This is a genomic window from Serratia sp. BW106, assembly GCF_002607755.1.
Classification (GTDB): Bacteria; Pseudomonadota; Gammaproteobacteria; order Enterobacterales; family Enterobacteriaceae; genus Serratia; species Serratia proteamaculans.
Genome location: NZ_MCGS01000030.1, coordinates 113,277 through 169,127, shown reverse-complemented (window position 1 = coordinate 169,127; position 55,851 = coordinate 113,277). Strand labels below are relative to the sequence as shown.

Below are 55,851 nucleotides of genomic sequence, written 5' to 3'. Positions count from 1 at the left end.
ATTCAGATGGCTGGTCCCAGCGTACTGTTGAGTTATTTTATCGGCGGCGTGGTGGCGCTGTTGCTGATGGGATGTCTGGCGGAGATGACTTCCGAACACCCAACGCCGGGCTCTTTCGGCGACTATGCCGAGTTTTACATCAGTCCGCTGTTCGGTTTTCTGGTGCGTTACTCCTACTGGTCCTGCGTAGTATTGGCGGTGGGCACCGAGGTGACCGCCATCGGTATGTATATGCAGTTCTGGTTCCCGACCACGCCGATTTGGCCGTGGGTTCTTTTGTTCTCCGCCGCGGTGATTTTCATCAACGTGATTGGCGTCAAGTCCTTCGGCCAGGTGGAGTATGCGTTGTCGACTATCAAGGTGGTCGCCATCGCGGCCTTTATCGCCATTGGTATCGGTATTCTGCTGTTTTCTGCTAACCCGGCCTTTGGTATTCACAACTTTACTGCCAACGGTGGCTTCTTCCCGTTTGGCGTCAAGGGCATGTGGTTCGCGGTGATCGTGTCGATTTTCAGCTACCTGAGCATTGAGATGATCGCGGTGGCCGCCGGTGAAGCCAAAAACCCGGTGATTGCGGTCAAAACCGCCTTCAAGGGCACCATCTTACGGCTGTTTATTTTTTACATGCTGTCGATTGCGCTGATGCTGGCGATCGTTCCCTGGCGGCAGTCCGGTACCGGCGAAAGCCCGTTCCTGATGGCGATGAATGTGATCCACCTGCCCGCCGCCGCCGGTATCTTCAACTTTATCGTGCTGGTGGCCGCGTTGTCGGCGATGAATAGCCAGTTGTATATCACCACCCGCATGATGTTCTCGCTGTCTCGCGCCGGGCAAGCACCGGCTGCGTTGGGGCGGGTCAGTAAACGCGGCATCCCGGTGAGTGCGCTGGCGATGTCGTGCATTGGCATTGTGGTGTCGATCGTACTGAGCCTGGTTTATCCGGAGAAATCCTTTGCCGCCATGATGTCGATCTCGGTGTACGGCGCCTGTTTCACCTGGCTGATGATTTTTGTCACCCACCTGTTTTTCCGCCGTCAGCACCGTCAAACCCACCTGAAATTCCGCATGTGGGGGTTCCCGTACACCACGTTGGCCGGTGCCGGTTTGATGGCGGCATTGTTGATCTCGACGGCGTTCACCGAGTTTTTCAAGATGACGCTGTGGTTTGGCATTCCGTTTACCCTGTTGCTGGTGGCGATCTACTTCTTCTATAGCCGCCATCAGCCGGTACCCGCCGCGATGGAGACTTCGGGGGTAGAGTAAAGTGGTTCGCTAAAAATGTGATTATCTGGCTCTGGCAGCAAACCACTTTAACCGGAGAATAAAGGATCTTTTGCCGATGTAGAGTGGTGTTGCCATGAGCAGTGAAACAGAAAAAAACCAGGTTATCGGCGGTAGCCGTCATTCGACGCAGGGTTGGGTCAACGGCTTTTTGGGTATGTTGATTTTTAGCGGTTCTTTGCCCGCCACGCGCCTGGCAGTGCAGGAGTTTGATCCGCTGTTCCTGACCGCGATGCGGGCGGTGCTGGCAGCCTTGTTAGCCCTCTGTGCCTTGGGGTTGATGCGTCAACGCCGGCCACGGCGTCATGACATCGCGCCCCTGGTGTTGGTGGCTATCGGGGTGGTGATCGGTTTTCCTTTACTGACGGCATTGGCCTTACAGCACACCACTTCGGCGCATGCACTGGTGTATATCGGGCTGTTGCCCTTGGCGACCGCCTGTTTTGGCGTGCTGCGCGGGGGAGAACGCCCGAAAATCGCTTTCTGGCTGTTCTCGGTGTTGGGCAGCCTGCTGGTGGGGGCTTTCGCACTGAGTCAGGGGGCGGGCGCTTCCTGGGCCGGTGACCTGCTGATGGTGGCTGCGGTACTGCTTTGCGGTCTGGGTTACGCGGAAGGCGCAATATTGACGCGTAAACTCGGTGGCTGGCAGGTGATCTCCTGGGCGCTGGTAGTGGCCTTACCGCTGACGGCCATGGTGGCCATTGGGGCAGCGCCTGCGGATTGGCCGCAGGTCAGCGTCGGGGCCTGGCTTTCTCTGGGCTATATTTCGCTGTTCAGCATGTGGATTGGCTTTATCTTCTGGTATCGCGGTTTGGCGCTGGGCGGCATTGCTGCGGTGGGGCAACTGCAATTGCTACAGCCCTTTTTTGGTCTGGCGCTGGCCGGGCTGGTGCTGCATGAAACCATCCAACCCTCGATGCTGGCGGTCATGGCCGGGGTGCTGGTCTGCGTGTACGGCGCGAAGCGGTTTTCCCGTTAAACCGGGCAAGATAATGCCTGAGACCCCTTCACTTAAACACGATATTAGGGGAAAACGGGGGATGGGGTTCCCGCAGGGACGCCCCACCCCCGGGTCGCCCCGGGTATCTCAATCTCGCCGCTTTACTCTGCCTCGGCTAACGTCACCAGCACCTGATTCAGCCGTTGAGTGGCTTGATGGATTTGCAACTCATCGTAGCCGCCCAATCCGAGTATCAAGCCGCTTTTCCCGCTGCCGACGGCATACATCGGCGACAGTGCGCTAACCGCCACCCCGGCTTCGGCGGCACGGCGAACGACCTGTTGGTCATCCAGTCCCGCCTTCAACCACAACACCAGATGCATGCCCTGATCGCTGGGGTGCAGGGCGGCCAGCCCGGCAGAAACATGGGCATTGATGGCTTCGGTTAATACCCGCCGTTTTTCCGCATACACGCTGCGCATGCGGCGGATATGGCGATCCAGATGCCCCTGCGCCATAAAACTGGCCAGCACGTGCTGATCGGCGCTGGGTGGGTGGCGATCCATCAGCACTCGCGCACCGCAGAAGGCATCCACCAAGGGTTTGGGCAGGATGGCATAACCCAGGCGTAATGAAGGGAAAAGGATCTTGCTGAAGGTGCCCAGATAGACAACTCTGGCCGGATCCAGCCCCTGCAAAGAGGGAAACGGATGGCCGGAGTAACGCATTTCACTGTCGTAATCGTCTTCGACAATCCAGGCCCGCTGCTGCTTGGCCCAGGCCAGTAGTTCGAGCCGGCGCGACATGCTCATCGGCATGCACAGCGGGTATTGGTGAGAAGGGGTGACAAAAACGGCCTTGGCCTGTGGCGCGATTTTGCTGCCTGCCACCACGTCTATCCCTTCGGCATCGACCGGGACTCTGGCCATCAGCCGGTCGCGGAATACGCTATTGAAGATGGCGGTAATACCGTGATAGGCCGGATCTTCCACCCAGGCGGTGTCACCGGCATCCAGCAGGATTTGCGTGGCCAGATACAACCCTTGTTGAGTGCCGGAAGTGATCATCACCTGTTCCGGCGTACAGAGCACCGAACGGGACTTGCGGACATATTCACAGACGGCCTTGCGTAGCGGCAACGCACCCAGCGGCTCGCCATAACCGGCGGGGGCACCGGGCCCGCGCGCGCGGACACGGTTGCCGAGGCGACGCCAGACATCATCGGGCGCGGTATCATTGATTGGCACCGAGACGGTAAAGGGGACCGGCGGCAGTGGCCGTAACTGGCTGGCAAATTGCGCTAATGCCTGCGCCTGGCTGGAAAGGGTTATGTCACAAATATCAGCGCTGTTGGCCGGTACAGGCGGCTGGCGGTGAAGTGACAGGGCGACACGGGTACCCGAACCGGGCTGCGCTTCCAGAAAACCTTCCGCCGTCAGTTGTTCGAAGGCGGTCAGCACCGTGCCTCTGGCCAGCCGCAACGCGCCCGCCAGCACGCGGGTTGAAGGCAAGGGATCGCCGGGCTTCAGTTCGCCTTTATTGATCGCGGCCCGCAGTGCCTGGGCAAGTTGCAGACTAAGCTGCCCCGCCTGACGATCAAGCTCGCCGATGGCGGGGACTTCCACCGTTTTAGCCGTTCTGGGCATAAATTCCGGTCCAGATAAAAGAAGTTAAACAGGGGTTTCACTGTAAACCACTTTGGCTTGAAACGGCGCTTTTTTACCCGGCTTAAAGCTGACTTTTTGGGATCAGATGGTCGCCAAAACTCAACCGCTGACGGCCCGGTTCGATTTCGGTCAGTGGAGCCACTTCCCGCAGTGAGGAGCGACAGCGCAGCACCAGGTCATGATATTCACGCGTACCGGCCACTTTCCACGCCAGCTCCTGCTCGGTCAGGTCGCGCAACACCCGCGCAGGACTACCGATTACCAGCTTGTTGGCTTCAATCACCGCGGCGGCTTTGACGAACGCCATGGCACCGACGATGGTGTTTTCACCGATCTCCGCACCGTCCATGATCACCGCGTTCATACCGACCATGGCATTACGGCGGATGCGGCAACCGTGCAGGATCGCGCCGTGGCCGATATGCCCGTCCTGTTCCACCACGGTGTCCTGCTGCGGAAAACCGTGCATCACGCAGTTGTCCTGAATATTGGCACCATCGCCGATCACCAGTCGGCCAAAGTCGCCGCGCAGGCTGGCATTGGGGCCGATATACACCCGTTTGCCGACGATCACATCGCCAATCAGCACCGCGGTCGGGTGCACATAGCTGCTGGGGTCTACCACTGGCGTCAGGCCGTCAATCTGATACACGGGCATAGCAAAAGCTCCTTAAAGTGAAAGATCACGCGGCAAGCCGCCAAAGCGTCGGTAATAACCGGCCGCCGGGGCGGGCAGAGCGCCGATAGTGGTTTCTGCCAGCGTGCTGACATACTCGGTCGCGGCACGATCCACCCGCTGATAAATATTGATGCACAGGTTGCGGGCGATCTGCCCCTCCCACTGGACGGGCAATAAAGCATCCGGCAGCAGGGGATCTTTCAGCACCACGCGGCGGAAGAAGTGGATCAATAATAGCTTAATCTGGAAACAGCGCTGGGGCGTCAGCAGCGCATCGTCGGTTTCGCGCAGCAGTGTCATTAGCGGGCGGAAAGAGACGATAAACTCATGATAATCGGCGGCCACGTCGCCCAAAGCCCAGCAGTTGGCCACCAGCTGTTGCAGGGTTTGCTCGGAACGGTTGTAAGGGTAGTCGGCGCGAAAGTAGATCACCTGTTCGCTGGCGTTAAGCTCGCCGAGCAGGGCGGTGACGTCGGTTTGTGCATGGGTGGGGGCCGCCATCAGGTTATTGGCGATTTGGCCGAAGCCCAGCCAGCCCAGCTCTTTTTTCAGCCGTGCCCGCTCGCTTTTTTCCGCGCTTTCCAGCAACAGCAGATCCCATTTACCGTCCCAGGCCGGTGGCTCGCTAAGGTAGATTTTCGACTCGGCGTGGCGGAATTGGCGCATGCCCTGATCGGTCACCCGATAGAAGCTGCGGCGGCCGATTTTTTCGACTGCCAGCCAGCCCTCTTTTTGCAGGCGAAATACCGAAGTGCGCACAAAGCGGTCACCAAAACCTAGTGCTTCCAGCAGCGCGCTCAGGCTGCCGAGCCACACCTCGCCGCCGCGATGGCTAAGCGCATCGCCGTACAGGGAGATAATCAGTGAGGTACCGCTGATCGGCTGCGCGTCTATAGCATGGCGGATAAACTCATCCAGTTTATGTTCCATATTTTTCCATGGGTTAGCCGACGATGAGACACAACATTACCACAAATTATTGTGGCGTCATCCGTGACGCCGGCGGGATCAGCGTGGTCGCAGATCGACCACCCGCTGGGCTTTGCCTTCCGAACGGGGAATATCACCGCAGTTGGCAATGCTGACGTCAGTGCTGACGCCGATAATCGACTTGATATGGTGGCGCAGCTGGTGGCAAATCTCACAGCGCTGCTGGTGGCTGAGGCTGAGCGCCGCCTCTTTCAATTCAACGCGTACCGCCAGGGTATCCAGGTGTCCGCTGCGGCTGACCTGCAGCTGGTAGTGCGGTGACAGCTGTTCGAACTGCATGATTTGTTCTTCCACCTGCGATGGGAACACATTGACGCCACGGATGATCAGCATGTCGTCAGAGCGGCCGGTGATTTTCCCCATGCGGCGCATCTGGCGGGCATCGCCGGGCAGCAGGCGGGTGAGATCGCGGGTGCGATAACGGATCACCGGCAGCGCCTCTTTGGTCAGGGTGGTGAACACCAGTTCACCGTGCTGGCCGTCCGGCAGGACAAGGCCGGTCTCCGGGCAGATGATTTCCGGCAGGAAGTGGTCTTCCCAGATGGTCGGGCCGCCACCGCTTTCGGCACATTCCATCGCTACCCCTGGCCCCATCACTTCTGACAGACCATAAATATCCAGCGCCTTGATGCCCATGCGGCTTTCAATTTCGTGCCGCAGCGCTTCGGTCCAGGGTTCTGCGCCAAACACCCCCAGACGCAATGAGCAGCCACGGGCATCGCCGCCCATTTTGCGTTCCAGTTCGTCGATCAGCGTTAAACAATAGGACGGCGTCACCATGATCACGTCAGGTTTGAAATCCAGGATCAGCTGCGCCTGCCTTTCGGTTTGGCCGCCGGACATCGGGATCACTGTGGCCCCGAGTCGTTCCGCGCCATAGTGAGCGCCTAGCCCACCGGTAAACAGGCCATAGCCGTAGGCCACGTGCACCTTGTCTTTGGCGGTGGCACCGGCGGCGCGCAGGCTGCGGGCGACGATATCGGCCCAGTTATCGATATCCCGCTGGGTATAACCGACCACCGTTGGTCGGCCGGTGGTGCCCGACGAAGCGTGAATGCGCACTACCTGTTCCATTGGCACCGCAAAGGTGTCGAACGGGTAGTTGTCGCGCAAGTCCTGTTTGGTGGTGTAGGGGAAGCGGGTCAGGTCGCTCAACTGTTTGAGATCGTCGGGATGTACGCCCGCCTGATCGAACTTGCGTTTGTACATCGGCACATTGTTATAGGCATGGTGCAGCGTCCATTTCAGACGTTCCAGTTGCAGCGCTTCAATCTCATCACGCGAGGCGAACTCAATGGCGTCGAGTGGCTGTGGATTTGTGGTCATAATTAGCCTCGGGGGTCAGACTCGCTCAATGATCATGGCGATGCCTTGGCCGACGCCGATGCACATGGTGCAAAGCGCGTAGCGGCCGGAACGCCGTTCCAGTTCAAACAGGGCGGCCAGCGCCAGACGTGCACCGCTCATCCCCAACGGATGGCCAAGGGCAATGGCGCCGCCGTTAGGATTCACCTGCGGGGCGTCATCCGGCAGGCCAAGCTGGCGTAGTACCGCCAGCGCCTGGGCGGCAAACGCCTCATTAAGTTCGATCACGTCCATTTGCGCCAGTTTCAGCCCAGCCAATTCCAGCACCTTGCGGGTGGCCGGCAGCGGCCCGATGCCCATCAAACCGGGTTCGACGCCGCAGGTAGCGGTAGCGACGATGCGCGCACGTGGCGTTAAGCCCTGGCTGACGGCCATCGCCTCCGAGGCGACGATCAGCGCTGCGGCACCGTCGTTCAAGCCGGAAGCGTTACCGGCGGTCACGGTACCGGGTTGGCGGAACGGCGTTTTTAACCCCTGCAATTGTTCCAGCCGGGTGTCTGCGCGTGGGTGTTCATCCTGGCTGAACAGCGTCACCGCACCTTTTTTACCGCTGAGGCTGACCGGCACGATCTCCTGTGCCAGTAAACCCAACTCCTGCGCCCGGGCCGCCCGCTGCTGGCTACGCAACGCGAAGGCGTCCTGATCGGCGCGACTGATATTGAACTGTGCCGCCACGTTTTCGGCGGTTTCCGGCATTGAGTCGGTGCCGTACTGCGCCTGCATCAGCGGGTTGATAAAGCGCCAACCCAGGGTGGTGTCATACAGCTGCGCCTGGCGACTGAAGGCCGTGTCGGCCTTACGCATCACCAGCGGCGCGCGGGTCATGGATTCCGCACCACCGGCCAGCACCAACCCGGCTTCCCCGGCCTTGATGCTGCGTGCCGCCATGGCCAGCGCGTCCAATCCTGAACCGCACAGACGGTTGACGGTGGTGCCGGAAACGTTCACCGGCAGGCCCGCCAGCAATGCCGCCATGCGCGCCAGATTGCGGTTATCTTCCCCGGCCTGATTGGCGCAGCCGAGGATCACATCATCCACTAACGACCAGTCCACCTGAGGGTGGCGTGCTACCAGGGCACGCAGCGGCAGCGCGGCCAAATCATCGGCCCGCACGTGGGCCAATGCGCCACCGTAACGGCCAATCGGCGTACGGACGCCATCGCAGATAAACGCCTGACTCATGGTTGTTCCCCTAAAATGGCATGGCCGAGGCGATGCGCACGCCCGCGAAACCAGGCGACGGTTTTGCCCAATTGATTGACGATTTCCACGTCGTACAGCCCGGTGGTTTTGCCCTGATGACGGACTTCCGCACTGGCGGTCAGACGATCGCCGGCCAGCGCCGGGCGGATAAACTCGATATTGCAGCCGGACGCCACCGCCGCCAGCCCCTGGCTGTTGCAGGCATAGGCGAAGGCGGTGTCCGCCAGGCTGAACAGTTGGCCGCCGTGGCAGGTCTGGTGGCCGTTGAGCATCTGCGGGCCAACGGTCATGCTGACCCGGGCGAAACCGGCATCGACCGCATCCACCCGCATCCCCATCGCCTGGGCGCAGGTATCCTGCTGGAACATCTGTTCGGCGCAGCGTTGTGCCAGCGCGTGGGGCGTATTGGCGTTCATTGTTGGGCTCCTGAAGAGAGGGATGCGTAATGGCGCAACAGCGGCATTGGGCGGTAGCGGGGCTCGCCGTAGTGGTGTTGCAGATTTTCCAGCGTGGTCAGGATTTGTCGCCAGCCCAGGGCGGCGGCCCATTCCAACGGACCGCGTGGGTAGTTGACGCCGCAGCGCATGGCCTGGTCGGTATCCTCGGCACTGGCGACGCCCTTGTTCACCACGTCGAGCGCTTCATTTGCCAGCATGGCGAGGGTGCGCATCACCAACAGGCCGGGGTAGTCCGGCAAGGCGATCACCTTCTTGCCGAGAGATTGCAGCAGGCGAACCACGCTGGCGTTGTGACGGGCATCGTTTTGCGCTGCGCAGCTGATAGCAACGGTGGAGGCCTGCGAGTAGTTGGCGGACAGATCAAACAGCACCACGGGGGTTCCGGTTTCATCGGCGACTTGGCTGGCTGTTTTACCATTCGTTAACATCAATGTAACTTCATCGATCCGGGCAATGGCACTGGTCTGGCCAGATTGTTTGATCGACTCCGCATTTCCGGCCAGTAACTCGCTCAGCACGGCCATACCCTGCGGATCCCCATGCAGCGTGACGCTGCGCGCTAATGCCGCCGTGGAAGGAGGCAGCACCGCAGCGACCGGCGTTTGCTGATCGCCATAGCGATAAAACCCCCGGCCGCTTTTGCGACCAAGACGCCCGGCCGCCACCAGTTCCTGCTGCACCAGCGACGGGGTAAAGCGGGGATCCTGGAAGAATGCCTGAAACACCGATTCGGTCACGGCGTAATTGATGTCCTGACCAATCATATCGGTCAGTTGCAGCGGTCCCATGGCGAAGCCGCCCGCGTCGCGCATCACCGCATCCAGCGTGGCGGCGTCGGCGACCTGTTCTTCCAGTGCGCGCAGGGTTTCGGCGTAAAACGGTCGCGCTACCCGATTGACGATAAACCCCGGCGTGGAGCGGCACAGCACGCTTTGTTTGCCCCATTGCCGGGTTAGCGTTTGCAGCGTGGCGAGGGTTTCGGCACTGGTGTCCAGCCCGCTGACGATCTCTACCAGTTTCATCAGCGGTGCCGGGTTGAAGAAGTGCAGCCCGGCCAGCCGCTGTGGATGCTGCAACGCACCGGCGATCGCGGTTATCGACAGCGACGAGGTGTTGCTGGCAAACAGCGTGGCGGGCGAGCACAGGGCTTCCAGATCGCGGAACAGGCTTTGTTTGATCGCCAGCTTCTCCGCTACCGCCTCTATCACCAGCGCACTGTCGGCCAGCGGGTGTAGCGAATCTACCGGCTGAATGCGTGCCAGCAAGGCTTCGGTGACCGCGGCATCGGCCTTACCGGCCGCCACCCGTTGACGCAGCCGCTGGGCGAGCACGTTGAGCGCCTGCCGGGCAGCGGAGGCGTCGATATCAAACAGCTGCACGGGATGCCCGGCAGCGGCGGCCACCTGGGCGATGCCGATGCCCATGGTACCGGCACCTATCACCGCGACCCTGGCGTTGAAGTTCGGCTGGCTCATGGTTATTTCCCGCTGAAAGAAGGAGGGCGCTTGGCGAAGAAGGCGCTGACCCCTTCACGGTAATCGTCGCTGCGGCCGCCGAGACGCTGCAGATCGCGTTCTAAATCGAGCTGCTGATCGAGGGTGTTGCTGGCCGAACTGTAGAGGGCTTTTTTAATCAACCCCAGCCCGTAGGTCGGTTGGGTCGCCAGATGCTGCGCCAGCGTTTGGCTGGTGGCGGCCAGTTCATCCGCAGGCACCACCTGCCAGATCATCCCCCAGGCCAGCGCCTGTTGTGCGCTGATTTTATCCCCCAGCATCGCCATGCCCATGGCACGGGCATGGCCCGCCAGGCGCGGCAGGAACCAACTGCCACCGGAGTCCGGCACCAGCCCCAGACGGCAGAATGACTGGATAAAGTTGGCATTGTCGGCGGCGATCACGATATCGCAGGCCAGTGCCAGGGCGGCCCCGGCCCCCGCCGCCACGCCGTTGACCGCGCAGACTACCGGCTTCGGCAAGGCGGTCAGGCGGCGGATCAGCGGGTTGTAGAAGCGTTCTACCGACAGGCCCAGATCCGGTGCCTGTTGTTCAACGCTGACGTTGCGATCGTTCAGATCCTGCCCGGCGCAAAACCCGCGTCCGGCACCGGTGATCAGCAGGCAGCGCACGCTGTCGTCGCGTTCGGCGAGGGTCAGCGCTTCGCTAAGCTGGCGGTGCATCTCGTCGTTAAAGCTGTTGAGCCGGTCCGGCCGGTTGAGGGTCAGGGTCAGCACCCCGGCTTCCAGATGGGTGAGAATCAATGCGTTATCCATAAATCAGCGCCCCTGATAGTTTGGCGTACGTTTTTCGAAGAAGGCGGCGATGCCTTCACGGCGATCGTCGGTGGCGGCCAGGGTGACAAACTGCTGGCGCTCAATGGCAAGCCCCTGGCTAAGGCCGGTTTCTTCAGCCTGTTTCAATGCCTGTTTGGCGGCGCGTAATGCCAGCGGCGCCTGCAGGCTGATATGTTCGGCAATCTGTTGCGTGCGTTCCAGCGTCAGCGCATCGACACAGACTTCGCTGACCAGGCCGCTTTGTAGTGCACAGGTGGCGTTGATGGCTTCACCGGTCAGAACCATCTGGCTGGCGCGCGATTTGCCGACGCAGCGTATCAGGCGCTGGGTGCCACCGGCCCCCGGCATCAGGCCGAGGGTGATTTCCGGCAGGCCGAAGCGGGCGCTTTCACCGCAGATAATGATGTCGCAGGCCAGCGCCAGTTCGCAGCCGGCGCCCAGCGCATAGCCGTTTACCGCCGCCAGCAGCGGTTTGCTGAACTGGGCCAGCCGCTGCCACAGCAGTGGGCGGCGATCCGTCAGCGCGGCAGGCAGATCTTGTTTTTGCAGCTCATGCAGATCGGCACCGGCGGCAAAGAAGCGGGGGGCACCGGCAATCACCACGGCGCCCACGCTGACATCGGCATCAGCCTGTTCCAGCCAATAAACCAGCTGTTCCAGGCAGGGGGTATTCAGGGCGTTGCGGGCCTCTGGACGCTGTAACGTCAGGGTCATCACGCGCTGTTGGCGTTGTTGCAGGATCAACGGGGTTTCCATGGTCGGTTCCTATACGTCAAAGTCCAGGACCACGCCGTCGCCGCGTGGCCACGACTGGCAGCTTAATACGTACCCGGCGGCCAACTGATCCGGCTCCAGGCTGTAGTTGACGGCCATATCCACCTGACCGGCCTTCAATCGGCATTTACAGGTGGCGCACACGCCGCCTTTGCAGGCGTAGGGCAGATCGGCACCCTGGCGCAGCGCTGCATCCAGAATGCTGTCATCCTGCGCACTCACTTCGATATTCAAGCGGCGGCCGTCCAGCAGAATTTCCACCTGGGTAGCATTGCGGCTGGCGTCATTGACCGGGCGGGCAACCATGCCACTGGTGTTAAAGCGTTCGCTGTGAATGTGCCCGGCAGGTACGCCGGCCTGTTCAAGTACGCTCTGGGCGTCGTCCATCATGCTTTCCGGCCCGCAGATAAAGGCGTGGTCATAGTCACGGTAATCCAGCAGGGTGTCGCCGATCGCCAGCAGGTGCTCACGGTCGATACGGCCGCTGAGCAGCGGGCTGTCGAGGCTCTCCTGGCTGAACATGTACAGTGGCTGAAAGCGTTGCGGGTAGCGGTTCTTCAGATCGCACAGCGCCTCTTTGAACATCACCGAACGGCTGCTGCGGTTGCCGTAAATCAGCGTGAAACTGCTGAGGGGTTCGAGTTGCAGCGTGGCTTTGATGATCGACAGCATCGGCGTAATGCCCGAGCCGGCCGCAATCGCCAGATAGTTACCGCAGTTTTCTGCCTGTGGCTGATAGCCGAAACGTCCCTGCGGCACCATTACCTCCAGGGCGTCACCGACTTTCAGCAGGCGATTAACGAACGAGGAGAAGCGGCCCTGATGAATGGCTTTAACGCCGATCTGCAGCAACCCTTCCTGCGGCGAGCTGCAAATGGAGTAGCAGCGGCGCAGCTCTTCGCCGTCGACCAGCGCCTTCAACGTCAGATGCTGGCCGGGCGTATAGCAATAGTGACTTTTCAGTTCTTCGGGCACCCGCAGAGTGATGGCTACGGCGTCCGGCGTTTCGCGCTCGATGGCGGCGACGTTCAGGCGATGGAAGACCGTCATGGTTTTTCCTAAATGCATTTGAAGTAGTCAAAGGGTTCACGGCAATCGCAGCAGCGGTACAGCGCCTTGCAGGCGGTAGAGCCGAATTCGCTGATTTTCTCGCTGTGGGTGCTGCCGCAACGCGGGCAGGGCACCGGGTCGTGCGCCAGCGGTTTGTCACAGGTATGGCCCTGAGGCGGTGCGACGCCGTATTCCCGCAGTCGCTCACGCGCAGCCGCATTCATCCAGTCGGTGGTCCAGGCGGGGCTGAGTTGGATGGTCACTCTCACCGGACTGAAACCGGCTTCGGCCAGCCGTTGTTCGATCGCTTCGAGCAGAAACTCGGTGGCGGGGCAGCCGGAGTAGGTTGGCGTAAAGGTAATATGCCAGCCGTGCCCCACGGCTTCGACGTCGCGCACCATGCCCAGATCGGTAATCGACAGCACCGGCAGTTCCGGATCGCTGATCTGTTGCAGGCAGTGCCAGATTTGCGGGATTTCGGCGGCCTGCAGCCGGGTAATGTTCATCACGGCCTCCTACCAATTAGCGTTGGGATAGGCGCGTTGCAGAAACTGCATCTCCGCCAGCAGTGGGCCGAGGTGCTCGCTGTGCTGCCCCTGTTTGCCACCGTGACGGAAGGCCTGTTCGGCCGGCAGTTGCAGGTTGGCCTGTTGCAAGGTGTCGCTCACCAGTGCCAGCCACGGCGCTTCAAGCTGGCGCGGATCGGCGGCAATACCCTGTTCTGCCAGTTGCAGCTCCAGCTCATCGGCGTGAAACAGCTCGGCGGTAAAGCGCCACAGATTGTCCAGCGACTGCTGAATTTTTTGCTGACTGAGCGGGCTGCCGTCACCGAGGCGGATCATCCAGCCGCGGCTGAAGCGCAGGTGGTAATGCGCCTCTTTGAGGGACTTGGCGGCAATGGCGGCCAGTTGCGCATCGCGGCTGTGGCTCAGTGCCTGATGCAGTTGCACGTGGTAGGCATCCATCAGGAACTGGCGCACCAGCGTGTCGTTGAAACCGCCGTTGGGCTGTTCCGCCAACAGCAGGTTGTGAAACTCACGTTCGTCACGGCCGAAGGCCAGGCGATCTTCGCTGTATTGCGGGCCGGCCAATTCGGCGGCATAACCGAGAAAGTTGCGTGCCTGGCCGAGCAGATCCAGGCCAATATTCGCCAGCGCCAGGTCAATCTCCAGCTCCGGCGCGTGGCCGCACCAGGCGCACAGTCGCTGAGCGAGGATCAGTGGCGTATCGCCCTGACGTAAAATATAAGTAATTCGCGGATCGGTAAGGGTCATGGCCGCCTCTACATGTTCTTGATGCCGTCGGGAATGGTGTAGAACGTCGGATGACGGTAGATCTTGTCATCGGACGGATCAAAGAAGGCTTCGCGGTCTTCCGGCTGCGAGGCGATCAGATGGCTGGACTGCACCACCCAGATGGAGCAGCCTTCGTTGCGGCGGGTATAGGCGTCGCGGGCATTCTCCAGCGCCATCTGGTCATCGGCGGCGTGCAGGCTGCCGACGTGACGGTGCGCCAGTCCTTGTTTGCTGCGGATAAACACTTCATACAGCGGCCATTCAACGTGTGTCATCATCGGTTCCTTTTAGGCGGCGGTTGAGGTGTTTTTGGACGCGTGAGCCAGGGCACCTTCGCGGACCCAGGCACCTTCGTCCCAGGCGCGACGTTTGGCCTGCAGCCGCTCGTGGTTGCATTGCCCGCGGCCTTTGATCACCTCGTGCAGTTCACTCCAGTCGATTTCGCCGAAGCGATAGTGGCCGGCGGCTTCGTCCCATGCCAAATCCGCATCCGGGGCCGTCATGCCCAGGGCTTCCAGCTGCGGCACGGTGTTGTCGACAAACTTCTGCCGCAGCTCGTCGTTGCTGTGGCGTTTGATCTTCCACGCCATGCTTTGCGCGCTGTGCGGTGAATCGGTGTCGCTTGGGCCGAACATCATCAGCACTGGCCACCAGAAGCGGTTAATCGCGTCCTGCAGCATGGCTTGCTGTTGCTTACTGCCGTTGGCCATCGCCATCACGGCCTCGTAACCCTGACGCTGGTGGAAGCTCTCTTCCTTGCAAATTTTCACCATCGCCCGCGCATAAGGGCCGTAAGAAGCACGGCACAGCGCGACTTGGTTGACGATCGCTGCGCCGTCTACCAGCCAGCCAATCACCCCGATATCCGCCCAGTTGAGCGTCGGGTAATTGAAGATCGAGGAGTATTTCATCTTGCCGTCGAGCATTTTCTGGTAGATGTCCTGGCGCGAGCAGCCCAGGGTTTCGGCGGCACTGTACAGATACAGGCCGTGCCCGGCTTCGTCTTGCACCTTGGCCAGTAACACCGCTTTGCGGCGCAGGGTCGGCGCCCTCGTCAGCCAGTTGGCCTCCGGCAACATGCCAACCACTTCGGAGTGGGCATGCTGGCCAATCTGGCGGATCAGGTTTTGGCGGTAGGCCTCCGGCATCCAGTCTTTGGCCTCGATGGAGGTATCCGCCGCAATCTTGTCGTCGAAGTGTTGCTGATATTGCGCGTCAGTTGTCATGCTTGCCTCTTGGTGATTCGTATTTTTCACATTAAACATAAAAATGTGAATCACGTTAACTAACCATAAGGCTACAAACTGATAACAAAAAGATCAAACGACATTTATGTGGTTTTGCGATGGCACTCACAGGTGTTTTTGTTATTTGATTGTTATTTATCAGTATTTAAAATTAAAAAGCGGCAGGGAATGACCGGCTTAGCGCGCTAAAACCCGCTGGTGTTCTATTTTTGTTAAATTTCATCCAAGAGAAAACTGGACAATACCTGATACGTAATTAATCCTTGTGGTGTAAATTTATGAATTCCGGAGGAGCCATGCAGCAGTTACACAGTTATCTTTCTGGCGGTTGGGTGTTCGGCCAGGGAGCCGCCCGTGAAATCCATCATGCCGTTACCGGCGAAGCGCTGTATCAGGTTTGTTCCGACGGGTTGCCGCTGGCTGCCAGCCTGGCGTATGCGCGCAGCAAGGGCGGCAGGGCGCTGGCACAAATGACCTTCCAGCAGCGCGCGCAAATGATGAAAGCGGTAGCCAAATACCTGTTGGCGCATAAAGAAGCGCTGTATGAGATTTCGTATCAGACCGGCGCGACCCGCAGTGACGGCTGGGTAGATATAGAAGGCGGTATCGCCACGCTGTTTGCCTATGCCGGTCTGGCGGGGCGTGAACTGCCGGACGATACCCTGTGGCCGGAAGATGAGCTGATCCCTCTGTCCAAACAGGCGCAGTTCGCCGCCCGGCATGTACTGACTTCACGCCCAGGCGTGGCGCTGCATATCAATGCCTTCAACTTTCCCTGCTGGGGGATGCTGGAAAAGCTGGCTCCGACCTGGCTGGCGGGTATGCCGGCGATCATCAAGCCGGCAACCGCCACAGCGCAGTTAACCCAGGCGATGGTCAGGCTGATTATCGACAGTGGCCTGGTGCCGGAAGGCGCGTTGCAACTGGTGTGCGGCGGTATCGGCGATATGTTTGACCATCTCGATTATCAGGACGCGGTGACCTTTACCGGCTCGGCACAGACCGGTCAGTGGCTACGTGCCCATCCGCGCCTGTTGGAAAAATCCATTGCCTTCACCATGGAGGCCGATTCGCTCAACTGCTGTGTGCTGGGGGAAGACGTTACGCCGCAGATGCCGGAATTTGCGCTGTTTATCAAAGAAGTGTGCCGCGAGATGACTGCCAAGGCCGGGCAAAAATGCACCGCTATCCGGCGGATTATCGTGCCGGCGAAGCGGGTCGCTGAAGTGCAGCAGGCGCTGTTGCAGCGGTTGGCCGGCGTTACGGTGGGTGATCCTAAACTGGAGCAGGTACGCATGGGGGCGCTGGTCAGCCACGAACAGCGCGATGACGTACAGCAGAAGGTCGATTTCCTGCTGCATAACGGCTGTGAGCCACTGTGTGGCGCAGTGGCGGATAAACTGGCGGTGCTGGGCGAAGAGGCCGCCAGGGGGGCATTTTACCCGGTCACGCTGTTGTACTGCGCGGATCCCTTTACTCATCAGGCGGTGCATGGAACCGAGGCGTTCGGGCCGGTGGCGACACTGATGCCTTATCAGCATACCGAACAGGCGATTGAACTGGCATTGCTGGGACAGGGCAGCCTGGCAGGGTCTTTGGTGACCGCCGATGAAGCGCTGGCAACGCAGTTTATCCGCGCCACCGCCTGTGCCCACGGCCGCATGCTGATCCTGGATCAACAGGCGGCAGCGGAATCAACCGGCCACGGTTCACCTCTGCCGATGCTGGTGCACGGCGGACCAGGACGGGCCGGTGGCGGCGAGGAGCTGGGCGGGCTGCGGGCGGTAAAACACTATATGCAACGCACGGCGATCCAGGGCAGTCCGGCGATGCTGGCGGCGATCGGCCGTGAGTGGGTGCGTGGGGCGACGGTAGTTGAGGACCCGGTTCATCCGTTCCGCAAATACTTTGAACAGCTGCGGCTGGGGGACAGCCTGCTCACCGCACGCCGCACCGTGACCGAAGCCGACATTGTTAACTTTGCCTGCCTGAGCGGCGACCATTTCTATGCCCATATGGATAAGATCGGTGCTGCCGAGTCACTGTTTGGCGAGCGGGTGGCGCACGGCTACTTTGTGGTTTCTGCCGCTGCCGGGCTGTTTGTCGATCCGGGTGTGGGGCCGGTGATCGCCAACTACGGCATGGAAAATCTGCGTTTTATCGAACCGGTGAAAATTGGCGATACCATTCAGGTACGGTTGACCTGCAAGAAGAAAATCCGCAAGCCGCAAAAAACCGCTGAAGATCGTCCGCACGGCGTGGTGGTGTGGGATGTTCAGGTGCTCAACCAGCATCAGCAGGCGGTGGCGTTGTACAGTATTCTGACCCTGGTGGCGCGCCAGCAAGGGGATTTTGAGGCGGCAGGCTGAGAGGGCAACAGCAGGGGATGCCCTGCTGTTGGAAGCGGTTTAAAGCAAGGGTTGCTGTAGCAAGGTTTCCAGCATCTTCAGCGGTGATTGCTGTGGGTTTTTCATGGCGTCGACCGGCAGCAGGAAGGTCTGTTCCAGCATAAACTGGCCGGCCATCGCCGCATGCGGGGTTTGATCGGAAAAACAAATCCAACTGCTGCCCGGTGGCAGGTCGAGTGCCAACTGCGGGCTTTGCTGCTGGTAGTTCTGGTCAGCCTTCATCGCATCATGCAGTTGCAGCATCAGGTGGTCGTAATGACTGCGGCGGCGCTTGGTGATACCGACTTTATGTTGCAGCCAGCTGTTCAATGGCGAATAGCGCGGCAGCCGCGGCATAAAGCGTCGCGCCAATTGGGGAAAGGGTTCGCCGATGCGCCATTGGCGGTGTTCACCGTGGGGATTGATGTTGGTGAAAATACGCAGGATACGTTCACCCAGGTTGGGGCGCGAAGGGAAAGCGTCGACGTGCAGACGACTGTCGTCTTTACGCCATGAGCTGGTCGCACGCCAGGCCGATACCGGGTGCAGGCGCAGGCTGTTGGCCGGCGTATGCAAGGTTTGCTGATAGTGAGGCAACAGCCCGGCGATCAGCTGCCGACTGGCCTGATAATAACGTTCCAGCAGTGCCTGCACCTGTGGCCGTTGCGCGGCTATGGCTATGCCGGATAATTTGTGAGTCTCTGGCCAATAGCTGATGTTTTTACGTTTTATATCTACCAGTGCGGGATCCAATAACGTTATTTCATCGTCTAATAATGGAAAGTTTAACTCGGGTAAAAACAGGATTTTCCCTTGCTCCAGCGCCTCGACGGCGGTGAGGGAAAGGGGAGTGGGATCACTGTCCCACTGCTGCTGTGGCAAGATTATCAACGCCTGCTCTGGCGTAAGGTTATCCGCGCGCATAATATCTCCTTGCGAATGGGTAATATTTTAATTGTTTTTATTTGAAATGATTTATATCCAGCAGGAATGAATTTGGAATTAAAATAAATGCTATTAATAAGCTGGATGACGTGATGCTAGCATTATTAAAATGCACCAAAAAGTAAACAGACATTAAACGGCAGGGTAATGGCACGAATGGGTAAAATAGACTGGGCTGAAATCAATTAAATTTCATCGGTAATCAATTAAAGATATAAATTAGTTTTTATGTTTTTAATCAGTGGGTTGGCTTTATTTTTGTCGATTGTCCGGCGTTTATCCTGGGCCGCCCTGGTCAGAGACGGCCCCGGCAGATTAAGCGGTATAAATACGGTTTTTACCCTGGGCCTTGGCTTGATACAGGGCGCTGTCCGCCTGATTGATAAAGCTCATTGGCGTGTCGTTATACATATGTGGCACCTTGGCATAGATACCTATGCTGATGGTGACGATACCATGCGGGTTGCCCTGATGCGGGATTTTCAAATCGCGCACCGCTTCGATGACGCGCTCGGCGAAAATCAGTGCCCCCTGAACGTCGGTATCCGGCAATATAATGGCCATTTCCTCTCCGCCGTAACGGGCCATAATATCATTACTGCGGCTGGCCATTCCCTTGAGCATTTGCCCGATCTGTTGCAGACACTGGTCACCGGCGACGTGGCCGTAGATGTCGTTATATTGCTTGAAACAGTCGATATCCAACATCAGCAGCGCCACGCTGCGGTAATTGCGAGAAGCGCGCATCAGCTCATTCTTCAAGGCGATATCAAACTGGCGGCGGTTGGCCAGGCCAGTCAGGCCGTCCAGCAATGCCAGCTCCTCCAGCGTCCGATTGATGCTGGTGAGCTGATCGCGAGTGCGCATCAGTTCGGCTTCGGTGCGCACGCTGTGGTTAATTTGACGCATCAGCACCAGCCCCATCGCCAGCAGAATGGCCAGCAGGGTGGCACCGCCGAGGGCAAACACGCTGGAATCATTACGCCAGTCGGATAGCGCATCTTGCTTCGATAACCCGGCGGCGATCACCAGCGGATAGCGGTTGACCCGCGAATAGCCATAAATCCGCTCTACCTTGTCGTAACGGGAGGTGATAGTGGCATTGCCGAATTCGGAGTGCGGCAGAATCTCACGGAACAGCACGCCCTCGGCGATATTCTTGCCGATGGCGTTAAGGGAGTAAGGGCGACGGTAGAGAATGGTGCCGTCAGCCAGTAACAGGTTGAGTGAAGCGTCACTGTTCAGTGCAAAGGTATCGTAGAACTGGCGGAAATAATCGACATACAGCGTGGCCAGTATCACTCCGGCAAAGCTGCCGTCCGGGTTGTTGATACGGCGTGATACCGGAATGATCAAATCGCCGGTAGAGCGGCTGCGTACCACCTTGCCGATATAGATCGCGTTACTGTTGTGATCGAGGTGATATTTAAAATACTCGCGGTCGGCGTTATTGGCGTTTTGTACGAACCGGCCCGATGAGGTGACGATCCAATTGCCACGGGCGTCGTAAACAAACAGGCCATGCAACTGGGGCTGATTGCCCACCTGTGTTTGCATCACTTTCTGCAGTCGCAGCAGGGGGTGTTGAGCCAGGCCGTCAATTTGAATACGTTCGCTCAGGTCAGACAGCGTGCTGTCTGTCTGCATAAAGGTATCGTCGGCATGCTGCGCTAACGCGCGGGCCAGATTGGCGGATTCCAGTTCGGCGCTTTGCAAGTCGCGTTGATAGGCATTCCAAATCTGCCAGGCGTTAAACAGCACCAGCGTGACGGCAACGATGACGACGAACACGCCGGCCTGAAATAATAACGGGGAATTTTTACCGTTGCGTGGCCGTTCGGCATCCTGCGGTTGCTGCTGTGTCATGTCACCCTTGCTGTAAAATATTCAAATCGCGCTAAGAACAATCCTACATCTTATTCGTTAATCACCTGGACCACTACTCCTTAAACGGTGAAAATGAATAAGTTGTTGAGGGCAGAGGAAGAATATATTGGCTCCGATTATATCCTTCGCGCTAAACCGGCGGAGAGAATACAGGGATCGCTTGCATGTCTGACTACATCATTATTACTTTGTTGACGCTGGTGGTTTATTACCCGCTGACCCTGGGAGTGCTGGCGTTAATGATCGCCTTTGCCTGGCGGCAGCGTAAGTCGCCTTATTGGCGTTTGGGATTGGTGCTGTTGACGGCGTTGTTTGTGCTGTTCGCCATGGCGGCCTATGACTGGTATCGCTATAACTGAGGATTGCTGCTGCGATGTTCGCTATTGGTGGCGCACACCGCAGCGGGATGACGGGCTATTCAACGTTAACCATCCAGTTGACGCCAAACTGGTCGGTCAGCATGCCAAAACCTTTGGCCCAGAAGGTGGACTGGTAAGGCATGGTCACCTGGCCGCCCTGCGACAGTTTTTCAAACAGTTCGCGGCCTTGCTCCACGGTCGTCGGGTTGAGTGACAGGGCAAATCCTTTGTGTGATGCGTCGGCGCCATCTTGTGGGCAGCCATCCGAGGCCATCAGCGCCGTTTCACCGATCAGCAGCCGGGCATGCATGATGGACTCCGGATTGACATCCTGCGGGTTGCCCTGTTTGGCTTCCTCGGGCATCTCTTTGTAACGCATCATCATTTCAAGCGTCGCACCTAGCTGCTGCACGTAAAAGTTCACCGCCTGTTCACAGTTACCGCTAAAGAACAAATAGGGTTGAATCACCATGACATTGACCTCTGTTATGGCCCGTCTGGGCGTTTAGCGGCCGGCGGGCAGGGAGCAATAGTTTCGATTTGCGACTATCGCCGTTGGAAACTTACAAGTGTAGTGCGAATTACGCTGAATGCCCGGCTGTTCGATCACCCTATGGAGATTTATTGCCCCCGCAGGCCTATTGGCCGAAAAAGCGGGATGGTTCATCCCGATTTGGACAGATTATCTGAGCGGTCAGGGTTCCTATACTCGTTGCAACCTTCACTAACGGAGTCACTGTAATGAGCAAGCAATCTTTGAATGGAAAAGTGGTGTTGATCGCTGGCGGTGCCAAGAACCTGGGGGGCCTGGTGGCACGCGATCTGGCGGCCGGCGGGGCTGCGGCGGTGGTTGTGCATTACAACAGTGATGCGACCCGGGCGGCAGCGGAGGAAACGCTGAAGGCGGTTAACGCGGCGGGCGCCAAGGCGATCCTGGTGCAGGGCGATCTGACCCAACCGGCTAACGTGGCACACCTGTTTGAGGAAGCGATCAAGGCATTTGGCAAAGTGGATATTGCCGTCAATACCGCCGGTCTGGTGATCAAAAAACCGATTGCCGAGGTGACCGAAGCGGATTACGACAGCAGTTTCGACATCAATTCCAAGGCGGCTTTCTTCTTTATTCAACAGGCGGGCAAGCATCTGGCCGATAACGGCCGAATTGTGTCGATCGTCAGTTCACTGCTGGCGGCTTATACGCCGTTCTATGCGGTCTATCCAGGGAGCAAGGCACCGGTGGAGCACTTTACCCGTGCGGCATCCAAGGAGTTTGGCGAACGCGGCATCAGCGTGAATGCCATCGGCCCCGGCCCCATGGACACCCCGTTCTTCTACGGTCAGGAAAGCAAAGAGGCCGTGGCGTATCACAGTACAGCCGCTGCGCTGAGCAAGTTCTCGAAAACCGGCCTGACCGACATTGAAGACATCGCGCCGATCGTCAAGTTTTTGGTCACCGACGGCTGGTGGATCACCGGGCAGACGCTGTTTGCCAACGGTGGCTATACTACCCGTTAATATCAATTCTGCTGCGGCCGGTGCCGCAGCCTGTTTAACAGGATGCACTGCCGGTGGATAAAATAGGGAGATTACGGGTGTTTATCCAGGTTGCCGAGGTGGGCAGTTTTATCCGCGCTTCGCAAATTCTGATGATGCCAAAAACCACGGTTTCGGCGGCGATACAGCAACTGGAACACGAAATGGGTGCCCGCCTGTTTCATCGCACCACTCGCCGGGTACAACTGACCAGCGATGGTGAGTTATTGCTCGAAAAAGCGCGTGACCTGCTGTTAGACGTGCAAACATTGGACACTTTGTTTCATCGGCACAATGGCCCGATCGATGGCCGTTTGACGGTCGATGTCCCCAGCCGTATTGCCCGGCGAATGATTGTACCGGCGTTACCGGACTTTTTTCTGCAGTACCCCGAAATTCAACTGTTTCTCAGCGCCAGCGACCGTTCGATCGATCTGATCCAGGAAGGGATCGACTGCGTGGTGCGTGTCGGTAGTCTCAGCGACAGCAGCCTGGTCAGCCAGCCGCTGGGTCGCCTGAGCATGATCAACTGCGCCAGCCCGGATTATCTGCAACGTTACGGAACGCCTGCACACCCTGATCAGTTGGACGATCATTGGGTCGTGGGCTACGCGCAGCCGACTCTGACAGGGGCGGATAGCTGGCAATGGCAGCAGGATGAACAGTGCGTTGAAAAAACGCTGCGCAGTCGGGTGACGGTAAATAATGCAGAAAATTATATCGGCTGTTGCCTGGCGGGGTTGGGAATGATGCAGATACCGCGTTTTGATGTTCAGCATTACCTGGATAATGGCAGCCTGTGTGAGATCTTGCCGCAGGCCCGGCCGCCCTCGATGAGCATTGCGCTACTTTACCCTCATCGTCGCCAGCGTTCCGCACGTTTAACCGCTTTTGCCGAGTGGTTTAAACAATTGATCAAACCCTTTTGTGAGATCTGACCTTTGACGGCCAATGGGATTTTTATCCAAGCACAGGGGAATTTGTTGTTGGCTTTCAGGTAATTAATCTTCTGTAAAAACAAGACACAATTAAAATCATCAAAAAAGTGACAAAGGGTGTGTAACATTACATCAGCAGTATGGTGGCAGAGCCATCCCAGACGGCAGCCAGGGCGTAAAGCGTGGCCAGTATCAGCAGAAACGGCGTATTGGTCATGGTCTGTCTCCTGCGGGATGATTCCCTTTGTTATAGCGTGCAGAAATGACAGTGGGATGAATTCGGTCGATTTTTTTACCCTAAAATTCAGACGGACGGAAATGGGTAAACTGCTGATATTTGACTATAGTAACAGTGTGAAGATGCGTGTTTCTCAAGATTCACCCCTGTATCGCGCTGCCGGTAATGCTCGGCATAGGGCAATAGAGTTGTGAAAGTATCGTTAGGGTTGGAGCAGGTGCCATCATGGGCCTGGTGATAGGGTTTCTTTTAGGCAAAAAGTAATAGGGAGAGTAAAAATGGGCATCATTTCCTGGATCATTTTTGGGTTAATCGCCGGTATCCTGGCTAAATGGATCATGCCGGGCAAAGACGGCGGTGGCTTTATCGTGACTGTCATCCTGGGCGTCATCGGTGCAGTTGTCGGCGGCTATATCAGTACCTTCTTCGGTATGGGTCGTGTTGATGGCTTCAATCTGGGCAGCTTTGTTGTCGCAGTCATCGGTGCCCTGGTGGTGCTTTTTGTCTACAGAAAGATCAGAAACTAATCAGATACTGATCAACAGGGTCGCTGCGGCGGCCCTTTTTTCGTTAAATCACAAGGGTCGAGCGGCCTGAGCCGACGGCTGGAAGGGGAAGATCATGGGTCTGTTTGATAGCGTATTGGGCAACATTCTGGGCGGCGCCAACGGTAAAGGCATCGATTACGTCGCCATCATGCAATGGGTTGAGCAACAGGGCGGCCTGCAGGCGATCCTGGACAAATTCCGTCAGGGACAATTCGGCGATGTGGTCGGTTCATGGCTGGGTAACGGTGAAAACCAGCAGATCAGCGGCGATCACGTGCAGCAGGCGCTGGGCAGCGATGCCATTAACCAACTGGCCGAAAAGCTGGGTATCGATCCGGCTCAGGCATCCGCCACCATTGCGCAGTTCCTGCCAACGGTCGCTGACGCCGCCTCGCCAAATGGTGAAGTGCAGCAGAACAGTAACGAACTGGGCGATATGGTCGGTAAACTGTTCAAATAAGATTTATGCCCCCGGCACCTTGTCGGGGGCATAATTTAGCGTCACACCTTCAATGTTCCCCAATGCCCCCTGCAAATAATCTACCCAGGCCCGCACTTTGCCGGGTATAAACCGTGCAGCGGGATAAACCGCATGCAGCGCCATCGGCGGATAACGCCAGGCCGGCAAGATGGGGACCAGTGCGCCACTCGCCAATTGTCGACCGATCAGCGGCCGCTGTGCGCCGCCAATACCCAGCCCTGATTCAATCGCCGCCAGCAGTGAAAACGTATTGTTAGCGCGGAATACCGGGCGCAACGCCACCACCTCGGCACCATCAGGGCCGATTAACGTCAGCGTGTCCCCGTCGCTCAGGCCGCTGTAGCGGATATGTGGATGGGCTGCCAGTTCCTTCAGGCTTTGCGGTTCGCCCTGTGCCGCCAGGTAGGCCGGTGAGGCCACCAGAATACGCTGTAACTCTCCCAGCCGCCGCGCCACCATCCCCGGTGAACTCAATTCGCCAAAGCGGATCGCCACATCGATGCCTTCCGCAATCACATCCGCCCGACGATCGTCCAACAACAGTTCGATATTCAGCTCTGGATGCTGTTGCTGAAAGGCAATTGCCAGTGGCGTCAGGTGCTGTTGGCCGAACCCCGTGGGTGCATGGATGCGTAACGACCCTTGCAGCCGCAGGTTTTGGCCGTGTAGCGCTTCTTCCGCTTCACCCACCGCCGCCAGAATCGGTTTGACCTGCCGGTAATAGCCTGCGCCGGCGTCGGTCAGCGTCACCGCACGGGTACTGCGAAACAGTAACTGTACGCCCAGTTGCTGCTCCAAACCGGCAATCTGCTGGCTGATGGCAGGCTGGGTCAGGCCCAGATCGCGGGCGACGGCCGAGAGGCTGCCCAGTTCCGCGACCCGGACGAAGGTATTCATCGCGCTCAGCTTGTCCATCGGCACTCCATCTATAGATTTATCTTATAAGTGTTAGTGGTAAAGGCCATCTACCGCAAGCTTTGTTAATCAATCAAAGTGAAAGTCTCAAGCGATACGAAACCGGAGACACAACATGCAAAACAATAAACTGGCGCTGGTGGTCGGTGCTAACGGCGTTATTGGCGGCAAGCTGATTGAAGAACTGGAGCAACAAGGTTGGCAGGTGGTGGGTTTGTCCCGGCGCGGAGGCGTTGACCGGCCGCAGGTGCGTTATCTGGCGGTCGACCTGCTGAATGCACAAGCCACACGCGATGCCTTGCGTTCGCTGACCCAGGTCAGCCACATTTTCTACGCCGCCTATCAGGACGCCCCGGACTGGGCGGGGCTGGTGGCGCCTAATCTGGCGATGCTGAGCAATGTGGTGGAAGCGCTGGAACCGTTAGCGCAAGGGTTGGAGCACATCAGCCTGATGCAGGGCTATAAAGTGTATGGCGCTCATTTGGGGCCGTTCAAAACTCCGGCGCGGGAGAGTGATGCCGGGCACATGCCGCCGGAGTTCAACCTGGCGCAGCAAAGCTATCTTGAACAGCGCCAGCAAGGGAAAAACTGGCACTGGAGCGCAATCCGTCCCAGCGTGGTCGGCGGCTTCTCGCTGGGCAACCCGATGAACCTGGCGCTGACCCTGGCGGTTTATGCCTCTATCAGCAAGGCGCTGGGGCTGCCGTTACGTTTTCCCGGCAAACCCGGGGCTTACCACAGCCTGCTGGAAATGACCGACGCCGGGCTGCTGGCGCGCGCTACGCTGTGGGCGGCGACTGAGCCTGCGGCCGCTAATCAGGCGTTTAATATCAATAACGGTGACCTGTTCCGCTGGAGCGAGCTGTGGCCGAAAATTGCCGGCTATTTTGATCTGGAGGTCGCACCGCCGTTGCCGATGCCGCTGGCATCGGTGATGGAGGATAAAAATGAGCTGTGGCAGGCCCTGGCGCAACAGCATGATTTGGTCGAAGCGGATTACCGTGCGGTAGCGAGCTGGCGCTTTGCCGACTTTGTTTTCTCGTGGGATTACGACATGTTTGCCGATGGCAGTAAGGCGCGCCGCTTTGGCTTCCATCAATTTGTCGAAACCGAGGCGATGCTGTTCGCGCTGTTTGACGAATTCCGCCGTCGCAAGATTATTCCTTAAGTCGGCTGGCGGGACGGGCGTTTTTTATGGCAATCTTTGGCTGCCGCCAAACGCGGCAGTCAGGAGGCCGTCACCCCGACAGGCCCGGATCGATGATGAGGAATTAACCGTGACAGGGATTACCGCCATACTGACGCTTTTGCTGGCGCTGGTGACCATTGCGCCACTTTCAAAGCATGCAGCCTGGTGGATCCGGGTGTGGGACTTTCCCCGCCTGCAAATACTGGCGCTTTCGTTATTGGTGTTATTGCTTAACCTGCTGTTTGTGCCGTTGTCACCCTGGGTGTGGGGCATGATGGCGGTAAACCTGGCCTGTGTGGTTTATCAGGCCGCGTGGATTTACCCCTATACCCGGCTGAGCAAACCTCAGGTGCTGGGTTTTACCGGCTATCAGAAGAAGCCGCGCATCCGCATTCTGGTATCCAACGTGTTAACGCCCAATCGCCAGGCGGATAAACTGCTGGCACTGGTGGCGACCGAACGACCGGACGTGCTGGTGGCGGTAGAAACCGATGGTTGGTGGGAGCAGCAACTGTCGGCGCTGGAGCAGGACTATCCCCACAGTTTGAAATGTCCGCTGGATAACCTGTACGGCATGCATGTCTATTCACGGCTGAAACTCAGCGATGCGCAAATACAGTATCTGGTGGATGAGCAGATCCCGTCGATGCACATGATGGTGCATTTGCCGCAAGGGCCACAGGTACGTCTGCACTGTGTGCATCCGATGCCACCGAGCCCGACCGAAAATGAAGAATCGGAAGACCGCGACGCCGAACTGGTGATGGTGGGGAAAAGCGTGGCCAAATCGGAGGTTCCGGTGATTGTGACCGGCGATCTGAATGATGTGGCCTGGTCGACCACCACCCGGCTGTTTTTGAAAGTCAGCGGCCTGTTGGATCCGCGTCGCGGGCGCGGCATGTTCAGCACCTTTCATGCCGGCTACCCGTTCCTGCGTTGGCCACTGGATCACGTGTTTCACAGCGATGACTTTGTTCTCGGTTCGCTGCGTCGTTTAACCCACGTAGGTTCGGATCACTTCCCGATAATGGTGGAGTTGGTCTATTCACCAAAGCAGGGGGCACAGCAGGAAAGCCTGGAGAAAGACCGCGAGGACGAAGCGCTGGCGCAGGAGAAACTGGCCAATACCGACTCATCTCCGGAAGACGTGCACACGCCAGGTGCCTGAAACCATAACCCCGCAGTGCAGGCTGCGGGGTATTCGGGTTTAGACAGTCAGCATGATTTTGCCAATATGCTGGCTGGACTCCATCAATGCATGGGCTTCGGCCGCCTGTTCCAGCGGGAAGGTTTTGAAGATCTGGGGTTTTAACGTTCCGCGTTCCAGCAGCGGCCAAACCTTCTGCAGCAAATCGGCGGCAATTTGCGCCTTATCTTCCACGCTACGCGCGCGCAGGGTGGAGCCGGTGTGGGTCAGGCGTTTGATCAGCAGCGGCATCAGGTTCAATTCCTTCACCACGCCGTTCTGGGTGCCGATTTGCACAATGCGGCCGTCCATCGCTGCTGCCTGATAGTTCTTCGCCACGTAGTCACCGGCAATCAGATCGACAATCACGTCGGCGCCCTTGCCGTTAGTGGCGCGTTGGGTCTGCTCAACAAAATCTTCGTTGCGGTAGTTAATCGACACATCGGCACCCAATGCCAGGCTGGCCTGGCGTTTTTCTTCGGAGCCGACGGTGGTGATCACCCGGGCGCAGAAGGCTTTCGCCAGCAGGGTTGCCACGGTGCCAATGCCGGAGGTGCCGCCGTGGATCAACACGGTTTCACCGGCCTTCAGATGCCCGCGTTGGAACACATTGACCCAGACGGTAAAGAAGGTTTCCGGGATCGCCGCCGCTTCAATCAGGCTAAATCCCTCGGGGACCGGCAGTGCGTTGCTTTCATGGACCTTGCAGTATTCGGCATAACCGCCGCCGGCAATCAGGGCACACACCTTGTCGCCGATGGCATAATTTTGCACGCCTACGCCGGTGGCGACCACCACACCGGCGATCTCCAGACCAGGAATATCCGATGCGCCGGGTGGTGGCGCGTACTGACCCCGGCGTTGCAGCACGTCAGGACGGTTAACGCCGGCAGCGGCAACTTTCACCAGAATTTCTCCCTGTTGCAGGGTCGGCAGTGGCCTTTGGCTACTAACCAGAACCTTGGGTTCGCCAGGCTGGCTGATTTCGATGACTTTCATGGTGCTGGGCAGCGCTGGGTTGGCTGACATGGTGGTTCTCCTCAGTTGGCGTTCAGGCGCAGTAACCAGTGTAGGTAACCGCCTGCTGTAATTCATAATTTATCTTACAGAAATGCTGAGGGGAGAATGTGGATCATTGGGCGGTTTCAACACGGGGAAGTGGGGCGCCGCCGCAGGGGCGGCATGGGATTAATCGTTGGGCGGGATGCGAAAACCTTTTAGCGAGACGATAAAATGTTCTTTCCCTTTGGAGATTTTGGCACCGCGATCACACCACAGGCTGGCAAGCTGGAAAAAGTCGTCGCTGTCGATGTCATAGGCCAGTTCGATTTTCTTAGCCGTGCCGTAGCGGATCAGCTTTTCTGCTTCCTGGTGGTTTGTTGCTCTAATGGTAGTCATAACGAAATCCTTGGTATTGAGCCAGAGCGGATAATCGTCGACCATGATATGGCTGTATTGTGACAATTTTGTGATAAAAAAATGACAGAGCGTGGACTTGTGGCCTGGAGCATAGCGCCGATGCCATGCTCCAGTAACGCTTGCGTTAACGATCGTGTGGACGCAATAGGGTGCTTTTCTTCTGTGATTTAAAGTGCTTATACAACGCGAACCCTGAAATGCCGGCTAATGCGGCCAGCAAAAGTAGATATTCAGTCGCCATCTGACAACCCTCCGATAAAGCATGGCTAAGGAGCGGCTATTTGTGACAGTTATCACGTTATGCCGCAATGAGACCATTCTGTAAGAGGCCAGGTGACTGAAATTCAGAGATAAAAAAAGCGCCTATAGAGAGGCGCATAAAATATTGCAACACAGCTTGTTGTGTTCAGCACCAGGAGGAGTGGTGAACAGGTCGCCATTGTATGAATTGCACGCGGAGGCAGCTATAGGGATAACTCTTAAAGCGCCGCTACCACTGATAACCCATGCTCACGTTGTAATCAGGCTCCTGATCGGTGGAGTAGGGATCTGACTGGCGGCGGCGATCGGTTTTTTTCACCGGGCCAAGATTCGGGCCGTAATTAAGGGACGAATACGGCTTGGCGCGCGGACGGCTGCAGCCGGGATGATCACATTCCATATCAACGCGAAAACCGGTTTTGTCTTCGGTTTCTGACCACACCACCGGCGGCTTGGCGGTTTTTTTTTCTGGGCCAAGGGCGGTTTGCGGTGCGGGTGCCGGTTTGATGCTGGGCTCCGGTGCGGTGTAGGACAAGTCCAGCGCCTGGGCTGGGGTGCTCAGTATCAACAGAGCGGTGCAGCAGGACGCTGCCAGCGTATGCCATCTCAGCATGGTCAATCTCCCTTTATAGTTACGCAGCGCAACTATAAATCAGCCAGACGAGAATTACTATCATTTGTGCTTATTCATCGCCGGCGCGGGAGTTGGCGGCGTCAATGTTCAGGTCTACTCTATCAGTAACTTCTCTTTATAAGACATCGAACTATGACCACTGACACTGCGGCGTTGAGCCTACGCCAACGCAGCTATCGACTGCTGTTCGACAACCATTCCCGCAGCGGTCGCAGGATGGAGGCTTTTTGGGTCAGCACCGCATTGCTCAGCGTGGTGCTGCTGTTCCTTGAGCCGGGCGGCAGCGCCTTGTACGCTCCGGGCCAGCAAGCCATTTATCTTTTCTTTTGCACCGAGATTATTTTTACCGTTATTTTCACGTGTGAATATTTGCTCCGACTCTGGAGCACGCCACCTGACCAGCACTATACCCGCAGTTTTTTCGGCGTTGTCGATTTATTGACGGTGTTACCGATGTACATCATCTGGCTGTACCCGCATATGACGGTAGAATTCGTGATGCTACTGCGAGTCGTGCGAATACTGCGGGTATTACGGGTGTTGAAGCTGCTGCGTTACATGAGTGAGATGGGCATGATCTGGCGCAGCATCAAGTTGGCGCGTCATAAGCTGGCGATGTTTTTTGGTTTTGTCGCCGTGGTGCTGTGTGTCTTTGGCGGCCTGATGTATGCGGTTGAGGGCGGGAGTGGGGGCTTTACCAGCCTGGCGGCCTCCGTCTATTGGGCGGTAGTGACACTGACCACCGTGGGATACGGTGATATTGTTCCTCATACCCCGTTGGGGCGGTTATTGACCTCGGTACTGATCCTGTTGGGTTACTCAATCATTGCGGTGCCGACCGGCATTCTGACGGCTTATATGTCACAGGAGTTGCAACGCAACCGCGAAAGGCGAAATTGTGAGCAATGTCAACGAGGTGGCCACGAGACGGATTCTGCATTTTGTAAATTTTGCGGCAGTCTGCTCCCTCCGTTAACGGGGAAACACAGCCAGAAATGATTAAAAATCGAGCTAAGTGGTTTAAATCCTGCGCGTTTGGTCCCGTTTCCACCGAGGGGCTTATAAAAAGAGTTGCTATTAAAGTCTCATCGTGAGTTAATGCTTCTCGGCCTGTGGTACAGACCTATTTATGCACGACATTTTGAGTAAAGTAGTTCAAATTTAAAGCGTTATCCTAGATAGCACTTCACTGACGAATTTCCTTTCTAGTGCCTCCATAAGTAACTGATGACCGGCTATTTCTTGCCCATGGTGGCGTAAATTTAATATTGTAGGAATTAACATGTCTAACATGATCAAAGGTCAAGTGAAGTGGTTCAACGAGTCTAAAGGTTTCGGTTTCATCACTCCAGCAGACGGCAGCAAAGATGTGTTCGTACACTTCTCTGCTATCCAGGATCAAGGCTTCAAGACCCTGGCTGAAGGCCAGAACGTACAGTTCTCTATCGAGAACGGTGCTAAAGGTCCGTCAGCGGCTAACGTTACCGCTATCTAATCGGCCTCTCGCTGATTAATAAAAACCCGCCAAGGCGGGTTTTTTTGTGTCTGTCATTCGCCACAGGCAAAAAAAAGCCCGCAAGCCTGCGGGCAAAAGTTCCTTGTTACTTCTTCATTTGCAGGTACTTCTCTGGGGGGAAGCACCAGGCAACAGACTACCCGTTGCGCGCTTAAGATTCTGCCGACAAAACGTTAAGAAAGTGAAAAAGCCGCATGCCGGATGGCCTGCTACGCTTGTAGGAAGGCGCTATGCAGGTGAGCAGCGGATTAACTGGTGGTGCACGGTATTTTTCTCACCTCATTGTGTAATACACTGACATCAATGATAAATGATGGGGCAAGGCATGAAAGCTAACGATCTGGTAACGGTAAAAACTGACGGTGAGCAGCGCCGCGAAGGAGTGATCCTGGCGGTGGAAGAGTTTAATGAGGGGATCATGTACCTGGTGTCCTTGCCAGACTATCCAGCCGGTGTCTGGTTCTTTAACGAGATAGACAGCCGTGACGGTACCTTTGTTGAGCTACGGCAGGCGGTACCCAAGTAACCTTGGGGGAAACGGCAATACCTCTCCAGTACATTAATTTAATTCGCAAGGTTTACGGCAGGCAATTATTCCGTAGCGGTAGGAATAATCCATTTTTTACTGCGGGAATACCCGTCGCGGCCGAGAATTTCGTCGCGAGCAGGTATTTAGGTTATTTAAATGTGTGATATCCAGCACTATGGGCTGAACGACATTTAAAACCAACGTTTAGCAGAGTACACGACAAAGCTGTCCATCTAGCGGCTATTGACAAATATCCCACTGGTCAGCGTGTCGGTTAAACGGACAACATGGTAAATAATCTGCTTGTTGTGCGTTTTAATTTTTCTTTTGATATTTCCCTTATGGGAAGAGACTGTTTTCGCTTTAATTTGCATCTGGTCGGATATCTGGATGGTGCCCTGACCCGACATCCACATACGTAACATGTTGGACTCGGTTTGGCTCAGCGTAACGGGTGTCTGATCAAAAGAAGTTTTTTCAGTACGGGGGACTTTTCTCTCCAGATAGTGACTAAGTAATTGATTCATAGTCTCTGGTTTGATTGATTTCGACGAGATGATGACATTTTTACGAACATATAAATAATCGTCAAAATGTACGTTGGTAATAGCCATAAAGATGAAGAATAAAGTGTCAGGGTGCAGCGAAATCACCCCTTTTATACGTTCCGTCGCGTTCGCTTCGTGTATAAAACAGTCTTCATTAATAAATACCAGACTAGGCTTCAACTTGCTGCATTTTTCATGTAGATCGTCGATATCATTAATAGCATTAATCTGGCGTTTTTTTACTCCATGTGTTGTCAGGTAGTCTGTTAAACCTAATCTGGTATAGCTGCATGAATCCATAATGATCGTTGGCATATCTCACCCCCACTTAAATCCGTTTTACCGCGGTAACAAAAAGAAAAAGCCTGAAGCCTAAAAGGCAAAAAAGTACAAAAAAATCACGTATAGGAATGTTCTATCAATAAATACGGCGGTACTCAACGATATTTTCTTTCTAAACTAATTAGCAATGTGAACCTATAAGTTTAGCTTAAGTCAGAATAATCCGCTACCGCAGAGGTTTCGGGGCTGTAACGTCAATTGGTGCTTGAGCCGCGCGCCTGCTGGTATCTTTACCGTCGAATCTGTTCATCATGTCACGAAACGAAATTTTTGATTGCTAGGAAAATTCTTAAAAAAAATTCATGTGTTGTTTTTTTAACATTTTTTAGCCTGTTTCGTCATCAGTTTGAATGTTGAACAGTATGAATTATTTTATTTTTTATAATATTATCATGTATTTATGCTTTATTTGTTTGGTTCTGATAATGATAATTCTTTCATTCCTTATCACTTGTGATAATCAATAATCACATTAAGTTAACATTAATTCGTTTTTTTGTTGCAAAAACCGGTCATATAACAACGAGTTGATGTAACTAATCGTGCTGTACTCACAGATGTGAAAAATGTCAGCGAGTGATTAATTGGTTTTTCTGAACTATTTAGTCACCACGAAAAGTTGTCTACTCTTGGTGGTGATAAAAGGTTTACATTTGCTGGCAGTAAAAAAACAGAGCGGCGTGTCTAAAGGCGCTCTTAACTTTTCCCGTCAGTGTGGTTCTGCAAGGCAGTGCTGCATCGATTCCAACGCCAGGTGAATATCGCTTTCTTGTGTCATCCAATTGACCAGCGCAGCCCGGATCCCCGGTTGCCCGTTATAAAAGGTAGGGGTACAGCGTACCGCGCCGTGTCGATCGAGACGGGCGATAAAGCGATCGCGTGCGGCAACGGCATCTCCCTCAATGTTCTTCAGTGCAAAGCACACCACGTTCAGATTGACCGGTGCCAGCAGGCGGAAACCCTCGCTGGCCGCCAGCGCTGCACCCAGCAATTGCGCCAATTGGACATTGCGCTCAACCATGTCCTGCATGCCACTGCGGCCATAGGCTTTCAGCGCCATCCACAACGGCAGGGCGCGGAAACGCCGCGAGTTTTCCGGCGTCAGGTGGAGATAGTTGTCTGGCCGCAGCGTCGGCGCTTCCAGATAAGCCGAGTGGTTTTGAAAGACCTGCATCTGTAACGCCAGATGACGGCTGAATTGGATCGCGCTGTCGTAGGGCACATTCAACCATTTATGCGCATCGACGGTAATCGAGTCCGCCTGCTCCCAGCCGGTTAACCGGGGAGCATAGCGCGGTGAGCAGGCCGCTACGCCGCCAAAGGCCGCATCAACGTGTAACCAGAACGGGTAGCGTTCGCGCAGCGCCAGCAGGTGCGGCAGGTCGTCGAAGGTTACAGTGTTCACCGTTCCGGCGCTGGCCAGCACCAGGGTGGGAGCGCCGATGTTGGCGGCAAGATGTCTTTCCAACGCGACAGGGTCAATAGCTTCACTATCCGGCAGGCTGTCGATAATTTTCAAGGCGTCACGGCCAATGCCGAGCATGCTGAGCGCCTTTACGCTGCTGGAGTGTGCGTTTGCTGACAGCACCTGTACCGGACCCAATGCCGTCACTCCCTGCTCAGCGACATCAATACCGCGTTGCTGGCCCAGCCACTGGCGACCGATGGCCATGCCGACAAAGTTGGCCATGGTGGCCCCGCTGACAAAACTGCCGTTGAACACCTCCGGCAAACCCAGCAAATTTTTTAGCTGCGTAATGGTTGCCAGTTCGATTGCCGCGGCAACCGTATCGTGACTCAACTGACTGTTTTGGTCGATAGCGCTAACCAGCCAGTCTGCCGCCAATGCGGCCGGGGTTGAGCCGCCGGTAACAAAGCCAAAATAGCGTGGCCCGGCGCTGGCAGAGAGCCCCTCAGAATAGCGCAGCCAGAAATCGTCCAGTGCTGCCAGCGCACCGTCACCCTCATCGGCCAACCTGTCATCACCCGGCTGCAGTTGCTGTGAAGCCAGAGGAGGGCAAACCGGGCGCTGTTGCAATCCGGCAAGAAAGCCCTCGGCCAAATGGCGGGTACGTTCGAGTATCTGTGGAAACTGGTCAAGATCCTGCTGTAAACGTGGGTGCATGGGTGACTCCGGTTATCAAAGGCTAAGGGTGACACCCTAGATCATTTGCTTTGCAACGAAAATCGATGAAAAATACCCCTTTTGGATAGCAGGACTAACCAATGTTCAATGAACGTATTCCACTGCACATCCTGCCGACCTTTGTGATTGCCGCCCGGTTGGAAAATCTACGCGCTACCGCCCAGCAGGTGCATCTTACCCATGGCGCCGTCAGCCAGCAGATCCAGCAGTTGGAACAGGCGATCGGCTGTCCGTTGTTTGAACGGCAGGGCCGTGGATTGCGTCTGAATACTGCCGGTCGTGAGCTGTTGGCGGTTGCAGAGCCGGCTCTGCAGGCGTTGCAGCAGGGCGTTAACCGGGTCAGGCGAATTGCACAAAGCCAGGCACTGCGTATCAGCGTACTGCCCTCTTTCGCGCATTACTGGTTGATGCCGCGCTTGCCGTCTTTTCACGCGGCCTGCGCCGATATTGCGCTGGATATTGATGCATCGCTGGCGGTGCAGGATTTGGTACGTAAAGGGTTCGACGCGGCCATTCGTCTTGGCAATGGTCAATGGACCGATATGCAGGCACAGCGTATTGCCTCCGGGGAGATGGTGCCGGTGGCGACTCCGGCGTTGGCTCATCAGTGGCAGGTGGCTTTCAACAGTGGGGCGTCAGATGTGCCGCTGCTGGAACACGATGTTACGCCTTGGCGCAGTTGGTTCCCGGCGCATCAGCAACGAGATAAGGCTCGGCCATTGGCACTGTTCAATGACGCGGGATTATTGATCCGCGCCGCCGAGCAGGGGTTTGGCATCGCGTTGGTGAAAAAGCTGTTGGTGAGCGATGCGTTGGCAGAAGGCCGATTGGTGGCACTGGCTCTGCCACGGCATCTGGATCAGGTGGATTTTTATCTGGTTTGGCCGCAGACCGCCGGGTTGACGCCGGCGGTCGAGGCGTTATTACACTGGTTGCAGCGCCAATTGGCCTGAGATCAGCGGCGTAGCCATTCGGGTTGCGAGCTGCCAAGGTGGGTTGCGGGCAGTGCCCAGAGTAGTGAAGTGCCGGTTAACTGCAGTGGTGGGAGCAGGCGTTGTGCTGGGCCCCAGTGGGTCACTTCGGTTTCCAGGTTTTCATCTGCAGGAGTGACCGCCGCCAGCGGGGTCAACGGATAGTGTTGCGGATAGGGATGATCGGACAATAGTTGTGCCGTTCGTGCCAGAGACAGCCGGGCGCTGTAGCCGGTACCCTGTTGCAGGCGTTGACGCAGGCCGTGCAGCACCGCCGTCGCCATCAGATAGCCGGTGGCATGATCCAGTGCCTGTACCGGCAGGGGCACCGGAATGGCGGCATTTTTCCATGCCATGCCCGATTCTGCCAGGCCGCAGCTCATTTGCACCAGACTGTCGAAACCGCGTCGTCCTCGCCACGGGCCGCTCCAGCCATAGGCGTTCAGGCAAACGTCGATCAACCCCGGCGACAGCGCGCGTCGCTGCTCAGCACCATAACCCAACTTTTCCAGCGCGCCGGCGCGGTAGCCGTGAACGATAACGTCGGCGTTTTTCAGTAAATGTTCAAAGGTGTGGCGATCGTGAGCATTCGCCAGGTTCAAGCGCGCACAGCGCTTGCCGAGGATCACTTCATGTTCGACGCCGGGTTCATCCCAACCGTAAGGATCAATACGTAATACGTCGGCACCCAGCCCGGCAAGAAAACGGGTGGCTACCGGTCCGGCGATAATTCGCGTCAGATCCAGCACGCGGACGCCGTGCAGCGGTCTGGCTGGGGGGAGTGTCCAGCCGGCGGGGGGCGCTTCCGCTTGCTGCAGCTGATGGATCAGTGGCTCCAGCGCAACGCTCTTTCCCTGAATATGTTGTCGCCATGCCTCGGTCGAACGCATTTCTGCCGCACAGCCACCGGCCTCTATGACTGCCTGCTCCAGTTGGCCTTTTTCCCATGTCTGCACTTTTTGCGCCAGTCGGTTTCTATCCTGATGCGGACCCAGTACCTGTTCTACGGCTTTGCGGTGATGGGGGGCATTGGTATGCAGACGGATCCAGCCGTCACGGGTAGCGTAGTCACCCGCCAGCGCGTCCCAGGCGGCCGGTAGTGGCCATCCCAGTGGCCGCACTGTCCAGCCAAACCACAGTGATGCCAATCGACGATCGACAAACACTTGCGGCACACCGCCCTGATTTTGTTGCAGCAGTTGGGCACAGGCCAGCCCGGCAGCACTCCAGCAGGCGGTTGCCAGTTCGGTGACCGGGAATGCGCTGTTCAGCGCGCCTTCACCGCTGATGGTCAACGGGATCTCAGGGATTGCGCTGTGGCCCAGGCTTTGCCCGATCTCTGCCAGCAGTGTTTGAGTAAGGCTATCCATCATCAACTCCAGGTTGCCGGTCGGGGAGACTGTGTCTAGCCTAGTTCACCCCGACTGGAGTTGCTATGGCGTGATGTTGAGGATGCGACCGTCCGCCAGTTTGGCACGCAGGCTATGGGCAGCTATGCCGTCGAATGCTTGTTGGCCAAAGTTGGCCGTCAGGATTGAGCCATCGCTGAACGTGGTTTGCTGCACCCATCCAGCCTGATCTCGCCAACGGAAATCGGTCAGCGCCTTATCCCATAGCGCCTGATGCAACGGACGGAAGGCGGCATCAGCCTGTTTAATGTGTGGCAAACGTGCCTGAAGAGTAGCGCGGCTGAGATGAAACATCGGTGCGGTGTTGTACAGTTGGCTTAACAGGCTGCGGGTGGTTTTAACGTCGCTGAATTTCAGATTATCGTAATTCCAGTGGTGGCTGCTGATTACCGCGTCGTGAAACACCGCCTGATACATGGGCAGGCGATAACGCGGATCGAACTCCACGGTGCGATAGGGTTCTTTTACCTTGGCCGGGCTGAAGAAGAAGGCTGGCTGGGCGTTGGGCCACCAGGCACCCAGATAATAAGGCGAGGATTTATCCTGATGCATCTGCTTATCACCCCAGCCAAAACCCCAGGTTTCCATGCCGTGGGCAAACATGATGTGGCGTGCGGTTACCGCATTACCATCCTCAGAGCCGAGTGGCAGTTTAAGCGTATTGCTGAACCAGGCCAGACGAGCATTACGGGCCTGTGCCATCTGCGCTGCACCGGTTGGGTGCCCGGGTTGATAGTCGTCGGAGACCATCCCGGTGCCATCAACGTCAAGGAACAGGCTGTTTAGCCCGGCTAACTGCACCAGTTCGCGCATGCGTTGCTGAGAATAAGGCAGCACGCAACCCGGATTCAGGTAGTAGCCCTGCTTGCCGAAACCGGGTTTTTTACTGCCGTCGGCGCGCACGATGGCGCATTCCTCACGCAGCGTCGTCGGCAGTTGGGCCGTCAGCCAGCTGTCATTGACTCCACGTGGAATGGCGGTGTCATAAGAGTCGTAGCTGGCAATCAGGTAGCCCGATTTTTTGGCACTCTCTACGGCCTGTGGGTGCAGGAATTCGGCGGTCCAGTTGTCGGTACCCAGCCACAGACGGGGCAGGCCGGCCTGGTGCAGCGCTTCGACCAGAGGTTTTGCCAACCCCTGACCCCAGCTATCCGCCGGTGCGAGGTAATCGCCAAGCTGTCGCTGTGCCCATTCCCTGACGTGAGTGGCCTGTTGGCGTTGTGCCTGCAGGAAATCGGCATCATCCGGTGTCGCCTTGAGCGGCGTCAGCGCCACCAATGCCTGATTAATCGCGTCAACGAGTGCTTGCTGTTGCCAGGATTCTGGTATTTTCCCTGCCAGTTTTTGCACGGTTTTCTGGCTATCGGCGTCCATTTTTTGCCACAGGACTTCACCGGTTGGCGATACCAGCCAGGCAAGCAGCCCCGGCCAATTCTTCACGTCGGCCGGTGCCAACAGCTTGTCGCCCCACAGATAAATATGCGTGGCACCAATCAGTTTCTCACCCTCTGGCGCGATACGGATTTTATCGCGCAGGCTGCTGAACTGACCGCTTTGCTGCAAATACTCGCGATAACGGCGAGCCCCGGACAGCGGGGTATCTCCCACGTGCAGCAAGACCTCGAAGGCCTGCTGTTGATTAAAACGGTTGAACTGATGGCTGCTGCGCATAGTGAGGCGATCTTTGGCGCTGGCGAAGCTGACCTGATTACTGAATGGGGTAAGCAATAACCAGCTGTATACCTTGGCCTGTTGTTGTTGGCTCCACAGCGGCAGTTTCAGATCCCAGTTGGTGTCCAGCGGCGTCATCTCTTTTACCAGGTAGTGCTGCCAGACGGTGTTATCTAATGGAATGCGGCTGCCTTCGCCAATCGGTAACAGCAGAGTGGCCGTCTGTGGCGGCAGGGTGAACCAGTCCAGTGTTTGCGCCCGGCTGCTGCTGAAACTCAGGCGTAGATCGCCGCCTTCCAGCCTGGCGGTGATCTGCATGTCACTATTGGGCCATTGCCAGCTTGCCTGGGTGAGCGTGCTCTGCAGACCAGCCACGGCTTGCTTGCTCTGCGCCTGGTTGGCCAGGATGTTATCGGTGGTTACCTGCAACGTGGCAGGATCAATGTCGAAACGGGCTTCTCCCTGCTGTAAAAGCAGGGCCTGAGCAGGGAAACCGGCAAGCAGGGCGAGGCTGAAGGAGAGGCGAAGCGTGTTCATCTAATAGGTTGTCCTTAGGGATGATTGTCCTGCTGAGATTTCATTTTATCGGTAATTAACGGACGGCCCAATGCTAAATATCTATAATCGTGTGCCGCTTCAAATATACGGAATTACTGAGTTTAATTTCCGTTTAATAAATTCGCCTTTACATCATCACCCCACGTCACTATACTCAGCCAAAATTTCAGTGAGGAAACACAATTGGACAGTTTTAGTTGCAGTGATATAAACAAGGCAAGCTGACCAATCCTCTTCTGATTTGTTGCTTGCCGAAAACGGCGGGCAGCACCCCTCTCAAGTTATTCCGAGCTGTGCAAACCCGAATTTTATTGTTGTCCCTGCTGCCTAATGGCATCGGGTGAATTGATTTGGACGCTATTATGGCCATTTTCAGCCACAGCCTATTCCCTCCAGGCACTGATACGCTCAACCGCTGATCTATTATCAGCGCGATTTCGCGTGTGCTAAAAAGCACATGATTTTATCTCCTGCAGTTATTTAAGGGGAAAGTCATGGCTATGACTCCTTTTGTTTTAAATTTATTACTGGCGATGAGCCTGGGCGCAGTTATTGGCGCTGAACGGCAGTGGCGCCAGCGTATGGCCGGCCTGCGAACCAATGCGTTGGTGGCCACCGGTGCGGCGGTGTTTATTCTCAGTTCCATGTCTACCGATCCTTCCAGCGCCGGGCGGGTTGCCGCACAAATTGTCTCCGGTATCGGCTTTTTGGGGGCCGGGGTCATCATGCGTGAAGGGCTGAATATTCGCGGTTTGAATACCGCCGCTACGTTGTGGTGCTCGGCGGCAATTGGCGTGCTGTGCGGCCTGGGTGAGTATTGGAATGCCGTGTTGGCGACGCTGGTGATCCTGTGCGCGAATATCCTGCTGCGTGAAGCGGCGCAGCGCATCAATCTGCAACCCCAGCAACAGGCAACCGATCTGGAGGTCTGCTACCGCATTCAGGTTACCTGCGGCGAGCAGGATGAAATACTGGTACGTACCCTGATATTGCAGGCGCTGAATGGCGTGGCATTAAGATTACAATCCCTGCGCAGTGCAGATATTTCCATTCCGGGCCAACTCGAGGTTTGTGCAGAAATAACGGCAAACCCCTCAGTCCAAAAGGAAATAGAGGGCATTGTCTGCCGCGTCAGTCTGGAAAAGAGCGTTAGCGCGGTACGCTGGCGTATCGCTTCTGAATTACCCGTTTAAGTATTGATTAATATTCACTGTATTCAGTGATAAGGAGGCGTCATGGACGGTGACCCCGAAATTTTAATGACTCAGCGTATCTGGCGCGTAAATAAAGCGCGTTAATTACGCCAATAAAATAAATTCCACTCTGTGCTTATTCACCTGCTAATCGGGCGGGGTAACCCTGTGCGCAGAGTAAAATAAGAGAATAGCGTTATGACTTATATTAACGAAACCGTACGTCGTCGTGATAAAAAAGCGACGTCTTATGCCATCGCCCAAGAGGCGAAAAACAGCGTTGATCAAACGCTGGCCAATTTAAAATGTAACCGCAATGGCTTAACTCAGGACGATGCGGTCGAACGTCTGGAGCAGTTTGGTGTTAATCAGGTCGCTCATGAGAAAGCGCCACACGCGCTGGTGCAGCTAATCGCTGCATTTAATAACCCGTTTATCTTTGTGCTGATGGTGCTGGCTGCGATCAGTTTCTTTACCGACTACTGGTTGCCCGCTCAGCGTGGTGAAGAAACTGAACTTACCGGTGTGATCATCATACTGGTGATGGTGTCACTCAGTGGGTTACTGCGTTTTTGGCAGGAATACCGAACCAACAAAGCGGCTGAAACGCTGAAATCCATGGTGCGCACCACCGCCACGGTCCTGCGGCGCAGCAGCTACAGCGCGCAGCCGTTGACGCTGGAAGTACCGATCCGCGAGTTGGTGCCGGGCGATATTATTAAGCTCTCTGCCGGCGATATGATACCGGCGGACGTGCGTTTGCTGGCCTCACGTGATTTGTTTATCAGTCAGGCGATCCTCACCGGGGAGGCGATCCCGATCGAGAAATACGATGCAATGGGCAACGTCAGCCAAAAATCGAGCGAGGACGAAGTCTCCAGTGAGCATGCGCTGCTGGAATTGTCGAACATCTGCCTGATGGGCACCAACGTTGCCAGCGGGACGGCCACCGCGGTAGTCGTGGCGACCGGAGGCCACACCTATTTTGGTTCGCTGGCAAAGTCGATTGTCGGTTCCCGTTCGCAAACCGCGTTTGATCGCGGGGTGAACAGCGTCAGTTGGCTGCTGATCCGCTTTATGTTGGTGATGGTGCCCATCGTCTTGCTGATCAACGGGTTTACCAAAGGTGACTGGAGCGAAGCGGCGCTGTTTGCCCTGGCGGTTGCTGTCGGGCTGACGCCAGAGATGCTGCCGATGATCGTCAGTTCTAACCTGGCGAAGGGCGCTATTGCCATGTCACGGCGCAAAGTGGTGGTCAAACGGCTGAATGCCATTCAGAACTTTGGCGCGATGGACGTGCTGTGTACCGATAAAACCGGCACCTTGACTCAGGATCGCATCATCCTCGAACACCATCTGGACGTCAGCGGCGTCAGAGATAATGAGGTATTGCATCTGGCTTGGTTGAACAGCTTCCACCAGAGCGGGATGAAAAACCTGATGGATCAGGCGGTGATCCGCTTTGGGCGCGGCAAGCCGGGTATTGAAGCTTTGGGCCGCTTCAGCAAGGTCGATGAGCTCCCCTTTGATTTTGTACGTCGCCGTCTGTCAATTGTGGTGGCAGATGAAAACAACCAGCAGCGCCTGATTTGCAAAGGGGCGGTGGAGGAAATGCTGGAAATCGCTACCCATATGCGTGAAGGGCAGCAGATTGTCCCGCTGGATCCGGCCCGGCGTGAGGCGCTGCAAGCGCTGGCCGCCCAGTACAATGAGGATGGTTTCCGCGTGTTGGTGTTGGCGACCCGCGAACTGGGGGAACAGAAAAACGCCTTGCCACTGAGCGTAGCCGATGAGCGCGATATGGTGATCCAGGGCGTACTGACGTTCCTCGATCCACCGAAAGAGAGTGCGCAAGAAGCGATAGCTGCCCTGCAGGAAAACGGCGTGGCAGTGAAGGTGTTGACCGGCGATAACCCGGTGATCACCTGCAAAATTTGCCGCGATGTTGGACTGGAGCCCGGCGAGCCGCTTTCCGGCCCGCAAATTGCCGAAATGGACGACGTTACGCTGGCACGTGAAGTGGAACAGCGCACGGTGTTTACCAAACTGACGCCGCTGCAGAAGTCGCGCGTGTTGAAGATGTTGCAGGCGAATGGCCATACCGTTGGTTTCCTCGGCGACGGTATTAACGATGCGCCGGCGCTGCGCGATGCCGACGTGGGTATTTCCGTGGATACCGGTACCGATATCGCCAAGGAGTCGGCGGACATCATTTTGCTGGAAAAAAACCTGATGGTGCTGGAAGAGGGGGTGATCAAGGGACGTGAGACCTTCGGCAATATCATCAAATACCTGAACATGACTGCCAGCTCCAACTTCGGCAACGTGTTTTCGGTGTTGGTCGCCAGCGCATTTATTCCGTTCCTGCCGATGCTGGCGATCCATCTGCTGATCCAGAACCTGATGTACGATATTTCCCAGTTGTCGCTGCCATGGGACAAGATGGACAAAGAGTTCCTGCGTAAACCGCGCAAGTGGGATGCGAAAAACATTGGCCGCTTTATGCTGTGGATTGGGCCGACCTCGTCCATCTTCGATATCACTACCTATGCGTTGATGTGGTTCGTGTTTGCCGCCAACAGCGTAGAGCATCAGGCCTTGTTCCAGTCCGGGTGGTTTATTGAAGGGTTACTGTCGCAAACGCTGGTGGTACATATGTTGCGTACCCAGAAGATCCCGTTCATTCAGAGCACCGCCGCATTGCCGGTTCTGTTGACCACAATATTGGTGATGGCACTGGGTATCTATCTGCCGTTCTCACCGCTTGGCGCTTTGGTTGGGCTGCAGCCGCTGCCGTGGGAATACTTCCCATGGCTGGCCGGCACGTTGGTCAGCTACTGCGTAGTGGCTCAGTTGATGAAGCGTTTCTATATTCGTCGCTTCGGCGAGTGGTTGTAATTATTGCAGAAAAGGGCGAATAGCTTCGCCCCTAGAGTAATTTTTTCACCAGCAGACCGAGCATGATGGTCAGCGTAAAAGAAAACAGCGTACCGAGCAGCACATACTCGGTACGCATTTTGTCATCACTCTGCCGCAAGTCGCCAAAGCGAAAGATCGACTTGGCCGCCAGCAAAAAACCGACCGCGGGTATCTGCCCGATCAGCACGAAAGTCAGGATCAGCGTCCTTTCCAGATAACCTATTTGTTTGCCCGCACGTAACAGTGAATCGTTATCCGCTTTGGCTGAGGGCGGCATCTGTGGCGTCCAGTGCGCCAGTAATTGGCCAATCAGAATGCCCATCGGCATATAAATCAATAAATAAGCCAACAGTACCAGCCCTGATTGCCAGCCGGTGACGGCGGCCGCCAGTGCGCTAAGCAGGCCGTGAGCGTTCGGCGTGAAAGACAGCCACAGCAGAACAATCACCATCAGATGCAGGCCTTGATCGAGCAGAAAACCACTGGCCTGGCTGAGGCGCGTCAATAGAGTGACTTTCAGCAGATCGATCAGCCAGTGGCTGATGGCGATAACCGGCAGGGTGGCTAACACCTGGGAAGCGGACAGACCGCCATGCCACAGGGCAAAACCAGCCACGGCGCAGGCAGCCAGTATGCCGTGCAGCAAGGCATGTACGAGCAGAAAGCGGGAACCAGCGCGGTGACGGATCTTATCCTCGACCCAACGAGGCGACTGTAGCGGAAAATCGGCAAGCAAGTGGACGATCAGCAACCAGACCAGCAACGGCGCGTAGCTCAAATCCATATCAGGTAATCCTGTTAATCGCGTTAATAAATCGCATGATTTCCTCGTAGGCCGCGCGTTTGAGCGTTGCGGAGACCGTGGAGGCGGCCTTCTGCAATTTTTCCGCCACCTCCTGGCTGGTGGTGGCGAAGATGCGTGCCTGGACGATCTGCGCTTCGGTCTGCGAGAGACGGCTAACCACATGATCTAACATTGGCAACAGATCGCTGACAATGGCATTTGTCTGGTCATTATCATTTTTCAGAGCCAGCCGGCAATTTTTCATCAGGCCGTCCAACGCCTGACCTGAATTCACAAAGGCGGTGCCATAGCCGGCGGTATCTGCCTGCGCAGTGCCCAGACCTACGGCGATGCGGGCATCCCAGTGTGGCGAGTCCATGGCTTTGAGCGCAATGCGGATATATACCGCCAGCAGCAAACCGGATTGCGGTTCCGCCACGGCCTGAAAGGCATCACCGCGGAAAATCTCGAACGCCTGAATAAGCTTAGCCTGTTGCAGTTGGCCAAGCAGGGCATTTAACTCGCTGATGTAGTGAGTGGTGTCTAACCGACGGGAGTTAACCAAATCGCCGGTGATTACGCTGACTTGTGCTGCCATGCCTTTTTCTGCTCTGAAGCGATGAATTATCCGTAAAGTTCGCATCTAAATACGAATATGTCAATTATTCGTATCTCAATACGAATTTAATGATTATTCGTCTCCAGAGGCGAAATTATCCCAGTAATTTAATGCGCTCATGTATCAGCGTCATCAGGGGTTTTTCCATCCTGGCCAAATAGACACCCAGCAGGATCAGGCCCACGCCGAGTATCTGCAACCCGGCAGACCCATTGCTGTCGCGCAGGCGGTCGATAACGACCCCTGCCAACATCTGGCCACTGATAATCAACAGTGCAGCGCGCAGGGTACCGAGACGCGGCAGCACATAGCTGTTCAGGGCGACAAACAGCGCGCCGATAAGCCCGCCAAGATAGGCTCCCCAGGGAGCCTGGCCAAAGGAGTCACCATTGAAGCCGCCGACCATTGCCAGCAGCAGGCTGAGGAACAGAAAACCGACAATGTGGTTGCAGAGTGAGGCCGAGAAAGCGCCGCGATCCAACGCCAGACGGCCGTTGACCGCGCGGCTGATGCTGATGCAAACGCCATTGAACAATGCGAGGAGTACCAAAGTGATCATGGGGATTATCTCAGGAAGATGAGCAGGGCGCAGCCGGAGAGGATCAGCAGCGTAGCAATAATGTCGTTGGCACTTAGGCGGCGTGTCAGCACGCCAAACCAGCCGCAGCTGTCGGACAACATGCCAAATAAAACCTGGCCGGTGAGCATCAGTGCCAGACTGCCGGAAAGCGCCAGTGGGCTGTTAACGGTGATAGCCGCCAACACCACCGTCAGGGCACCGGGAATGCCGCCAAAATAGGCCCAACGGGGAACCGCGGCCGATGTCGAAGAAGACCCCGGGGCACGGCGACTCAGTAACAGCAAGAGTAGCCAGGCGGTGATTGCACCGACGCCATGGGCGACCCATGAAGCAAGCAGCGGAGAATTATAGCTGGCCAGCACGCTGTTGATGCTGATCATCAGGGCCAGCAATGCGCCGGCGACCAATGCCAGCAGGGGATGGGAAAAATGTTCGCGCATCTTGGTGTCCGTTTTATGTTTAGATGGGCGAACAGGCTATATTGTTTTTGTTTTAAACATAATCCACTAAAATAGAAACTCATTGTTGAGTAAAAGTTGACGATAGATGAATGATAACTTTGCAGCGATCCCGGTGTTTGTGGCAGTAGTGGAATGCGAAAGTTTTTCAGCTGCCGCCCGACGGTTGGGCATTACAAAATCAGCGGTAAGCAAACGAATTTCCCAGTTGGAAAGCTCGCTTGGCGTGCAGTTGTTACAGCGCACGACCCGCAGCCTGAGCCTGACCGAAGCGGGTGAACAGTATTTTGGCTACGCCCGTAATGCCTGTGTGGTGGCGCAAGAGGGGGAAGATGCGGTCACCCGTCTACAGGGACAGCCGCAGGGCAGTCTGCGGATCAGTGTGCCGATGGTGTTTGGCCGTTTGCATGTGGCCCCGTTGATCGCCCATTTTCTGGCGGCTTACCCGGAGGTGGAGATCAATATGATGATGGATGATCAATTGGTCGATTTGGTCGAAGGGGGTTATGACCTGGCGATCCGCATCGGTCGGCTTGCCGATTCAAGCTTGATCGCCCGGCGTATCGCGCCCTGTCACAGCGTATTGTGCGCGGCACCGTCTTATTTGGCGCGCTGTGGAACACCGGCAGATCTGGAACAATTGGCCCAGCATAACTGTTTATTTTACAGCTATTTCCGTGGTGGCAGTGAATGGCAGTTTGAGGGGCCTATGGGCGCGGTGCGTTTTCAGCCGCGGGGGAATTACCAGGTGAATAACAGCGAGGCTTTGCGCGCAGCACTGCTTGGCGGTCTGGGCATTTGCCAGATGCCGACCTTCATTGTCGGGGATGATATTGCGCAGGGGCGGTTGGTTGAAGTGTTGTCGGCATATAGGCTGCCGGAGCATGCCATTTATGCGGTGTACCCGCAGCGAAAATACCTGCCGGCTAAAGTATTGGCCTTCGTCGATTTCCTGCTGGCTCAGCTTGGTGGAGAACGACCTTATTGGGACCTACCGCGTCGGTGATGAAACCCCTCGCCGTTAAGCCGGGAATACGCGGGCCAGATGGCTCGCCACCGGCGAAGCGGGCGGTATTGCGTGCTTCAGAAGCTTTGTACCAACACTTCGCGCGGCTGTTCGCTGCCGTGCTTCAACAAATAGTCGAACGATTTTTCGCTGCTTTTCAACTGCTGCAGAAATTCCTGCGGTGACAGGTCGTGTTTTTTGCCGCTCATATAAGCCAGCGCCAGTTCTTTTGCCTGATAACGTGAGAAGTTGTACATAGTAGCCCTCGATACGGTGGATTTCAGTGCTAACGATTGTAACCAAAGAGCACATAATGAACAGACGCTTTGGCGTATGGAATCGATAGCTAAAACTTAACTCGCCGGTTGCAATAGCTCGTCGCACAGTCGTTGAATTATCTGCTTTTGCGACAGGCCGTTATCCAGCATCTGCCGAATTCGTTCCGAGTCGTTCACCCCGAGCCTGACATGGCGCTCAATCTTGTCCAGCAAGCTTTGTGTTTCCAGATCGTTAGCGTCAGTGCGTAGCGCTGCCAGTGTGGTCAGCATATGTGAGGTCAGGCTGCTGCGCTTCAACGTGGTGGCGTCGACGTAGTCGGCGTCAAAACCGTTGCGATAGGCATTGATTTTGTTGTAGTTGGTAAAGGCGTAATATTCCGGGGCTATTTCAGTGCGGTGCGACAACAAAAAGCCGGCCAGCAGGCGGCAGTAACCTACCAGCAGCACGGCGTGGGAGATATGCAGTGGCGTATCGCAGATACGGATCTCCACCGTTCCCAGTTCCGGCTTGGGTCGGGCATCCCAATAAATATCCTTGATGCTGTCGATCACGCCGGCGGCACTCAGCCGTTCATAATAGACATTGAACTGCTCCCAATTGTAGATCTGCTCCAGACAGCCATAGTTGGGAAAGGAGTTTTGCGCGCTGAAACGCGAACTGGCAAACAGTGTGTCTACCCCCTGGTAGAGCGGAGAAGAGGCGCTGAGGGCAATAAAATGGGGGAAGTAGGGGGTTAAAGCGTGGCACAGATACATGGCTTCATCGCCGTCATTGACCCCGATATGAATATGTTGACCAAACACGCAGGCCAGCTTGGACAGATAGCCGAAGCGGCTGGCTAATTGCTGATAGCGCTGGGCATCGGTAATGACCTGTTTTCTCCAGTCATTGCTCAGATGGCGGCCACCGCCACAAACGTCACAACCGAAGTTTTGTGCACTAAGGCGGATGCTGGCGGTCAGTTCCCGCAGTTCGTCGTGCAACAGGTCAATATTGGTGTGCACCGAGCTGTTCAGTTCCACCATTGATTTGGTCAATTCATGCTTGATGCGTTTATTGTCGCCAAGATCCGTTACCACCTGATCGGCCTTGTCGGTGAGATCGTAGCTTTCAATATCAACCAACTGCAGTTCTATTTCTGTGCCAATGGAGAGTCTTTGCGAGCGTTTGAATGCTAACGGCATAGTTCATCCCTCAGAGAAACAGCGTTGCGGTAATTATAATCCTCCATCGAGACTTTGCTGCTTGCCTGGTTATATTCGATAATTCGAATATGTTTTTTTGACATTCTCTGCAGACGAATTATGATGACGGTCTTGACTCAAGGAGCGCGTGCATGACATCACTGACACCGTTACAACTGTTTAAAAATTTGTCGGAAGAGACTCGTCTGACGCTGGTGCTTCTGTTGCGCCAGGCGGGGGAGCTGTGCGTTTGTGAGTTGTCCGGGGCGTTGGCCGAGTCACAGCCTAAAATTTCCCGTCATCTTGCCATGTTACGTGAAAGTGGCTTGCTGCTTGATCGCCGTGACGGCAAGTGGATCTACTACCGGCTGTCGCTACACATGCCGGCCTGGGCGGCGGCAATTATTGAACAGGCTTACCTTAGTCAACAGCAACAGGTGAACGAGCTGGCGCAACGGGCTGCCGGTAATGGGATTATCTGTCGTTAACGATAAAAAATTTAACCATATATATTCGAAATTTCATATATGTTTGGCGTGAGCCGCTAAGGAGTTGTGATGGTGCTGGCCGGGGCAATTTTTATCCTGACTCTCATTTTGGTGATCTGGCAACCTAAAGGTCTGGGCATTGGCTGGAGTGCGTCCCTTGGGGCGGTGCTGGCGTTGCTGACCGGGGTAGTTCACATCAATGATATACCACTGGTCTGGCAGATAGTCTGGAACGCTACCGCCACCTTTATTGCCGTGATTGTGATTAGCCTGCTGCTGGATGAGTCCGGTTTCTTTGAGTGGGCGGCGCTGCACATTGCGCGCTGGGGCAAGGGTAAAGGACGCTGGCTGTTCACCTATATTGTGCTGTTAGGGGCTACGGTGGCGGCGTTGTTCGCCAATGACGGCGCGGCGCTGATCCTGACGCCGATTGTGATTGCGATGCTGTTGGCGCTGGGGTTCAGCCCGGGAGCCACCCTGGCATTCGTGATGGCGGCGGGGTTTATTGCCGATACCGCCAGCCTGCCGCTGGTGGTGTCCAACCTGGTAAATATCGTTTCTGCGGATTTCTTCCAACTGGGGTTCACCGAGTATGCGGCGGTGATGGTGCCGGTGAACATAGCCGCCATCGTCGCCACGCTGGGGGTGCTGCACCTGTTCTTCCGTAAAGATATTCCGCAGAGTTATGACCTGACGTTGCTGCGACCGCCTCGTGAGGCAATCCGTGACTTGCCGACCTTTAAAGCCGGTTGGGGCGTATTGGTATTGCTGCTGGTGGGGTTCTTTGGCCTGGAACCGCTCGGGGTGCCGGTCAGCCTGGTCGCCGCCGTTGGCGCGTTGATCCTGTTGGTGGTGGCGAAAAGAGGCCAGGCCATCGACACCGGTAAAGTGCTGCGAGGTGCCCCCTGGCAGATCGTGATTTTCTCACTGGGGATGTATCTGGTGGTCTACGGTCTGCGTAACGCAGGGTTAACCGCCATGCTGGCCGGTGTGCTCAACGATCTGGCCGATCGGGGAATATGGGCGGCCACGCTGGGTACCGGTTTCCTGAGTGCATTTCTGTCTTCTATTATGAACAACATGCCGACGGTGCTGGTAGGGGCCTTGTCAATTGACGGCAGCAACGCCGAGGGCGTGATCAAGCAGGCGATGATTTATGCCAATGTGATAGGCAGCGATCTGGGGCCGAAAATTACCCCAATCGGCAGTCTGGCCACATTGTTATGGCTGCACGTGCTGTCACAGAAAAACATTGTCATCACCTGGGGATATTATTTCCGCGTGGGCATCGTGATGACGATCCCGGTGCTGCTGGTCGCGCTGAGCGCCCTGGCGTTGCGCCTGTCGCTTTAGGCTTAACTCAAGAGAGAACCGTCATGAGCAACATCAAGATTTACCACAACCCGGCTTGCGGCACATCGCGCAATACGTTGGCGCTGATCCGCAACAGCGGGTTGGAGCCAGAGGTGATTTTATATCTGGAGACTCCGCCCAGTCGCGAACAACTGGTCAGGCTGATTGCCGACATGGGGATCTCTGTTCGTGCGTTGCTGCGCAAAAATGTCGAGCCTTACGAAACTCTGGGGCTGGCGGATAGGGGCTGGAGCGACGATCAACTGATCGACTTTATGCTGCAGCAACCGATTTTGATTAATCGGCCGATAGTGGTGACCCCGCTGGGAACCCGGCTGTGTCGCCCATCAGAAGTGGTGCTGGATATTCTTCCGGATGCGCAGCAGGGCCCGTTCAGTAAAGAAGATGGCGAAGCGGTGATTGATGCGCAGGGGCGGCGGATCGCGGCGGATTAATCCTTTATGTGTTTTCCCGTCAGGAACGCGACAACGCTGCGGTTGAAGAGCTCCGGGCAGGCAATATTGGAAATGTGCGAAGCCGGTAGCCGCAACAGTTCGGCTCGCGGCGCGTTGGCGACCAGAAATTCGGCGTCCGCCACCGTCGTCACCGGATCTTGTTCTCCGGCGATCACTCGCATTGGCCGCGTCATGGACGCCACTTCGGCGCGGAGATCGGCCACCGCCAGCGCATCGCAGCAGGCAGCGTAACCCTCGGCGCTGCCGGCCGCCAGCCCGGCGACCAGTGGGACAACCTGTTCAGGATGTTGCTGCAAAAAGGCTTCGTTGAACCAGCGAGCGGGGGACGCTGCGGCGATCGGCGTCAGCCCTGAGTTGCGCACCTGTTGGGCGCGCTGTTGCCAGCCTTCGGCACTGCCGATGCGCGCGGCGGTATTGGCGACCACCAGCCGCTTGATGCGCTGCGGATGGTAGCGGTTGAGCCACAACCCGGTCAGGCCGCCCATCGAAATACCGCAAAAATGAGCGCTTGGCGCGTCCAGATGGTCGAGCAGGGCAATCACATCCTGGCCCAGATCTTCAAGCCGCAGCGGGGTCGCTGGCAGCGGCGTAGCACCGTGTCCGCGCTGGTTATAGCGCAATAGATGAAAGTGTTCGCTCAGCACCGGCAACTGTGCCAGCCACATGTCGAAGGTGGTACCGAGCGAGTTGGACAGCACCAACAAGGGTGCCCCGGCGCGGCCATCAAGGCGATAATCGATATCCATGTTCTTTCCCCGTTTCACACCCGTTCGATAATCAGCGCAATACCCTGGCCGACGCCAATACACATGGTGCATAAGCCGTAGCGGCCACGCGTTTTCTGCAATTGCCAGGCGGCGTTCATCACCAGCCTGCCACCGGATGCGCCCAGTGGATGACCGAGGGCAATAGCGCCGCCATTGGGATTCACCTGAGCGGCGTCGTCACGCAATCCCAGGTCACGGGTCACCGCCAGCGCCTGTGCCGCAAAGGCTTCGTTAAGCTCGATGACGTCCATTTGGTCGAGGCTCAGCCCGGCAATTTTCAACACCTTACGCACCGCTTCCGCCGGGGCAAAGCCCATGATTGAGGGTTCGATTCCGGTAACGGCGCTGGCGACAATGCGTGCCATCGGTTGCAGCCCGTGGCGAGTCACTCCGAGTTCGCCGGCCAGCAGCAGTGCGCAAGCCCCGTCGTTCAGCCCGGAGGCATTACCGGCCGTTACCGTGCCCTGCGGATCCACCACCGGCTTCAGTTTCGCCAGGGCTTCCAGCGTGGTGGCACGCGGGTGTTCGTCCTGACAGAACCGCAACGGGTCGCCTTTCTTCTGGGCAATGCTGACCTCAATTAGCTGGTCGGCGAAAAAACCGCTTTCCTGCGCGGCGGCGGTGCGCTGCTGGCTGCGCAGGGCAAAGGCGTCCTGATCCTGACGGTTAATACCGAACTTTAGGGCGACGTTTTCGGCGGTTTGTGGCATTGAGTCCACACCATACAGCGCTTTCATCTGTGGGTTGATAAACCGCCAGCCCATGGTGGTGTCTTCCAGTTTCATCATTCGACTAAAGGCGCTTTCCGCCTTGCCCATCACGAAGGGTGCCCGAGACATACTTTCGACACCACCGGCGATCATCAGCTCGCTTTCGCCGGTTTTTATCGCCCGGGCCGCCATCGCCACTGCGTCCAGACTGGAGCCGCACAGGCGGTTGAGGGTGCAACCGGGGATCTGCACCGGCAGCCCGGCCAGCAGCAGCGCCATGCGTGCCACGTTGCGGTTGTCTTCCCCAGCCTGGTTGGCGCAGCCGAACAACACGTCGTCCACCGCCGCCCAGTCAAGTTGCGGATGTCGCGCCTGCAACGCTTTCAGCGGCAGGGCGGCCAGATCGTCGGCGCGGACACTGGCCAGGCTGCCGTTCAGTCGGCCAAAAGGCGTGCGGACGGCATCACAAAGGTAGGCGGGATTCATGCGGCTGTTCTCCGTGTTGAAGGACAAAGGTCAGTTCGACCGGGGTGACTTCCTGTAACTGCTGTGGGGTCAACCCGCTGAATATTTCGCGCACCACCAGGCCCTGTGGGGTGACGTCCATCACCGCCAGATCGCTGTAAATACGATCAATACAGCCGACGCCGGTCAGGGGGTAAGTGCAGTGGCGGACAATTTTACATTCGCCTTTTTTGGTCAGGTGTTCGGTCATCACAAACACCTGACGGGCGCCGATTGCCAAATCCATCGCGCCGCCAACCGCCGGGATCGCCCCCGGTGCGCCGGTGCTCCAGTTGGCCAGGTCACCGCGTTCGGAGACCTGATAAGCGCCGAGCACGCAGATATCCAGGTGGCCGCCGCGCATCATGGCAAAGGAGTCGCCGTGGTGGAAAAAGCAGCCGCCTTTTAGCAGGGTCACCGGCTGTTTACCGGCGTTGATCAGTTCGGGATCTTCCTGGCCGGCCGCCGGTGCCGGGCCCATGCCGAGAATGCCGTTCTCGCTGTGCAGGAAGATCTCTTTATCCGCCGGCAGGTAGTTGGCGATCTGGGTTGGAATACCGATACCCAGATTGACGTAGGCACCTTCCGGAATGTCGCGCGCAATGCGCTCGGCCAACTGCTGATGAGTGAGTTTGGTCATAGGTGCGTTCCTTAAGCCGACAGTGGCGCTGAGTGATCGGGCGCGGTCACCAGACGTTGCACGAAGATGCCCGGCGTAATGATATTTTCAGGATCCAGCTCCCCCAGCGGCACCATAAGATTAACCTCGGCAAGGGTGCAGGCGGCCGCCATAGCCATGATCGGCCCGAAGTTACGCCCGGTTTTGTTGTACAACAGGTTGCCCCAGCGATCGCCTTTGTCGGCCTTGATCAGTGCGAAGTCAGCTTTTAGCGGCAGCTCGAACACATAGTGTTTGCCGTCGATCTCGCGAGTCTCTTTGCCTTGCGCCAGTTCGGTGCCGTAGCCGGTTGGGGTGTAAAAACCGCCGAGACCGGAACCGGCGGCCTGGATCCGTGCCGCCAGATTACCCTGCGGGATCAGCTCCAGCTCCAGTTCGCCACGGCGGTACAAATCGTCAAATACCCAGGAGTCCGACTGGCGCGGGAAGGAACAGACGACTTTGCTCACACAACCGGCCTTCAGCAGCGCCGCTAACCCAAAATCCCCGTTGCCCGCGTTGTTGCTGATCAGCGTTAACCCGCGGGGCCGGTGGCGGATCAGGGCGTCCAGCAGGGCATAGGGCTGACCGGCGGGGCCAAAGCCGCCGACCATAATGGTCGCGCCGTCAGGGATATCAGCGACGGCGACGTCTGCGGATGCCACACTCTTATCGATCATTTGCTCTCCTCGGCACGCTGCGAAGCTGTCAGCGCTGCAGTAATGGGTCTTGAATCAATTTATGGGATGAAAATTCAAGCAGCAAGTGCGAATATCAGCATGTTGTGCGATTATCGAAGCGTTAATCATTTGGCTGTTAATTCTGTGATGCAGATAACTCTATGTGAGTCGGAGGTCAGGATGGGTGATGTATCTGAGTTTGGTGCTGGGGAGTTGCGTCGGCTGCAGGAGATCGGGGATTTAAGCAACGATCAGTATAAGGGCGACCCCAATTTTATGGCGTCGTTGGCCAGAGGACTGGAGGTGCTACAGGCCTTCCAGCCACAGTATTCTCAAATGTCGGTTTCTGAAATCAGCCAAATTACCGGTATTCCGCGTGCAGCAGTGCGTCGCTGCCTGTACACCCTGCGTGCGCTGGGGTTTGTGCATTGCCCTGACGGCCGCCATTACCGGCTGCTGCCGCGAGTGCTGACTATTGGACATGCCTATCTTTCTTCTTCCGAACTGGCGAAAGCGGCGCAGAACTCGCTGGATTATCTCAGTAAGCTGCTGAACGAATCCTGCTCGGTGGCGACGCTGGACGGTGACAACATCCTGTATATCGCCCGCGCCTCGGTGAAGCGCATCATGACGATTGATCTGGGACGCGGCAGTCGTCTGCCGGCCTACGCCACCTCTATGGGGCTGGTGTTGCTCAGTGCGCTGGATGAAGAACAGTTGGACGACTATCTTTCGCGGGTGAGTTTTGCACCCTTGACCGAGTTCACCGTGACCAGTGCCGATCAATTGCGTGAACAACTGGCCAAGGTGCGGCGGCAAGGGTACGCCATCAACGATCAACAGTTGGAAATTGGCCTGCGTTCGATAGCGGTGCCGATGCATTCACGCAAGGGCGGTGTGGTGGCGGCGATGAACGTGGGCGTCAATGCCTCGCAAATTTCGGCGGCGGAATTGCGCGAACGGGTGCTGCCACGGCTGCAGCGCACGGCGATGGAGTTGGCGCTGCTGCTGTAGTTATCGTGCAAAAGTTATCGTGCAAGAGTTATGTGCAAGTCTCAGGTATTACGATCGGCCAGTTCTTCCAGCAAAGTCGCCGAAGGGGCAAAGAACAGGCTACCGGTGACCGCACGGCTGAAATCCAGCAGGCGATCGTAATTGCCGGCCGGTCGACCAATGAACATGTTTTCCAGCATTTGCTCGATCGGTTGGGGAGCGCGCGCGTAACCAATAAAGTAGGTGCCAAACTCGCCCATGCCGGGTTTGCCAAACGGCATGTTGTCGCGCAGGATTTTGACTTCATCGCCATGCTCATCCACCAGCGTGGTCAACGAACTGTGGGATGAC

General features: G+C 56.6%; 57 protein-coding genes (2 of these 57 running past the window's edge). 21 read left to right on the top strand and 36 right to left on the bottom strand.

All coding sequences use genetic code 11. The features are described from left to right. Both BEI65_RS19695 and BEI65_RS19690 read left to right on the top strand, forming a co-directional pair. Positions 1-1,263 carry the 3' portion of an amino acid permease gene (locus BEI65_RS19695; protein WP_099064754.1) on the top strand. Its footprint begins 138 nt before the window's first position, so 1,263 of the gene's 1,401 nt are visible here — the last part of the coding sequence; its start codon lies off the left edge, out of view; it ends in the stop codon at positions 1,261-1,263. 94 nt (positions 1,264-1,357) lie between these two features. Then, positions 1,358-2,260 carry a DMT family transporter gene (locus BEI65_RS19690; protein WP_099064753.1) on the top strand — a complete coding sequence of 301 codons (903 nt, stop codon included), beginning with the start codon at positions 1,358-1,360 and terminating at the stop codon, positions 2,258-2,260. 122 nt (positions 2,261-2,382) lie between these two features. Here the strand turns inward: BEI65_RS19690 and BEI65_RS19685 are convergent, their stop codons facing one another. The 14 genes from BEI65_RS19685 to paaA all read right to left on the bottom strand — a co-directional run bounded on the left by BEI65_RS19685 (position 2,383) and on the right by paaA (position 15,218). Next, positions 2,383-3,867, bottom strand: a complete 1,485-nt coding sequence (locus tag BEI65_RS19685; protein WP_099064752.1) for a PLP-dependent aminotransferase family protein — start codon at positions 3,865-3,867, stop codon at positions 2,383-2,385. Positions 3,868-3,949: 82 nt separating this feature from the next. After that, a complete protein-coding gene (gene paaY, locus BEI65_RS19680) occupies positions 3,950-4,546 on the bottom strand; it encodes a phenylacetic acid degradation protein PaaY (protein ID WP_085117428.1) in 597 nt (198 codons plus the stop codon). A gap of 12 nt (positions 4,547-4,558) precedes the next feature. Beyond that, positions 4,559-5,497 carry a phenylacetic acid degradation operon negative regulatory protein PaaX gene (gene paaX / locus BEI65_RS19675; RefSeq protein ID WP_099064751.1) on the bottom strand — a complete coding sequence of 313 codons (939 nt, stop codon included), beginning with the start codon at positions 5,495-5,497 and terminating at the stop codon, positions 4,559-4,561. Positions 5,498-5,575: 78 nt separating this feature from the next. Continuing rightward, positions 5,576-6,883: a phenylacetate--CoA ligase PaaK gene (gene paaK / locus BEI65_RS19670; RefSeq protein ID WP_099064750.1), complete on the bottom strand. Its 1,308-nt coding sequence runs from the start codon at positions 6,881-6,883 to the stop codon at positions 5,576-5,578. A gap of 15 nt (positions 6,884-6,898) precedes the next feature. After that, positions 6,899-8,104 (bottom strand): 3-oxoadipyl-CoA thiolase, encoded by a 1,206-nt coding sequence (pcaF, locus tag BEI65_RS19665; protein ID WP_099064749.1) that lies wholly within the window; start codon positions 8,102-8,104, stop codon positions 6,899-6,901. After that, the gene (gene paaI, locus BEI65_RS19660; protein ID WP_099064748.1) at positions 8,101-8,541 is read right to left on the bottom strand and encodes a hydroxyphenylacetyl-CoA thioesterase PaaI; all 441 of its coding nucleotides are present in this window, start codon (positions 8,539-8,541) and stop codon (positions 8,101-8,103) included. Before paaI ends, pcaF (BEI65_RS19665) begins: the two co-directional genes overlap by 4 nt. Then, the gene (locus BEI65_RS19655; protein ID WP_099064747.1) at positions 8,538-10,058 is read right to left on the bottom strand and encodes a 3-hydroxyacyl-CoA dehydrogenase; all 1,521 of its coding nucleotides are present in this window, start codon (positions 10,056-10,058) and stop codon (positions 8,538-8,540) included. The genes paaI and BEI65_RS19655 overlap by 4 nt, the downstream gene beginning before the upstream one ends. 2 nt (positions 10,059-10,060) lie before the next feature. After that, complete coding sequence (paaG, locus tag BEI65_RS19650; RefSeq protein WP_099064746.1) at positions 10,061-10,852, bottom strand: 2-(1,2-epoxy-1,2-dihydrophenyl)acetyl-CoA isomerase PaaG; 792 nt, start codon at positions 10,850-10,852, stop codon at positions 10,061-10,063. Between the two features lie 3 nt (positions 10,853-10,855). Next, on the bottom strand, positions 10,856-11,629 hold the full coding sequence (gene paaF / locus BEI65_RS19645) for a 2,3-dehydroadipyl-CoA hydratase PaaF (RefSeq protein WP_099064745.1): 774 nt from the start codon (positions 11,627-11,629) through the stop codon (positions 10,856-10,858). Between the two features lie 9 nt (positions 11,630-11,638). Then, the gene (paaE, locus tag BEI65_RS19640) at positions 11,639-12,697 is read right to left on the bottom strand and encodes a 1,2-phenylacetyl-CoA epoxidase subunit PaaE (RefSeq protein ID WP_099064744.1); all 1,059 of its coding nucleotides are present in this window, start codon (positions 12,695-12,697) and stop codon (positions 11,639-11,641) included. An 8-nt stretch (positions 12,698-12,705) separates the two neighbouring features. Next, entirely contained in the window at positions 12,706-13,203 is a 498-nt protein-coding gene (gene paaD, locus BEI65_RS19635; RefSeq protein ID WP_099064743.1) for a 1,2-phenylacetyl-CoA epoxidase subunit PaaD, read from the bottom strand. 9 nt (positions 13,204-13,212) lie between these two features. Further along, entirely contained in the window at positions 13,213-13,971 is a 759-nt protein-coding gene (gene paaC, locus BEI65_RS19630) for a 1,2-phenylacetyl-CoA epoxidase subunit PaaC (protein WP_099064742.1), read from the bottom strand. An 8-nt stretch (positions 13,972-13,979) separates the two neighbouring features. After that, positions 13,980-14,267 (bottom strand): 1,2-phenylacetyl-CoA epoxidase subunit PaaB, encoded by a 288-nt coding sequence (paaB, locus tag BEI65_RS19625; protein WP_017893307.1) that lies wholly within the window; start codon positions 14,265-14,267, stop codon positions 13,980-13,982. Positions 14,268-14,279: 12 nt separating this feature from the next. Next, on the bottom strand, positions 14,280-15,218 hold the full coding sequence (gene paaA, locus BEI65_RS19620; protein WP_232519124.1) for a 1,2-phenylacetyl-CoA epoxidase subunit PaaA: 939 nt from the start codon (positions 15,216-15,218) through the stop codon (positions 14,280-14,282). Positions 15,219-15,535: 317 nt separating this feature from the next. Between paaA and paaZ the strand changes: the two genes are divergently transcribed. After that, entirely contained in the window at positions 15,536-17,608 is a 2,073-nt protein-coding gene (gene paaZ / locus BEI65_RS19615) for a phenylacetic acid degradation bifunctional protein PaaZ (protein WP_099064741.1), read from the top strand. 39 nt (positions 17,609-17,647) lie between these two features. Here paaZ and BEI65_RS19610 read toward each other — a convergent pair whose 3' ends face one another. Both BEI65_RS19610 and BEI65_RS19605 read right to left on the bottom strand, forming a co-directional pair. Next, positions 17,648-18,550, bottom strand: coding sequence for a Kdo hydroxylase family protein (locus BEI65_RS19610; protein WP_099064740.1), 903 nt, complete (start codon positions 18,548-18,550; stop codon positions 17,648-17,650). Positions 18,551-18,886: 336 nt separating this feature from the next. Continuing rightward, on the bottom strand, positions 18,887-20,437 hold the full coding sequence (locus tag BEI65_RS19605; RefSeq protein ID WP_099064739.1) for a GGDEF domain-containing protein: 1,551 nt from the start codon (positions 20,435-20,437) through the stop codon (positions 18,887-18,889). Between the two features lie 185 nt (positions 20,438-20,622). Here BEI65_RS19605 and BEI65_RS19600 point away from each other — a divergent pair, with 185 nt between their 5' ends. Further along, on the top strand, positions 20,623-20,817 hold the full coding sequence (locus tag BEI65_RS19600; RefSeq protein WP_099064738.1) for a hypothetical protein: 195 nt from the start codon (positions 20,623-20,625) through the stop codon (positions 20,815-20,817). 55 nt (positions 20,818-20,872) lie between these two features. Here BEI65_RS19600 and BEI65_RS19595 read toward each other — a convergent pair whose 3' ends face one another. Next, entirely contained in the window at positions 20,873-21,289 is a 417-nt protein-coding gene (locus BEI65_RS19595; protein ID WP_099064737.1) for a VOC family protein, read from the bottom strand. Between the two features lie 269 nt (positions 21,290-21,558). Here BEI65_RS19595 and BEI65_RS19590 point away from each other — a divergent pair, with 269 nt between their 5' ends. From BEI65_RS19590 to BEI65_RS19575, 4 genes are all read left to right on the top strand, one after another. After that, positions 21,559-22,332: an SDR family oxidoreductase gene (locus BEI65_RS19590; protein ID WP_099064736.1), complete on the top strand. Its 774-nt coding sequence runs from the start codon at positions 21,559-21,561 to the stop codon at positions 22,330-22,332. A 53-nt stretch (positions 22,333-22,385) separates the two neighbouring features. After that, positions 22,386-23,288, top strand: a complete 903-nt coding sequence (locus BEI65_RS19585) for a LysR family transcriptional regulator (protein WP_099064735.1) — start codon at positions 22,386-22,388, stop codon at positions 23,286-23,288. 516 nt (positions 23,289-23,804) lie between these two features. After that, positions 23,805-24,053, top strand: coding sequence for a GlsB/YeaQ/YmgE family stress response membrane protein (locus BEI65_RS19580; protein ID WP_099064734.1), 249 nt, complete (start codon positions 23,805-23,807; stop codon positions 24,051-24,053). Positions 24,054-24,147: 94 nt separating this feature from the next. Beyond that, positions 24,148-24,534 (top strand): YidB family protein, encoded by a 387-nt coding sequence (locus BEI65_RS19575; RefSeq protein WP_099064733.1) that lies wholly within the window; start codon positions 24,148-24,150, stop codon positions 24,532-24,534. A 3-nt stretch (positions 24,535-24,537) separates the two neighbouring features. Here BEI65_RS19575 and BEI65_RS19570 read toward each other — a convergent pair whose 3' ends face one another. Beyond that, complete coding sequence (locus BEI65_RS19570; RefSeq protein ID WP_099064732.1) at positions 24,538-25,470, bottom strand: LysR family transcriptional regulator; 933 nt, start codon at positions 25,468-25,470, stop codon at positions 24,538-24,540. 115 nt (positions 25,471-25,585) lie between these two features. Between BEI65_RS19570 and BEI65_RS19565 the strand changes: the two genes are divergently transcribed. Next, a complete protein-coding gene (locus tag BEI65_RS19565) occupies positions 25,586-26,638 on the top strand; it encodes an SDR family oxidoreductase (RefSeq protein WP_099064731.1) in 1,053 nt (350 codons plus the stop codon). Positions 26,639-26,747: 109 nt separating this feature from the next. Further along, positions 26,748-27,827 carry an endonuclease/exonuclease/phosphatase family protein gene (locus tag BEI65_RS19560; RefSeq protein WP_099064730.1) on the top strand — a complete coding sequence of 360 codons (1,080 nt, stop codon included), beginning with the start codon at positions 26,748-26,750 and terminating at the stop codon, positions 27,825-27,827. Positions 27,828-27,866: 39 nt separating this feature from the next. Here the strand turns inward: BEI65_RS19560 and BEI65_RS19555 are convergent, their stop codons facing one another. The 3 genes from BEI65_RS19555 to BEI65_RS19545 all read right to left on the bottom strand — a co-directional run bounded on the left by BEI65_RS19555 (position 27,867) and on the right by BEI65_RS19545 (position 30,138). Then, positions 27,867-28,874 (bottom strand): NAD(P)H-quinone oxidoreductase, encoded by a 1,008-nt coding sequence (locus BEI65_RS19555; protein WP_099064729.1) that lies wholly within the window; start codon positions 28,872-28,874, stop codon positions 27,867-27,869. Between the two features lie 159 nt (positions 28,875-29,033). Further along, complete coding sequence (locus BEI65_RS19550; RefSeq protein ID WP_012145776.1) at positions 29,034-29,243, bottom strand: hypothetical protein; 210 nt, start codon at positions 29,241-29,243, stop codon at positions 29,034-29,036. A gap of 511 nt (positions 29,244-29,754) precedes the next feature. Beyond that, entirely contained in the window at positions 29,755-30,138 is a 384-nt protein-coding gene (locus BEI65_RS19545; RefSeq protein WP_099064728.1) for a hypothetical protein, read from the bottom strand. Between the two features lie 153 nt (positions 30,139-30,291). Between BEI65_RS19545 and BEI65_RS19540 the strand changes: the two genes are divergently transcribed. The 3 genes from BEI65_RS19540 to dsrB all read left to right on the top strand — a co-directional run bounded on the left by BEI65_RS19540 (position 30,292) and on the right by dsrB (position 32,201). After that, complete coding sequence (locus BEI65_RS19540) at positions 30,292-31,158, top strand: ion transporter (RefSeq protein ID WP_099064727.1); 867 nt, start codon at positions 30,292-30,294, stop codon at positions 31,156-31,158. A 283-nt stretch (positions 31,159-31,441) separates the two neighbouring features. Next, the gene (cspE, locus tag BEI65_RS19535; RefSeq protein ID WP_004946278.1) at positions 31,442-31,654 is read left to right on the top strand and encodes a transcription antiterminator/RNA stability regulator CspE; all 213 of its coding nucleotides are present in this window, start codon (positions 31,442-31,444) and stop codon (positions 31,652-31,654) included. Positions 31,655-32,000: 346 nt separating this feature from the next. Further along, positions 32,001-32,201, top strand: coding sequence for a protein DsrB (gene dsrB, locus BEI65_RS19530; protein WP_085117402.1), 201 nt, complete (start codon positions 32,001-32,003; stop codon positions 32,199-32,201). Positions 32,202-32,437: 236 nt separating this feature from the next. Here the strand turns inward: dsrB and rcsA are convergent, their stop codons facing one another. Beyond that, the gene (rcsA, locus tag BEI65_RS19525; RefSeq protein WP_099064726.1) at positions 32,438-33,067 is read right to left on the bottom strand and encodes a transcriptional regulator RcsA; all 630 of its coding nucleotides are present in this window, start codon (positions 33,065-33,067) and stop codon (positions 32,438-32,440) included. Between the two features lie 736 nt (positions 33,068-33,803). Further along, positions 33,804-35,219, bottom strand: a complete 1,416-nt coding sequence (locus BEI65_RS19520) for a pyridoxal-dependent decarboxylase (protein ID WP_099064725.1) — start codon at positions 35,217-35,219, stop codon at positions 33,804-33,806. Between the two features lie 101 nt (positions 35,220-35,320). On the opposite strand from BEI65_RS19520, the gene BEI65_RS19515 reads away from it, so the two are divergent. After that, on the top strand, positions 35,321-36,193 hold the full coding sequence (locus tag BEI65_RS19515) for a LysR substrate-binding domain-containing protein (RefSeq protein WP_099064724.1): 873 nt from the start codon (positions 35,321-35,323) through the stop codon (positions 36,191-36,193). Between the two features lie 2 nt (positions 36,194-36,195). Here BEI65_RS19515 and BEI65_RS19510 read toward each other — a convergent pair whose 3' ends face one another. Both BEI65_RS19510 and BEI65_RS19505 read right to left on the bottom strand, forming a co-directional pair. Then, positions 36,196-37,581 carry a CoA transferase gene (locus tag BEI65_RS19510; RefSeq protein WP_099064723.1) on the bottom strand — a complete coding sequence of 462 codons (1,386 nt, stop codon included), beginning with the start codon at positions 37,579-37,581 and terminating at the stop codon, positions 36,196-36,198. A gap of 63 nt (positions 37,582-37,644) precedes the next feature. After that, positions 37,645-39,828 (bottom strand): glycoside hydrolase, encoded by a 2,184-nt coding sequence (locus BEI65_RS19505; RefSeq protein WP_099064722.1) that lies wholly within the window; start codon positions 39,826-39,828, stop codon positions 37,645-37,647. 515 nt (positions 39,829-40,343) lie between these two features. On the opposite strand from BEI65_RS19505, the gene BEI65_RS19500 reads away from it, so the two are divergent. Next, the gene (locus BEI65_RS19500) at positions 40,344-41,042 is read left to right on the top strand and encodes an MgtC family protein (protein WP_099064721.1); all 699 of its coding nucleotides are present in this window, start codon (positions 40,344-40,346) and stop codon (positions 41,040-41,042) included. A gap of 198 nt (positions 41,043-41,240) precedes the next feature. Continuing rightward, the gene (gene mgtA / locus BEI65_RS19495) at positions 41,241-43,940 is read left to right on the top strand and encodes a magnesium-translocating P-type ATPase (protein ID WP_099064720.1); all 2,700 of its coding nucleotides are present in this window, start codon (positions 41,241-41,243) and stop codon (positions 43,938-43,940) included. Positions 43,941-43,971: 31 nt separating this feature from the next. Here the strand turns inward: mgtA and BEI65_RS19490 are convergent, their stop codons facing one another. The 4 genes from BEI65_RS19490 to BEI65_RS19475 all read right to left on the bottom strand — a co-directional run bounded on the left by BEI65_RS19490 (position 43,972) and on the right by BEI65_RS19475 (position 46,384). Next, positions 43,972-44,745 (bottom strand): DUF3307 domain-containing protein, encoded by a 774-nt coding sequence (locus tag BEI65_RS19490; protein ID WP_099064719.1) that lies wholly within the window; start codon positions 44,743-44,745, stop codon positions 43,972-43,974. Position 44,746: 1 nt separating this feature from the next. Continuing rightward, on the bottom strand, positions 44,747-45,343 hold the full coding sequence (locus tag BEI65_RS19485; RefSeq protein WP_099064718.1) for a hypothetical protein: 597 nt from the start codon (positions 45,341-45,343) through the stop codon (positions 44,747-44,749). 115 nt (positions 45,344-45,458) lie between these two features. After that, positions 45,459-45,923 carry a DMT family transporter gene (locus tag BEI65_RS19480; RefSeq protein WP_085117394.1) on the bottom strand — a complete coding sequence of 155 codons (465 nt, stop codon included), beginning with the start codon at positions 45,921-45,923 and terminating at the stop codon, positions 45,459-45,461. Positions 45,924-45,928: 5 nt separating this feature from the next. Next, entirely contained in the window at positions 45,929-46,384 is a 456-nt protein-coding gene (locus BEI65_RS19475) for a DMT family transporter (protein WP_099064717.1), read from the bottom strand. Between the two features lie 106 nt (positions 46,385-46,490). Between BEI65_RS19475 and BEI65_RS19470 the strand changes: the two genes are divergently transcribed. Then, complete coding sequence (locus tag BEI65_RS19470) at positions 46,491-47,408, top strand: LysR family transcriptional regulator (protein WP_099064716.1); 918 nt, start codon at positions 46,491-46,493, stop codon at positions 47,406-47,408. Between the two features lie 77 nt (positions 47,409-47,485). Here BEI65_RS19470 and BEI65_RS19465 read toward each other — a convergent pair whose 3' ends face one another. Further along, complete coding sequence (locus BEI65_RS19465) at positions 47,486-47,665, bottom strand: hypothetical protein (protein WP_012145763.1); 180 nt, start codon at positions 47,663-47,665, stop codon at positions 47,486-47,488. A gap of 96 nt (positions 47,666-47,761) precedes the next feature. After that, a complete protein-coding gene (locus BEI65_RS19460; RefSeq protein ID WP_099064715.1) occupies positions 47,762-48,871 on the bottom strand; it encodes a YbdK family carboxylate-amine ligase in 1,110 nt (369 codons plus the stop codon). Between the two features lie 152 nt (positions 48,872-49,023). On the opposite strand from BEI65_RS19460, the gene BEI65_RS19455 reads away from it, so the two are divergent. The 3 genes from BEI65_RS19455 to arsC all read left to right on the top strand — a co-directional run bounded on the left by BEI65_RS19455 (position 49,024) and on the right by arsC (position 51,167). Then, a complete protein-coding gene (locus BEI65_RS19455; protein ID WP_099064714.1) occupies positions 49,024-49,359 on the top strand; it encodes a metalloregulator ArsR/SmtB family transcription factor in 336 nt (111 codons plus the stop codon). A gap of 69 nt (positions 49,360-49,428) precedes the next feature. Beyond that, positions 49,429-50,712, top strand: a complete 1,284-nt coding sequence (locus BEI65_RS19450) for an arsenic transporter (protein ID WP_099064713.1) — start codon at positions 49,429-49,431, stop codon at positions 50,710-50,712. Positions 50,713-50,735: 23 nt separating this feature from the next. Further along, positions 50,736-51,167, top strand: coding sequence for a glutaredoxin-dependent arsenate reductase (gene arsC, locus BEI65_RS19445; RefSeq protein ID WP_099064712.1), 432 nt, complete (start codon positions 50,736-50,738; stop codon positions 51,165-51,167). Here the strand turns inward: arsC and pcaD are convergent. The 4 genes from pcaD to BEI65_RS19425 are packed head-to-tail and all read right to left on the bottom strand — an operon-like array spanning position 51,164 to position 54,507. Next, positions 51,164-51,934, bottom strand: a complete 771-nt coding sequence (pcaD, locus tag BEI65_RS19440; RefSeq protein WP_099064711.1) for a 3-oxoadipate enol-lactonase — start codon at positions 51,932-51,934, stop codon at positions 51,164-51,166. The genes arsC and pcaD overlap by 4 nt on opposite strands. A gap of 14 nt (positions 51,935-51,948) precedes the next feature. Continuing rightward, the gene (pcaF, locus tag BEI65_RS19435; protein ID WP_099064710.1) at positions 51,949-53,151 is read right to left on the bottom strand and encodes a 3-oxoadipyl-CoA thiolase; all 1,203 of its coding nucleotides are present in this window, start codon (positions 53,149-53,151) and stop codon (positions 51,949-51,951) included. Continuing rightward, the gene (locus tag BEI65_RS19430) at positions 53,129-53,809 is read right to left on the bottom strand and encodes a 3-oxoacid CoA-transferase subunit B (protein ID WP_099064709.1); all 681 of its coding nucleotides are present in this window, start codon (positions 53,807-53,809) and stop codon (positions 53,129-53,131) included. Before BEI65_RS19430 ends, pcaF (BEI65_RS19435) begins: the two co-directional genes overlap by 23 nt. 11 nt (positions 53,810-53,820) lie before the next feature. Then, entirely contained in the window at positions 53,821-54,507 is a 687-nt protein-coding gene (locus BEI65_RS19425) for a 3-oxoacid CoA-transferase subunit A (protein ID WP_099064708.1), read from the bottom strand. Between the two features lie 180 nt (positions 54,508-54,687). Between BEI65_RS19425 and BEI65_RS19420 the strand changes: the two genes are divergently transcribed. Then, positions 54,688-55,521, top strand: coding sequence for an IclR family transcriptional regulator C-terminal domain-containing protein (locus tag BEI65_RS19420; protein ID WP_099064707.1), 834 nt, complete (start codon positions 54,688-54,690; stop codon positions 55,519-55,521). A 41-nt stretch (positions 55,522-55,562) separates the two neighbouring features. On the opposite strand, the gene BEI65_RS19415 is transcribed toward BEI65_RS19420, so the two are convergent. Next, positions 55,563-55,851: the final stretch of a Dyp-type peroxidase gene (locus tag BEI65_RS19415; RefSeq protein WP_099064706.1), read on the bottom strand. The gene runs 662 nt beyond the window's last position; only the last 289 of its 951 coding nucleotides appear in the window; its start codon lies beyond the right edge, outside the window; its stop codon occupies positions 55,563-55,565.

Coding starts and splice junctions, on each gene's coding strand:
- BEI65_RS19655 (WP_099064747.1), bottom strand. CDS start 10,058: ATGAGCCAGCCGAACTTCAACGCCAGGGTCGCGGTGATAGGTGCCGGT.
- paaB (WP_017893307.1), bottom strand. CDS start 14,267: ATGACACACGTTGAATGGCCGCTGTATGAAGTGTTTATCCGCAGCAAA.
- BEI65_RS19430 (WP_099064709.1), bottom strand. CDS start 53,809: ATGACCAAACTCACTCATCAGCAGTTGGCCGAGCGCATTGCGCGCGAC.
- cspE (WP_004946278.1), top strand. CDS start 31,442: ATGTCTAACATGATCAAAGGTCAAGTGAAGTGGTTCAACGAGTCTAAA.
- paaE (WP_099064744.1), bottom strand. CDS start 12,697: ATGACGGTCTTCCATCGCCTGAACGTCGCCGCCATCGAGCGCGAAACG.
- rcsA (WP_099064726.1), bottom strand. CDS start 33,067: ATGCCAACGATCATTATGGATTCATGCAGCTATACCAGATTAGGTTTA.
- BEI65_RS19605 (WP_099064739.1), bottom strand. CDS start 20,437: ATGACACAGCAGCAACCGCAGGATGCCGAACGGCCACGCAACGGTAAA.
- arsC (WP_099064712.1), top strand. CDS start 50,736: ATGAGCAACATCAAGATTTACCACAACCCGGCTTGCGGCACATCGCGC.
- paaZ (WP_099064741.1), top strand. CDS start 15,536: ATGCAGCAGTTACACAGTTATCTTTCTGGCGGTTGGGTGTTCGGCCAG.
- BEI65_RS19465 (WP_012145763.1), bottom strand. CDS start 47,665: ATGTACAACTTCTCACGTTATCAGGCAAAAGAACTGGCGCTGGCTTAT.
- paaX (WP_099064751.1), bottom strand. CDS start 5,497: ATGGAACATAAACTGGATGAGTTTATCCGCCATGCTATAGACGCGCAG.
- BEI65_RS19475 (WP_099064717.1), bottom strand. CDS start 46,384: ATGCGCGAACATTTTTCCCATCCCCTGCTGGCATTGGTCGCCGGCGCA.
- BEI65_RS19500 (WP_099064721.1), top strand. CDS start 40,344: ATGGCTATGACTCCTTTTGTTTTAAATTTATTACTGGCGATGAGCCTG.
- paaY (WP_085117428.1), bottom strand. CDS start 4,546: ATGCCCGTGTATCAGATTGACGGCCTGACGCCAGTGGTAGACCCCAGC.
- BEI65_RS19455 (WP_099064714.1), top strand. CDS start 49,024: ATGACATCACTGACACCGTTACAACTGTTTAAAAATTTGTCGGAAGAG.
- paaG (WP_099064746.1), bottom strand. CDS start 10,852: ATGGATAACGCATTGATTCTCACCCATCTGGAAGCCGGGGTGCTGACC.
- BEI65_RS19515 (WP_099064724.1), top strand. CDS start 35,321: ATGTTCAATGAACGTATTCCACTGCACATCCTGCCGACCTTTGTGATT.
- mgtA (WP_099064720.1), top strand. CDS start 41,241: ATGACTTATATTAACGAAACCGTACGTCGTCGTGATAAAAAAGCGACG.
- BEI65_RS19565 (WP_099064731.1), top strand. CDS start 25,586: ATGCAAAACAATAAACTGGCGCTGGTGGTCGGTGCTAACGGCGTTATT.
- BEI65_RS19510 (WP_099064723.1), bottom strand. CDS start 37,581: ATGGATAGCCTTACTCAAACACTGCTGGCAGAGATCGGGCAAAGCCTG.
- BEI65_RS19610 (WP_099064740.1), bottom strand. CDS start 18,550: ATGCGCGCGGATAACCTTACGCCAGAGCAGGCGTTGATAATCTTGCCA.
- BEI65_RS19595 (WP_099064737.1), bottom strand. CDS start 21,289: ATGGTGATTCAACCCTATTTGTTCTTTAGCGGTAACTGTGAACAGGCG.
- BEI65_RS19580 (WP_099064734.1), top strand. CDS start 23,805: ATGGGCATCATTTCCTGGATCATTTTTGGGTTAATCGCCGGTATCCTG.
- BEI65_RS19420 (WP_099064707.1), top strand. CDS start 54,688: ATGGGTGATGTATCTGAGTTTGGTGCTGGGGAGTTGCGTCGGCTGCAG.
- BEI65_RS19470 (WP_099064716.1), top strand. CDS start 46,491: ATGAATGATAACTTTGCAGCGATCCCGGTGTTTGTGGCAGTAGTGGAA.
- BEI65_RS19480 (WP_085117394.1), bottom strand. CDS start 45,923: ATGATCACTTTGGTACTCCTCGCATTGTTCAATGGCGTTTGCATCAGC.
- BEI65_RS19590 (WP_099064736.1), top strand. CDS start 21,559: ATGAGCAAGCAATCTTTGAATGGAAAAGTGGTGTTGATCGCTGGCGGT.
- BEI65_RS19690 (WP_099064753.1), top strand. CDS start 1,358: ATGAGCAGTGAAACAGAAAAAAACCAGGTTATCGGCGGTAGCCGTCAT.
- BEI65_RS19490 (WP_099064719.1), bottom strand. CDS start 44,745: ATGGATTTGAGCTACGCGCCGTTGCTGGTCTGGTTGCTGATCGTCCAC.
- pcaF (WP_099064749.1), bottom strand. CDS start 8,104: ATGAGTCAGGCGTTTATCTGCGATGGCGTCCGTACGCCGATTGGCCGT.
- pcaF (WP_099064710.1), bottom strand. CDS start 53,151: ATGAATCCCGCCTACCTTTGTGATGCCGTCCGCACGCCTTTTGGCCGA.
- BEI65_RS19685 (WP_099064752.1), bottom strand. CDS start 3,867: ATGCCCAGAACGGCTAAAACGGTGGAAGTCCCCGCCATCGGCGAGCTT.
- paaF (WP_099064745.1), bottom strand. CDS start 11,629: ATGGAAACCCCGTTGATCCTGCAACAACGCCAACAGCGCGTGATGACC.
- BEI65_RS19575 (WP_099064733.1), top strand. CDS start 24,148: ATGGGTCTGTTTGATAGCGTATTGGGCAACATTCTGGGCGGCGCCAAC.
- paaA (WP_232519124.1), bottom strand. CDS start 15,218: ATGACAACTGACGCGCAATATCAGCAACACTTCGACGACAAGATTGCG.
- pcaD (WP_099064711.1), bottom strand. CDS start 51,934: ATGGATATCGATTATCGCCTTGATGGCCGCGCCGGGGCACCCTTGTTG.
- paaC (WP_099064742.1), bottom strand. CDS start 13,971: ATGACCCTTACCGATCCGCGAATTACTTATATTTTACGTCAGGGCGAT.
- dsrB (WP_085117402.1), top strand. CDS start 32,001: ATGAAAGCTAACGATCTGGTAACGGTAAAAACTGACGGTGAGCAGCGC.
- BEI65_RS19545 (WP_099064728.1), bottom strand. CDS start 30,138: ATGCTGAGATGGCATACGCTGGCAGCGTCCTGCTGCACCGCTCTGTTG.
- paaD (WP_099064743.1), bottom strand. CDS start 13,203: ATGAACATTACCCGGCTGCAGGCCGCCGAAATCCCGCAAATCTGGCAC.
- BEI65_RS19555 (WP_099064729.1), bottom strand. CDS start 28,874: ATGTCAGCCAACCCAGCGCTGCCCAGCACCATGAAAGTCATCGAAATC.
- BEI65_RS19460 (WP_099064715.1), bottom strand. CDS start 48,871: ATGCCGTTAGCATTCAAACGCTCGCAAAGACTCTCCATTGGCACAGAA.
- BEI65_RS19450 (WP_099064713.1), top strand. CDS start 49,429: ATGGTGCTGGCCGGGGCAATTTTTATCCTGACTCTCATTTTGGTGATC.
- BEI65_RS19520 (WP_099064725.1), bottom strand. CDS start 35,219: ATGCACCCACGTTTACAGCAGGATCTTGACCAGTTTCCACAGATACTC.
- BEI65_RS19505 (WP_099064722.1), bottom strand. CDS start 39,828: ATGAACACGCTTCGCCTCTCCTTCAGCCTCGCCCTGCTTGCCGGTTTC.
- paaK (WP_099064750.1), bottom strand. CDS start 6,883: ATGACCACAAATCCACAGCCACTCGACGCCATTGAGTTCGCCTCGCGT.
- paaI (WP_099064748.1), bottom strand. CDS start 8,541: ATGAACGCCAATACGCCCCACGCGCTGGCACAACGCTGCGCCGAACAG.
- BEI65_RS19550 (WP_012145776.1), bottom strand. CDS start 29,243: ATGACTACCATTAGAGCAACAAACCACCAGGAAGCAGAAAAGCTGATC.
- BEI65_RS19570 (WP_099064732.1), bottom strand. CDS start 25,470: ATGGACAAGCTGAGCGCGATGAATACCTTCGTCCGGGTCGCGGAACTG.
- BEI65_RS19600 (WP_099064738.1), top strand. CDS start 20,623: ATGTCTGACTACATCATTATTACTTTGTTGACGCTGGTGGTTTATTAC.
- BEI65_RS19425 (WP_099064708.1), bottom strand. CDS start 54,507: ATGATCGATAAGAGTGTGGCATCCGCAGACGTCGCCGTCGCTGATATC.
- BEI65_RS19485 (WP_099064718.1), bottom strand. CDS start 45,343: ATGGCAGCACAAGTCAGCGTAATCACCGGCGATTTGGTTAACTCCCGT.
- BEI65_RS19540 (WP_099064727.1), top strand. CDS start 30,292: ATGACCACTGACACTGCGGCGTTGAGCCTACGCCAACGCAGCTATCGA.